A 57,671-nucleotide genomic window follows, 5' to 3' on the forward strand; every position below is an offset into this window, starting at 1 on the left:
TTGCGTCGATACAGTTCTGATAATGCGCTGACTTTGGGGTGATATGGGCGATAAAGTTAACGTGAGTGCAATTTGCCATGGGTTTTATCCATAATGTGTTGAGTGATGATTGAAATGGGGCTTGATAGTAAGTAGGCTGCGGCAAACGAGGCCGGCCAGGCGTTGCAAAATGCGTGAGCCCAGCGAAACGTAAAGTCACTGACGAGCCCTAAATTAATATACGTCACCCACCCTGACACCATAAATGACAAGCATAGTGACAGCAGTAGCGTAAAAATAAGTTTTTGCATGTTTCCTCCTTTGACTGTTGGTATGATTGTAAGGTGTTGCCAGCAAAGCAGAATGGCAAAAATGGAAAGCTAAGGTTGCGAAGATAAATATGCTTGATGACTTACGATTGTTTGTGGAGATCAGCCGTCGAGGCAGTTTTGCTAAAGCCGCAGATGATTTGGGAGTGACTGCCCCAACTTTGTCAAAACGGGTGGTTGCACTGGAAGAGAAACTCGGGTATCCGCTATTACAGCGCAGCGCCAGGGGGGTGACGCTAACCAATCATGGGCAAGTCATCGTTGATAGTATGGCGAGCGAATTGCTCGCCCTGCAAGCACGGTGTAATACCTTGGCCAACCTAGAAACTAAATCATTCCATTTATTATGCCCACAAAACTTGATGATTGGGCCTTTGTATGACGCATTACAGTCGTTTCAAAGTCGCTATCCAGCGCTTCAGCTTCATGTTGAGCCTGCAAACAACTTAGAGTTGTTGAGCCAAAAACGCTTTGATTTAACCATCCGTGTTGGTGAGTTGGATGATTCGGGCGTATACCAAAAACGGCTTGGGCAGATCGTGGTTAAAGCGGTGGTGGCGCGGACTGCGATAAAAACACAAACCCTGTTTTTACCTTTTCGGCAGACTCAGTTGCCAGCAACGGATGAGTGGCGTGCGTTCGTAGCCCAGTTTAAGTACGTCTCTTATGTGGGCGATATTACCTTGGTGCGCAAGCTGGTGGGATCAGGTAACGGTGCTGGGATACTGCCTATGACAGAAATTGCGGCGCTATCATCAGAGTACACCGAAAAGTTTTGTTATCTGGGCAGTGCTCAGTTTATTCGAAACGTTTATGCCCTTTGGCTCGGACAGCGCGTACCGCCAACCCACACTATGGCGTTTATTGAACTGTTACAACAGCAATGCCAAAAACTCAATTATCTACAAGGCGTCGTGTTGGCCTTAGACTGATGCATGGCGTGTGTGCTCCACTGTAGGGCAATTAGCTGTGGAGTGGGGCTTTCACATGTGATGTTATGTCCTTTTTAAGCACAAAAGTACCCTTTTCATATCCACTTCCTCGAGTTAGTATCTGTCAGATTTTGCAGGTTTATTGAACAATGACTTCGCGTAAGATATTGCCATATTGATGATTAAACAAACTTGAAGTTTAGACTCAAGTTACAACATGCATCACCCAATTGTAAGGTGATGGTATGGTCAATGAAGCAGGTCGAATCGTAATGAACATACTGAAACTAATTTTGGCATTCTTTGGCGGCTTTGTCGTCGCTTACATACTGCAAGAACAGGCTGAACCGCCTGAGACTGAGCGGTCTAGCCATGGGCTATCTCATAGTTATAGTAATGCATATAAAACAGCAGACTCTACACCGACTGATATTCAGCAATTGCTGGCAGAAAATCAGCGTTTACAGGCGCAAGTTGCATTACTTGAGCTACCGATAGCTGCAAATGATGATTTGTTAGAACAGCCTTTAGAGTTCACACCTTCATCATCTGAATCCACATTAGATGAAGAGACAGAAGCTGGTTTAAGAGATGAAATCCAAAATAATTTAAACGTTTTTACAGTCAAGCCCGTGCTGTTTTCTCTGACCAATCAATTGCAGCTTGCGGAACAGCAAAGCGAAGCGCTGGAGCAGTTGCTTAGTAAAAAGGCACAGGCAGATCTTGATGCGTGGCTGATGTTTTCAAAGCAAGCACAATCGCAACCGGATAATGCGGACTATTTTCATCAACAATACATGGATGAAATCAGCCAAAACACCATGGATTATGAACGAACCATTGAGCAAACGTTGAGCTCAGAGCAATTGGCGCAGTATCAAGGGTATGAACAAAAGCAAGCACAGTTGCAGGCAAGCCAAAAAAGGGACTTGTTAACTCAGTCACTGAGTCGTTTAGAGTTAAGTGCCTTTCAGCGACAAGAGATCCAACGATTATCAGCACAAGTTTACACAGTTTCTGGCGCAGTAAGCTTGGGGTCGTCAGGCAGCCCTTATACAAACTCAAGCGTGCAGACAGACTTTGAAAAGTTGGCTCAAATAAAAGCGCTTTTCTCAGAAGAACAGCAGCGTAAGTTGAGCTTATGATGTTGGAATTAAAAATAAAAATATAAAGGATGAACATGAAAGCTAAAAATATGGTTGTATTATCAGCACTACTAGTGGCGTTTGCCGGGTCTGCTCAGGCGCGCATGCAATGTGAAGTAGGTGGTTATTGGCATACTGAAACACGTAACGTACAAGTATGCGATACGGTCACCGAAAACTACACAGTTACAAAGAGACATTGTGGTTATAGCGGTTATTTATACCTCGGCCACTTGTGGAATGAACCGGACTTCTTTTTGCCATATACAACGTACGCCTCAAAGAGCCTAGTTTTGGATGAGACAAGTAGCTGTCCTACCTCACAATATGAATCACAATCAGGTACTTATTGGTATACACGCTCTGATGGTACGCGCTCTATTGATTGGTATACTTATTCAGGTAGTTTAGGCCTTTCCAGTGATCAGTTAAACACGACGGAACATACGCGTGAAGTGAAAACAAACTGTCGCACTGAAACAAGAACGGTACGTGTTTGGCGCTGTGGCTTTGAGCCATAACATCGGATTTTGAATCTAAACAAAAAAGAAAGTGCGGGCTTTTAAAGTCTGCACTTTTTTGATTTAGCTAAGAAAATAAGGGTTAGTTAGCTGCAATAATTTCCCATTCCGTGCTTTGTACATGCCCGTTGGTTGCTTGGCAAAGTGCTGACCAAATAGTCACAAAGTGTGCTTTTTGGATCTCGCTGCCACTGTGCATAATACTGTTCGATATGGCGACTAAACTGGGCGGTGCGTAGAGTCTAGGGTGTGAGTCTTTGTATTTTTTATATATCCAGCTATTCTCGCCAAACTTATTTTTAAGTTGTTGCTTACGTTGTGATATTTGGTCATTTTTATCTTGAACTTGTTGGTAAGTTTGATCTGATTCCGGTCTTTTTGCCGTGGTGGTGGTTGAAATTAAGTTAGGCAAAGTCACATTGGCATCGGTGGCCATCTGTGTAAAACCATCTTGCATACGTCGTAGACGATCATTACCAGTGGTCACTGTTTGCGAGCGTAAAGTTGCAGGCCAAACGGCATCGAGTCCGAGCTTTGCCATGGTCGAATTGCTGTGAACACCAAAGTATTCATCCGGTAGCCCGAGCATATGGCCAAACTCGTGCGCCATAACGACATACTTATGAGGTACCGTACGGTCAACCGTATTCGGCGTGCGGATCACGATCAGCACGCCGCCGCACTGCCCCTGAACGGTATGGTTTCTGGGGCGTGTTTTTAAAAAGTTAACGGCGTCTTTTGCCCATTGTGCAGAGGTGTTAGAGACAATTGCAAAGTTATCGCCGACAATGCGCTGGTTGATATAGTTAGCCACAGAAGTGGCGCGCTTAGACTCTAAGTTGTACGTAAATGTACTGTCATTTTTTCCCTTTAGGCCAATTACATAGGCTTTTATGCCAACAACATCGGGCGTGCGTCTAGCGCGCACGATGGCTAAAAAGCGATCAAGGTAGGTTTTTAGGTCGGTGTTAAGAATATGCTTATCAGCAGCGAAAGTTAAGTAATCGCCGTCGCCTGCTGGCAATAAGCCCCTTAAACCCGCGCGAATTAAGCCTTCTTTATAGTTAAAAATACGGTCTTGTTTTTTGGTGATGTCTAAGTCATTGGCGAAGTTGTTTACGCCACAAACATGCGGTACTACCCCATGATGGATACCACCACTGGATTTATACTGTGCAAGTTTTGATACTTCAATAACGTACCGGCAGTAAGCTGGGTTATTGACCTCGGCGATGACAAAATCAATGTCCATCACAAATTCTTCCCAATTTTGCTTAGTGCAGCGAATTTTATAATTATTAGACCATTTTTCTAATATCACGCGGCGCGCGTTTCTTTTGAAGTCATTCTTTTCGGTCATCGTCCATGTGAGTTGGTCTTGTGTATTATCTTTAAATCGATAAAAGACTTTCACGATCACGGTAATTTTTTTCTTGTGTGGTTCGGCTTTTAGATCAAACTTACCGATCCGAGTGGCGGGAACAAAGTCTCTTACAACTAAGTTACCTCTGATGCCATCCCTGATGAAATTGTCTTTCATTTTCACCTCATTGATATGACTTTGAATATCGCCACTATAGTGGATAGTAAAAGTTGAATCAAAGTTAAAAATATATAATTAAAATGTTTTTTATTTTTTGTGTATATAGTTCATAAAATATTCGCGCGTCCATTTTTTTTCCACAATTATTCGTTATTGTCAGCAGATTTTCAGGCGGTATGTGTTTATCGAAAAGGCCGTGTTCATAAGGGGTTACGTGCTTTTTTGATAAAAACTGGGTAGTTTGTATCGGCGTCTTTTTGTGGTGACATGAAGATCTTGACTTTGGATCATTCTGCTCCACAATGGGATAAAGAATAAATAATAACTGAATATAGGGTTGTAATCGGTTGCCTATGTTACTTTTTTCGCAAGATTCTGAGCTTGACGCTGGTATATTTTTAAAAGAAGAACGAACTAAGTTCAGGGAGCTGCGTAACTTATTGAACGTTGCGCAATCGAGTTTAAGAAAGTTATTAGAAACACCTAATTCGGCACAAGATCAAGATCTTCAGCGCCAAAATGCAGAAGATTGGTTTCAGCTTCAACAGGCAACGAGCGACACGCTGAAAAATGACTCACGAGACATAGAAGTGTTTGTTTGGTGGCTTTCTGCTTTGGCCTATCGAAAAGTTGATCTGTCTTTGTTTAATTCTGGATTAGATGATTTTTTGTATGCGGTAAATCAGCTAGGTGAATCGATCCACCCTCGGCTCCCTGATAAAAAGGTGGCCAAGTTAGACGAGTCGGAAGCTGCCACAAAACACTGTGAAAACCAGACTAAACCGTTAGAACAACTTACTGGCGATAGCCCTAATTCGGGTTTACTCAATGTGCCTTTAATGCAGTATCCGTTGATGGACGATTTTACATTCAGTGATTATTTGTCGGCGCAAAAAGATGGCAGTGTTGAGGAAAAAAAGGCGCAATTTGCGAGTACCTTACAGTCACGAAAAACTGAGCTCACAGAGCGCTTTGTTATTTTGAGTGACATTGAAGCAAAGCTGAAAGACATTGATGTGTTCATTAATGGCTATCGCAATAAACATGGCCTTTCGTTGTTGGGCTTCCGTTTTATTCGTGACGCAATAAAGCAAATAAAGCTGATGTATCAACACTTTTTTCCGGATGTTGAGAGTAAAGATGAGCGCATTGGGGTAGAAGCACATCAGCAAACACAGCCCGAAGCTGTTGCAACAGCTACCCCTAATGCAGAGCCCACATCACAAAGCAGTGTGAAAGTGCCGCCAGCCCCATTAGCTCAAGCTGTCGCTGTCGCAGCAGCAAGCTCCCATGCTTACACCCGTGAGCGTGCGTTAGAAGATTTAAACAAAATTGCGGTTTTTTTCAAAAAGACTGAACCGCATAGCCCAATCCCATATTTACTCGCAAGAGCAATTCGATGGGGCAACATGTCATTCTCCGATTTAATTGGGGAACTCGTGGCAAAAGATTCACCTGTGCTTGCGGAAATAAACAAGCTAACGGGCGTTGACAATGACCTAGGTGAGTTGTTGTCGGAAGAGAGTATTGCAGTATCTAGTCCAAATCCAGTGGTAGTTGAAACAGTTGCAAGCGAAGAGGTTGTGCAAGCTGCTGTGCCAACAGAAGCTGAACCTGCGCCAGAGGCTGTGCCTAAGAGTGACGATAGTGCGTCATCTGGGCCGCTTTGGTAATACAGATTTAATTTTATGCCTACGTAAAAGTAGGGAACATAACATAGCTATGGAGAATACAAATGGCGTCAATTTTCATGAGAATCGACGGCAACGACAGCATCAAAGGGGCTGCAACAGTTGTCGATTTAAACAGCAAAAAAGGTTGGTTCGCAGTAGATAGCCTATCATGGGGCGCTATGCGTGGCGTTTCTGTAGATATAGGCAATGCGAATAACCAAGATAACGGTATGGTTGCGCTTGGTGAAATCAGCATTTCAAAAACTTATGATGGTGCAACACCTTACTTGCTTACATACCTGTTCCAACCAGGAGCAGATGGTAAAACCGTTGAATTAGTGATGACTAAGCCATCACGTGATGGTAAAGGTATCGTGCCTTACTACGTTATTTCACTAGAAGAAGCGCGTCTGGCGAACTTCAGCATTTCTGGCAGTGATGGTGGTCAGCCATCAGAATCGTTCTCACTAACCTATACTAAAATAGAGCAAATCTTCTTCGTAGAAGATGAGGGCGGTAAGCTAGAGAAAGCAGCATCAGTTAAATACGATGCGACGACAAACCAGCTTACTTCTGCTGCAGATCTTAAGTAAGGTAATCTATCATGGCACTTAATTCGCAACATAAGCGCGTTAGTAAAAACCGCGTAAGTATTACTTACGACGTTGAAACCAACGGCGCAACTGAGAAAAAAGAGCTGCCGTTTGTTTCAGCGGTACTCGGTAATTTCTCTGGAGACAGAGAAGATCCAAAAGAAGTTGAAGATCGTGAGTTTATTCAAGTCGATCAAGATAATTTTGATGATGTACTGGGCCGTATTCAACCTTCATTAACACTGAAAGTGGACAATGTGATTGAAGCTGATGACAGCCAGTTTGAAGTCAACTTAGATTTTGAATCTATGAAAGATTTTGAGCCAGATGCATTAGTTCAGCGCATTGAGCCTCTGAAAAAGCTACTTGAAACACGCAACCAGCTGAATGAACTGTTGAGTAAAGCTGATCGTTCGCGTGACTTCGAGAAATTACTGAAAGACATATTACAAAGTGCTGATTCACTGAGTGCATTGTCTGATGAGCTTGGCGTTAAAGGAGAAGAGTAATGTCTGAAGAATTACAGCAAGGTGGCGGTGCATCGGAAGAAAGCGGTTCGTTTTTAGATCGTGCAATTAACGCAACTAGCCAGACTGCACCTGATAGAACAAAAGAGTTACTGACTTCTTTAACCAAAGAAGCAATGTCTGGCACCGTGACCTGGGACAAAAATCTAACAGATACGATTGCCAATGCAGTCGCTGAGATAGACAAAAAAATGTCACAGCAGCTTTCTACCATTATGCAGCAGGAAAGCTTTCAGCAGCTAGAAGGTTCATGGTTGGGGCTACAAAAGCTGATCCGCAATAGTGCGTTAGGCACTGCGCAAAAGGTGAAGCTACTGAATATCACCAAAGATGAGTTATTAGAGCAGTTTGAAGATGCGCCAGCCGTTGATCGCAGCCCATTATTCAACACCTTGTACCAGCATGAGTATGGTACGGCGGGTGGTGAGCCTTATGGCCTGATCTTAGGTGATTATGAGTTCAGCCAAAGGGATGAAGATGTTGCGCTGATGCGTTACATGGGCGAAGTTGCGGCAGCAAGTCACGCGCCATTTATTGCGGCGGCTGCGCCTGAAATGTTCGAGTTGAATAGCTTTGCAACGTTTAGTGAAGGCAAGCCTATTGCCCCAGCTTTTGACTCACCGAGCTATGCTTCTTGGAATTCGTTCCGCGAAAGTGATGATGCCCGTTACGTCGCATTAACGCTGCCGCGCACTATGGCGCGTTTACCGTATGGCGGTAAAGGCAAAAAGATTAAGTCATTTGAATTCGAAGAGTTAGCAACAGACAGCGCGGGTAATCCTAAGCCGGCCAATAACGATGAGGTTGTTTGGTCAAATGCTGCGTACGAAATGGCGCTTAACATGAACCAAGCGTTTGAAGCGTACGGTTGGTGTACTGCTATTCGTGGTATGGATAACGGCGGTAAAGTTGAAGCGCTACCGAATCTGACTTATTTGACGGACTCGGGCGACATCACACAGCAATGTCCAACTGAAGTTAATCTGACCGATGAGCGTGAAAAAGAGCTGAGTGACTTAGGTTTCTTGCCTTTAGTTCATTACAAGAATACGGATTATGCGGTATTCCTTGGTGGTCAAACGACACAAAAGCCAAAAGAGTACACCGATCCTGACGCAACAGCGAATGCGGCAATCTCTGCACGTTTGCCATACATCATGGCCAGCAGTCGAATTGCACATTACCTAAAAGTAATGGGCCGTGACAACATAGGTTCAAATATGGAAGCTGCTGATATTCAGAAGCAAATGAGTGAGTGGATCGCTATGTACACAAACTCTGGTGCGATGGGTAACGAAGAGCGTGCGAAAACACCGCTCGCTGAAGCGCAAATTTCCGTGATTGAACAGCCGGGCCGTCCTGGTTCGTATTCAGCGGTCGCCCATTTGCGTCCTTGGTTACAAATGGAAGAGCTGACGACTTCGGTACGTATGGTTGCAAGCCTACCGGGCTAATCCCAAGTGGCTTTAATGAATGGTTATAAGCATTAAAGCCATTGATGTTGAAACGAGGTATACGTACCTCGTTTCTTTTCACCAGATTAATTGACTAGTCAGCATGGATCTTCATCTCTATGACAGAACAAGGCTCAGATAATATCGCGCAGATAAAGCATATGATTGCTCAGATCGATCAAATGCTGAGCGAGCAGTTGTCAGAGGTGATGGAAAACCCAAAGTTTATTGCTTTGGAAGCCCGCTGGCGCGCCTTGCATGAATTGGTCAATCTGCCGGTCAACTATAAAACGGTCAAAGTAAAAATTCTCAATATTTCATGGCCTGAAATTTCTCAAGACCTCAATATTTCTCCTTCGGTTAAGCAAGCGAGATTGTACAACCTGATTGCGAATAGAGAATTTAATACCATGGGAGGCGAGCCCTATGGTCTTGTGGTGATCGACCACAACATAAGCTTAGATATAGATTATGCTAACGAGTTTGATGATATTTACACATTAGAGTTGTTGGCGGAGCTTGGTGAGAAAAGCCTCTGTCCTATCGTTCTGGATGCTGATGAAGCCTTCCTCGGAGCGATAGGAGAGTCTTTTTTATGTGATACCGCGAAAGTGCAACGCGTGTTGGCTGCAAATGATTTTGATAGTTGGCACCGTCTACGTGCAGCGAAAAACAGCCATTTTATTGGTTTGGTATTTAATAAGGTGGGATATCGCCAGACATATTGTTACTACCCCGCGGGATTTATTTTTAACGAAGCGTCGGCGGATAGCTTTCGATGGGGTAACGCAGCAACGACATTTTTAAAAAATGTGATGATTGAGTTTAATCGTGTGCGTTGGTTTGGCTTTTTAAAATCTCGTAAGCTCGATGGCTCAGGCGGTAGCACCATCAGCTATTATGGTGTTAAAAAAGAGCAGCTACCGGTGGTGTTTAAAACGCGTTTATCGGCCAGTACTGCCGCATTCATATCACAGTTAGGGCTCATTCCTATTTTTCATAACCCATTAAATGGTCGGTATTTTTTTCAATCAAACAGCTCAATCAAAGCAGAGCAGGATGGAGAAAACCGCTACTTGCTCCAAACCACGCTTATGGTCAGTCGAATAGCGCATTACCTCAAAGTGCAGTTACGCGAAATGATCGGCTCGTCAATGGAGGCGCATGATTGTGAGAACCGCCTGACTCACTGGCTAGAGCAATACTGCTCAAATTCCATCGTATCCGATGAGGTGACTTTGGCAAAAATGCCACTAAAGTCGGCCAAAGTGAGTGTGGTGGAGGAGTCTGGAGAGTTTAAGCGCTATGGCTGTCATGTTGATCTTGTGCCTCAATACCAATTTGATCGAGTTGCGAGCACTGTGAGTTTATCAACGGCGGTAGAAAGATGAGTTTTTTCAGTGCGTTTTACATGGACAGAGAAGATGTATCGCAAGATCTTGGCAATGAGGTCGTGCAATCTATACATCATAACATTGGCCTTATCCTAAAAACGGAGGCTGCGTTTTTACACGACAATAACAGCGATTTAGTTAACCAGTCGAGTATTTGCTTTGGTCTGGAGGACATTGCCTTGTTCAGTCGTTTAAATAGCGGTGAACAGATAGCGCTCAGGATAAAAAATAAAATTAGTCAATTTGAGCCAAGACTTCACAGCATTGAAGTAAATTATTTAGCGCAGGATGAAGACAAGCACCTCTCAAATACCATGCGCTTTGAAATTTCAGCCCTGTTGTCGCGCGGTGGCAAAGACGAGTTTTTGCAATTTGATACAGACATAGACTTAACAAGATTGACCGTCTTAATAGAGAACGAAAGCCAATATGATTAACCGCATGCTAAAACATTTTGAAGACGAATTGGCGAGTATTCGACATGGGTTAGAAGGCTTTCGTAAGCGGTTCCGTCGTGAGGCTGAACACATCAACCTCAATGATAAAGGCCAAGAAGATCCAAACGTCACGCGGTTAATTGATAGTTTTGCTTGGGTTGCGGCTAAAAATGCGATGGAGATAGACACGCTGCGCACACGCCATGTCGAAGAGTTTGCACAAATTGTTTCGCCAAACCTGTTCAAAACATTACCTATGGTTGTGAAAGCCCATTTTCAGCCCAACATTGATGACTTCAACAAGCCGGTATTTTTAGACAAACAGATTGAAGTTGAGCTGGATATCGTCAACAAGGGTGAAGAAAATAACACGGTGAGGTTGTGCAATTCACTGCCCGTGACCTTTACCCCAATGCGAGTGACGAACTTTAAGCTCGAGCAAACGCCGTTCCAGCACCCCATCCCCACTCACTTTGATAGCAAAGAAGCATTATATTGCTTGCGCGTTGAGCTAACGCCTTTGAGTGAAGATGTGGATATGCAGCATGCGTTGCAACAACCGATTCAACTGCACTTTAGTAACGAGTCCATTGGGCGCAATGTATCAGACATATTGAATCAAGCAGTGACTAAAGTTGCTGTGTGTGTGGCTGATGATGAGTTTGCATATGATGTTGGTGAAGGCAATTTTCGTTCTTTACTCGCGGATGACGACTTTATAATTTCGCCAATCCAAAGTAATGAGATCCCTGTTTACTTTAAGCTCAAAGAATACTTTGCTATTCCAGCAAAACGTCACTTTTTTATTCTCAAAAACCCACATAAGTTGAACGTCAGTAATGGCCAGCGTGTTTACTTGGATTTTTACTTAAATGAGCTAGGAGCAGGGTTGTTTGATGAAAAAAACCTGTCAGTTAAAATTAATAAGACCTTGTTTAGTAACCTGTTTAAGCAATCGTCTGAACCTGTCAGAGTCAACTACCAAGAGCTCTCTTACCCCGTTATAGCGGATGCCAGTCAGCGAAATATTCAAATTTACTCTATCGATAAAGTGTATGCCGTCACGTCATCAGGGCAGCAAGAAATCCCCCCTGTTGTTGGCACGCAAACTGTCGATTTTCAATCACAACTTTATTGGTCCCAAAGTATAAAGCTAGGTCAAGTTGATGCGTCGCGAGATGCGACCTCCTTGGATGAAGTGCCGCATTTAGTATTGCCCATCAACAACGCAACCAAAGCGTACCCCAATGGGTTTACCGTCTTTGCACAGACAAGCTGTTACGATGCACAGCTGGCCAACAAAATTCATGTTGGTAATCAAGTGGTTGTTAATACTCAAGAAGCGTTGGCGGGGGAGTTTCATGTTGCTGGCGTAACCATACAGCCAAGTGGTGCGATGATGGATGAGCGAAACTACTGGAGCTTACTCAAACTGATGTCGTTTAACTTATCGCAGCTGTTGCAAGCAGAGGACGCCAAAGCAGCGCTCACTGGCTTTTTAAAACTCTTTGTTAATGCCAATGCGACTCACCAAGAACTCAATGCGATTTATGATGTTTGCGCACAGAAAATCAACGCGCCTTTCTTGGTTGAAGGTCGCATGATTTTTGTGCCTGGGTTATCGTTAACGTTGACGCTAGATAACTCCGAATTAAACGCCGACTTTTCGCTTTTTGCGGATTTACTTAACGACTTTCTTGCTGCGCAAACACCTTTTGATCGATGCAGTCAGCTGATAGTTAATTACACAAGCTACAACTGGCCAGCGAAGTGTTTTGATGCACAGTTAGGAGTGAGAGTATGCAGCTAAGTAAACGTTTATTTAGCAAAGTATCATCAACGCTGCATTTCACTCGGTTGCTCAGGTTGTTTGGCGCCAAAGAGATTAGCTTTAAACAGCATTTATTTTCAGATACGTATGGCAAGCGAAAAATAGACTATCAGCAGTTGGCAGAGCAGCACTTTGTGGTGGATAGTAATGAAGAAACTTTATTTGGAGAACGAGGTGGGTTACCCCACTTTATTCTCGATTGGCTCAAAGAAGCGTATTTGAGAAACAACCGCGCTTATCTTCGCTTTCTGGCTATTTTTGACAACACGTTTGTACATCAATCATTGCAAATTAAATCTTTTGCTTCTCAGGTTTTTCGCGCGGAAGCGACAGTTACGCAGCAACAACAAGCGCAATTACTTAAGAGTTACTTCAGTTCTTTAACAGAGCATTACGGCAGTTTATCTATGCTGCCTGCTACGCTGATGACACGAGCTGAACATTACTCATTGGAAAATTTACAACGTCTGCTAAAACACTATTTTCCCCATGCAATTCAACTGAAAATGAGTCAAACGCAAGTGAGGGAAATTCCTGCTAGTGCTCGTAGCCGATTGGGGCAATGCCAACTCGGTCGAGGGGCCGTACTCGGTGGGCATTTTACGCAGTTGGGAAGAACACTTACAGTGACAGTGGTATTTGAAGATGCCACGGCTTTTGCCAAGTTGGAAAAGCAAGATGCAGAATATGTCAGGTTATTAACGGCAATCAAGTTAATGTGTAGCCACTATGTAAATCATGAAGTGGCCGTTGAGGTTGAAGCACAATACGATGGCTCCGTTTCCTCTGACTTGGTACTGACGAACAATAAAAAGGGCATTGTGTTGGGTGTAAATGCTAACTTAGCAACGCACAATGGTAACCACAAACGAACGGTAAGGGCTCTATAGAGTTAGGGATAATTATGTCTCAAGTATCTATTTCAAAACTAATTTCATATTTAGACGGCAATTTAAAAAATGCGTTGGAATACGCGGCTGCGGATGCCATGAATGGGCACGCTGGCGCGATAGAAATTGAGCATTGGTTTGTGTCGCTACTCAAAGGCCGAGACCCCAAGCTACAGCAATTTTTAGAGTCGCAACAAGTCAATATCGCACAATTTGTGCAAGAGCTTGAAAGCAAACTCAATCAGTTGGCACCCAGTCACTCTGGTCAACCGACTATCAGCCCTGAACTGATAGATTTGGTTAAATCGGCATGGCTGGTGGCGTCAGTCGAGTTCTCACACTGTGCTGTTGCGGGTTTGCACTTATTGTTGTGTGTGCTTCAGCCCGATCCTCTGTCATTCAAACAAAAGGAATTCGCCGCACTAAAAAATGTTTCAGTAGAGAGCTTAAAAGAGCATATAAAAAGCTTATCTGTTGCGGCAAAGACGCCAGCAAAGGGCACCAGTAGTGCACCTCAAAGTGTGGTGACAGGCGCCTTGGATAAATATACGGTGAACCTAACTCAAGCAGCCAAAGACGGCGATCTAGATGTCGTATCAGGGCGCTCCGACGAAGTAAGACAGGCGATTGATATTTTGTGCCGTAAGCGACAAAACAATCCTATTTTTGTAGGGGAGCCTGGCGTGGGTAAAACTGCGGTGGTTGAAGGGTTAGCGCAAAAAATTGCCGCAGGGGAAGTGCCTCCGGTGTTAGCTGGAGTGCAAATTCATTCATTAGATTTGGGTTTGTTGCAAGCGGGCGCAAGTGTTAAAGGTGAATTTGAAAACCGCTTAAAAGATGTGATCAACGAAGTTAAAAATTCACAAGTGCCCATTATTGTCTTTATTGATGAAGCGCATACTTTAATCGGCGCTGGTGGTGCCGAAGGACAAAATGACGCGGCCAATTTATTGAAGCCAGCTTTAGCGCGGGGAGAATTTAGAACATTGGCGGCAACCACTTGGGAAGAATACAAAAAGTATTTTGAAAAAGACCCCGCATTAACACGCCGATTCCAAGTTGTGAAAGTCGATGAGCCGAATGCTGATGATGCCCTACAAATGCTACGTGGGGTCGCAGAGTCGTTAAAAACTCACCACAATGTGTTTATTACTGAAGCGGCATTACAGGCCGCGGTCAATTTATCGATTCGCTATTTACCGAGTCGAAAGTTGCCAGATAAAGCCATTAGCGTGCTTGATACCTCTTGTGCGCGTATTGCGCTCACGCAAAGTGCTAAACCCGCCAGTATTGAAGCGACTGAGCAGGGTATTCGCTATTTGGAAAAAGAGCTGGTATCACTGACAAAAGAAAACGACATGTTGTCGAATCAAGCCAGCGTGCTAGTTGAAAAAGAAGCACAAAAGGCGCAGCTAGAAACTGAGCTGGCCGTCCTTCACGCGCAGTGGGATAAAGAAAAAGCCTTGGTGGATGAATTAGCACAGATCCAAGCAGGTGAAAGAGAAGGGAGCTTTACGACCAAGCTTGAGGAGCTGAAGCAATTGCAAGGTGAATCGGCGATGGTGCATGCCATTGTCGATGAACAAACAATCGCAGAAGTCATTGGGGCGTGGACAGGCATCCCAATCGGTAATTTAGTAAAGGATGAAGTGGCCAAATTACTTGGCTTAGAGTCATCATTACAGCAACGAATTATTGGTCAAAAACATGCGATGCATGAGCTTTCAAAGAGCATTCGCGTATCACGCGCAGGACTAACGGATAAGCGTAAACCTGTCGGCGTATTTTTGATGTGTGGTCCAAGTGGCGTGGGTAAGTCGGAAACCGCATTAGCACTTGCTGATCAACTATTTGGTGGTGAGCAAGATATGACGGTCATCAATATGACTGAATTTAAAGAAGCACATAAAGTCTCAATGTTACTGGGCTCGCCAGCCGGTTATGTTGGCTACGGTAAAGGTGGGGTACTCACAGAAGCGATACGTCGCAATCCATATTGTGTGCTATTGCTTGATGAAATGGAAAAAGCACACCCCAGTGTGCATGATATTTTCTATCAAATTTTTGATAAGGGCTGTATTCAGGATAGCGAAGGCCGCAATATAGACTTCAGAAACACGTTGATCATTATGACGTCTAATGCAGCGGATAGCGAAATCGTTGATTTTTGCAATGTCAGTGATGTTCGACCCGACTTAGTTGAGCTGGTTGACAATATTAGACCCGCGTTACAAAACTACTTTAAGCCCGCCTTTCTGGGGCGCTGTAATATCATTCCATATTATCCATTAAATACTGAAGAGCTTGCGCAGATCACCGCTATTTCACTCAAACGCGTTGCCCAAAAATTGCAAGAAACGTATGGTGCACAACTCGATTACGACCAAGCTTTCGTGGATTATGTGGTTGCTAAAGGTAACGAGCCTACGATTGGGGGTCGTGCTATCGAGCAGATCATTAACCGTAATTTGATGCCGCAATTGGCCGAGCGCTGTATTGAGCGCATAAGCCAAGGTGAGTCTATTTCACAGGTTGCTATAAAAGGTGCGGCAGATGCCTCTGGATTTGAGTTATCTATAAGCTGATGAAATGATGCGAACTATCAAATTAGTGAGAGGCCTGATACTGGGCCTCGGTTTAACTTCAACGTTAGGCATGGCAAAAGAAGTGGTGCAGTTGGCCACGCATAATGCTTTTCCTTACCATTATGTTGAAAATGAATCGGTTAAAGGCAATGTGATCCGCCAAGTTCAATGTGCGTTTAGTCGTATGGAAACGCCGTATCGTGCTGAGTTTAATAGCTGGGTAGAGGCGGAATTAAAACTGCGTACGGGGAAATTAGATGCCATTTTTGCAGTCGCACAAAGTGTGGCTAGAAAACGCTACGGTACTTTGTCGATCCCCATGGAAAAAAAACACTTGTACTGGTATTTTTCCGGTGCTGAAATGGAGCTCAGTGATAGCAACCCTTTGTATAAGAAATATAAAGTATCGGCTAAATTTGGTTCCGATGAATGGTTTGATATCAAGCGTAAGGCTTATAACGTGCAAATGAAGCCAAGAAATAGCAGCGCCTTATTGAAGTTGCTATTGGGCCATGAGGTTGATGCCATCTTGATGGATGAGCATGAGTTTGAACATGAATTAGCGAAATTTAAGTTGCAGCACACAAATTTTTCACGGCGTGAGTATGGCACAATTGAGTTAGGTGTATTGTTTTCAAAGGTGTTCTTAAAAGAGCGTCCGACCTTTCTTGAGGCCTTTAATACTGCCGCCTCGAATTGTATTGTTGCCGATGATAGGAATGTATAAATGAATGCAGCTATGTTGCAAGTGACAGAGTGCCCCGAAGATGTCCGACTGCTGTCAAGAATGGCAACGGTTTCAAAAGCTGGTGTGGTTTTAGGTGCGTCTATCGAATGTGACTTGATACTGCCTCATGCTGAGCAGGAAACGCAGCAGCATGATGTCTATGCGCGCATTGAACAAGATGAGAGCACTGGGCAAGTGCGTTTATATACAGAAGTGGAAGGCGTAAGTGTCAATGGCAGGGGGCAGATCACACACTCCTCAATGGCTCTATCAGATGGTGACATTATCGTCCTGTTTGGGTATACCTTGCTGCTTTCTAACCAATCGGAGCAAGACCAAGTTGCATCTTCTTCGCAAACTCAAGAAGACGCATTTTTTGATGTAATAGAAGAAGTGGAGTTTGATGCGAGCAATATTTTTGCGGATCTTGAAACAGAACTTGACGAGATAAACACACAGAAGTCAACGCCAGAGCAAGCTGAGTTTGTAGAGTATACTCAAACTCAAGTAGGGCCGCCAAGTGAAGCAAGTGCGAGTCTAGATCAAGCGGCAATTGAGCGAAAGTTAGATAAATTACTCGAGGCATCTCGCAGCCCTTGGCAGCAGCAAAAACAAATGTTGATGATGCTAGACCAAGTCATGGATGAGTTTTTAAAAGAGTTTGACCCACAGCTGATAGAAGACATGGTTGGTGCGCCGTCTAGGTTCAACACAAAACATTGGGCGGCATACAAAAATTATTACACAAGAAAAATGAACGAAGGGCACTTTAAACGTCAATTTAAAGCGCTATTAATCGAATGTATGCAAAAGTAATCGTTGTTTTATTAATGGCTTGGTTTATGTATGGCTGCTCTAGTGCAGATCCATTACAGCGCTACTCGTTACCAATACAGTTGCAGTTAGAGGCCAATGATAAGCTCAACTGGGCGAATGATGAGGCGAACCCGGTGGCGGTCAGGTTATATCAATTAACGAATTCAGAGCGTTTTTCGCAATCGGGTTTTATAGATTTGTTTCGGTCAGATACACAAATTTTGGCTGAGCAATTAATTGAAATGCAGCGGCTATACCCTGTGATGCCCAGCAGTAACGATCAGAAAGTGATCAAGTTATTACCAGGTGTCCGTTATTTAGCTGTATTAGTTGAGTTTACTGATTACCAAAAAGGTGCTGCAAAAGCTGTGATCGAAGTGCCAGAAGATGTCTCTGAAAGCACTGTGATATGGCTCGGGATCCAAGGCACTTCAGTCAAGTTTTCAGTGATCCCACAACAGAGTTGGATGGATAGTATATTTGGTGGGGGAGCTTAGCGTTGAGTAACAAGATAGTTTGGCGAGAGGGCGCTTTTTTATACCCTCAGCACTTTCAGCAAATGGAGTCGCATTTAGAAAATGTGACACAACAATATAGTGCGCTGACGACCAGTGAGTTTGCACCGCATTGTGGCTTAGCGCAATTGAGCATCAATGAGGGGCTGTTAAAGCTGGGGCAGTTTTCGCTTGTTTCATGTGAAGGAATATTGCCTGACGGTCAGTATTTTAAGCTTGATCAGGAAGTGGCCTTGCAAATTCCTGAGGGCACCATCGATCAGATGGTTTATTTAGTCGTGCCCGCATTGTTGTCAGGTAAAAACAGCTTTGATAATGGCGCTTCTAGTTCTCGGTATACAACGCAATTTAGTAAAGTATTTGATTTTACTAATAATGAAGCGGCTGAGTTAGAAGTTGAAACAGCGAGATTGAACGTTGCTTTGAAACTTGAGCAAGAAAACCTAGATGGCTTTGTCAAACTGGCTGTCGGCAAAGTACTTGAAGTGGACGGCAATGGTGCGGTGATCATAGATAGAGCCTTCATTCCTGATTGCTTAAGTATTGGTGCTGCAAGTATTTTACTAGAGCGAGTAAAAGAGTTGGAAACGCTTGCCAACGCCAAAGTGAATCAGTTACTTACACGGTTAAAGTCGGTGGTTGATACACAAAGTAACAGCGCGTGGTATCGTGAACAGCAATTACTTACGGTGATATATCATTGGTTACCTTGGCTTGAAGCAACACAGCAAACACAACACTACAAGCTGGGACGTTTTTATCATGAGCTCAAGCAATTTGAGGCCGCTTTACTGAGTATTGACTTTGAAGTACGCACTCCTTGGACGCCTTTGACCTTTGAAAGTTTGTATGAAAAGTTTCACACGGTTATTGCCCGCATTAAAGACAAGTTATCTATCACGCAACAACAAAATGTAATTGAGTACACGTGGGATAAATCTCTGTTTGATAGTCGTCGCATGTTATTAGTGAAAGTAAAACAGACCGACATCAGTCAAGCCCAACGCATTGTTATCTCAGTGACAAGCCCGCAAAACCTTGCCAAGGAGCTGTTTACGACTGGTTTTAAGCTGGCTGGCAACAAGAGCATTATTAATTGCATCAAAAATGCCACGCCAGGCGTGCGTGTGAGTGCACTACCTTATGCGCCACCTGAATTAAAAGAACAAGCGTCAACTGAATACTTTCAAATTGATTTAGAGGATCCACTTTGGGTGAAGATAGTTGAGAACAAAGAAATGCTGGCTTTGCACATCGATGCGCGAATTCATGTCGATGACGTTAAATTATTTTTGATTAGTTAAGTATGAGTGTTGCTAGTTTTACGGTTAATCAGTTCTCGCTCGTTGATGAGAAGAACGCCGCATTAAAAGACTTGCTAACGGAGTTTAGTTGGCAAGAGGAAGCGCTATTGCAACTGAGCTTACCTTTGCTGGCTATGGTGGAAGCTGTTTCTTCGTTGGAGGATGCAGCCACACTTGAAAGTTTCAGGGCAAATTTGATCACAGAACTAAAAAGCATAAAGCAGCGAGGGCGTGAACGCGCCATTTCTCCTGCCTTGCTCGATAAACTTTGCTTTGTTTGGGCTGCGTTTTTTGATGAACGGATCAGCTATGGTTGCCATTTGGATACCACACAATGGCAAAATAAAACCTTGGTAAGTCAACTGTTTGGTATTCGAAACAGTGGCGATACGTTCTTTAGTTTAGTCTCTCAGCTGATGGAATTTCCGAAAAAACACTTAGCCCTTTTGAAAATTTGCTACTTAATCTTGCAGTTAGGCTTTAAAGGAAAATACCACAATGGCCGCGTTGCCGAACTAAAGAAGCTGACGGCGGATATCAGTTTTGCATTGAGTGAACTCAATGCATTTAAGTTAGTCGCCAATACAGACCAAACCGTGCATAACGCGAGTAACTCAAGCCGACGTTTCGGCTTGTTTACTGGCTTTTCACCGGTGAGCTTTTGGCTTGTATTTATGGTGCTAATGATAGTGGGCTTAGTGATTTACAATAAATATTTTGGTGATATTTATGAGCTGCAAAATCAAGAGTACCTCAATATGGCGGATGATACCTATGAGCATATTCGCCAGTTGCAGCCCAAAAAAATGTTTATAGAAAATGCAGGTTTTTATGATCAGCAGTACAGCTATGAGGGAGTGCCTGAAGGTGGTAAAACCCCCAGTGCTGCGACGCAGATAGCCAGTGAGGAAATTAAGACGTCGACTTCTGCATCTGTCGAACCCAGTCAGGCCGAACATAGTCAGGTTGAAACGAGTGAAGCAACTGCAACGCTCAATAATGCGCCGACACAATACTTAGTACAAGTTGGGGCTTTTCAAAACCTGACTCGCGCGGAACGTCTACAGCAGCGCTGTAATAACGCGCGTTATCCTATCGTCATTAAAGAGTCTGGCGTAAATCAATATGTGGGCTATCTTGCTACCGGTTATGCTCAAGCCAAAGAAGTCAGCCATTACTTGGCCGAAATCTGTAATGTCTCTGCGTATATCAAGGAGTATCAGTGAAAACCCCTTTAGCTCGCTTGTGGATTGGCGCATCTATCATAATCATAGCCATTGTAATGGCTGTGCTCAGCATGTTCTTAGAGCTTGCTCCACACTGGTACTGGATGAGCGCCTTTGCAGTCGTCATTGGGTTATTAGTGATTTACGTGCCAAGTATTAACCGTTTTGTGACAAGAAAATACCAGCGAAGGAACTTTTTTAGACAGTATTCAACGCTTTACAAGCGGATTGCGAAAAAGTTGAAGTTAAGCAGCAACGTTTATAAAAATGCTTGGTATTTGGTGATTTCTGAAGGCAACACAGGGGATTCATTTGCGCAATTTAATCGAGTTAAATTAAATGGTATGCCTGCTAATATTGGCGTATATCATGTGCAAGGAGCATTGATCTGGCATGTACAAGGTCAGGTTGACGAGCAACAGCACTTTTTAGCTTGGTTGAGCTTCATTCGTGGCAAACAGCCGTTAAATGGGGTGCTACTTCTGAGTGATGCGTTCAGTGTTATTCAACGCTCTCAAAAAGCGAAACAAGAATTTATTGCAGATTTTAAAGCAAGGCTCGAATCTATATACCTGCGCAGTGGCTACCCTGTACCTGCACACTTGTTTCTGTGCGGTATTAACAAACTGGATGGCATGGCTGAAAGCCTCAATGAGCGGGTTGAGTTGGCCGACTTGTCCATTTATTTTGACGAGCATGGGCTGCAGTCATCGCAATCGCTCAATCAAGCATATGATGACTTATTCAAAAAGCTTTTTGCTCACAATTTACAGCAAGTGTCACTTCAATTAGATGATGAGTTTAAGCGAAAGCAGCTACTTGGCCCTATTCAGCTTCAATACTTAAAGTTAGCGGTTGAAAACTTTATTGATGAACTGGCTGATTTTAACGGCCAAGCTTTACCCTATAAAATTGAGAGTTTCCATTTAGTTGAGTCAGAAAGCGCTGAGCAGCGTGTGAACTTAGCGACAGCCCATGCGCTCATTGAAGTGAATCAATCCTTATTACCCGTGGTGGCTGAAACAACCTTAAAACCCAAAGCTGAAATTACCAAAACATTTGCTAACCAAGTGCTGCCGTTGGCCCATTTGGCGCCGGTAAACAAGTGGAAAATATGGCGGCATAGCTTTAGGCAGCTGCTGATGATAGGGACTGCTGCGAGTGCCATACTGAGTGCGACTTGGATTGGCTGGCAAGCGTATATTTACAACCAGTCACTGCATCAAGAATTCAGCAAACTACATCAAGACTATAAATATATACTCAACAAAGAAGTGCTCAGCTTTGATGAGCCAAGCTCTTTAATTGAACCGCTTACTTTGCTGCAATCAGGCTACAACAGGTTTAATGATAATAAAACGGCGCAGCCTTGGTACGTTTTGCCATTTCTAGCGTCTATAGAGCGTGACGAGCATTACCTTGCGCTTTATCAACAACAATTAGCGATTACACTTGAGCCCACTATCAGCAAATACTTAGAGCAAGAGCTATTTATATATTTGGAGCTCGAAGACTATTTAAATGTGATCAACGTAAAAGACATTTATTTATCCTTTGCCAAAGGAGAAGATAGAACAATTGTTAAAAATCACTTAGCAGCATCACTGAGTCAAAGTGGCGTACTGAGTGAGTCGCAAACACAGATGATGCTGAGCTTTATCGATGATTTGTATTTTTTAGGCTACGACAAGATTGACACTAATGAAGAGCTGCTTGCATTGGTTGATAGCCAGCTTGCTTTACAAGATACAAATCAGTTGATGTATGAGTATGTGAAGCAACTTCCCGAGTTTGCCAAACTTACCGACATTAGACCGACCTTACTTACCAAGCATAATGATCATGTCAGCTTGTTTGAGGTAAACCAAGCAAACACGCGCTTTTTAGTGCCAGAGCTATTTACCCCCAAAGCGCTGCAAAAATTGTCATTTTTACCTGATTCTGAGTTTATGCAGCAACTAGTGCGTGATAATCACGGATTGTTTCAAACTGAGCCATCGAGTCGAGAGCTGACACGAATAGGTAATTATATCAAATTCAGTTATATCAACGATTACATCAGCTTTTGGCGACAATATTACTCGGGCATTCACTTGGCATCGGATTTGTCTTTAGATGTGCTTTTGTCAGAGCTGACAGAAAGTGAAAAATCACCATTATTACAGTTATATACCACATTGCGCGCTTATGTTAATTTGCAAGGTGTGGCGGTGCCCAGCTTTGAAAGTACCACAAGCATTGCTGCAAACGCCCCTGCAAAGTTGGCGACTAAGGCAAAAAAAGCACAGCAACTTATAGACAAAGCGGATAAAAGTTTCAATAAACAGCAGCAGTTGGAAATTGCTCAGGCAAAAGAGTTTAATGAAATTGCGGGCAAAATTCGCCAAGCGTTCTCAACAAGTCCTATTCTAGTGCAAAAACAAGAAACACTGTCGCAGGAATATCAGGCGTTTGTGGCTGAACTCAAAGCGCTCAAAGATTGGAAAACACAAGTTGATAGTGAAGTGATCCCGGGTTTAACTTATTTTGAACAATTACAAGACGCTAATAATTTCAAAGATTTTTCAGGACTATGGCTAACTCGATACGACGAACCTTTAATGGCGGCGTTAGTCGACTTAGTGTTACGCGAAAGCGCGGCACACGTAAACAGTAAAGTATCTGATTATTTGCAGCAAAAGTGGTTGAACGACATAGTGCAACCGTACACGAAAAATGTGGCTGCGTACTATCCATTTAGCACCTCAGGAGAGGACTTGAAACTCAGTGCGTTAGCGGCTTTCTTTGCGCCAAATAGCACGATTAGTCTATTTGAAGCGCAAGTGCTAAAGAAATTCGTGTCGGTCAATGGGGTTCTCACTTTTCCGGTCTTTGGCAACCGAGCGAATTTGTCTATTTCGCCCGATGTTACGACGTTTTTATCCACGTATGAAAAGTTACAACAAGAACTGTATGGGCTAGATGGTAACTTGAAGCTCAATATCGTGATTGCGCCGCAGTCCATGTCTGCCTCGTTGAGTGCTTTTGTATTCAAAGTGGGTGATAGCAAACTAACTTATACCCATGGCCCTCGAGTTGAAACAGTGTTTGCTTGGCCTACTAGCTTTAGTGAGCAACCTTTGGAAATCGAGCTGACCGATTTAAACAATCAAAAATCAAGCGTAAAGCTTGATGGTGTTTGGGCCCCCATGCGCTTAGTTGAGCGCTACCAAGTCGCTTCTAACCCCGAAGTGGTGAAGGTCGCTAACAAACAAGGTGCATCAATTGCCTTTTCCATTGCGGGGGCGTCGGATGAGGCAAGCTTATTGAACCCAAGTTTCTTTTCTCAATTGAAAGTGCCAGACACGGTGCTGCAATGAGCGCTAACGACTTCGAAAAGGTGTACTAATGGAAACTTATATTGCAGGTGAAGTGAGCTACTTAGTTGCGAAAACGACCAGTGGCAAAACTTACCGCCTAAACTATTGCAATATCAGTGATGAGGTAGACAAAGGCGTTTGGGCGCAGGTGGAACTCATCACAGATGGTGACGACATTGCTGATTCGCTTGGTGAAACACTGACAGTGAATTGGTATCAGGATGTGGCTGGCAGGCCAAATAACCTCTTGGAATACCAAGCTTATGTGACTGAAATCACAGAGTTGGATAGTCACGCAGAAACGGTACGTCGCTTTAAACTTACACTCCGCGCTTGGCTATGGTTGCTTGGTTTTAATCGAACCTATCGCATTTATCAAACCCAGTCGGTTAAAGATATATTGTCGGATATTTTCGATAATGCCGGTTTTAAGGGCATGTACAAGTTTGGCACTATGCCCAGCACTAAGCTGGAATATTGTACGCAGTACGATGAAACCGACTTAGAATTTGTGCAACGATTAATGGCTCAATCTGGGGTGATTTTCTTTTTTACTCAATCAAGTGGCAAACATACTTTGCAAGTACAAAGTGCCAGTGCACCCTTTGACAGTAACTCAAAAGCAAAGTTTGATCATGCTCAGGTCAAAACGGCAAAAAACTTGTTGTTAAAGCGCTTTGAAGTGCAGCAAAAGTTAGTGAAAAAGTCCTTATCTTTGTCGGGCTACAACTATACAAAAGCAAAAGTCGAATCTGCAAAAGCACAGGTGTCCGGCAGCAATGTGACGACGGTGACTAGCAATAACTTTGAACATGTTGCGTTGAGTAGTGATAGTAATGATTTTAGCGATGTCAGCACGTTGGCGACTCAGCTAAATAACGCGGAGCAGGGTAAAAGTGGTGACATCGAGTTGGAAACCGATGCTAACATTATTTTGGTTGGCAGCAAGTTATCCGTTGCCAATCATATCAATAGTCAATTTGAAGGCGATTACAACGTTCTGGCGCTCACCCATCGCATTAATGTACAGCAAGCCAATCAAGGGGCTAGCTATCAATGTATCGCACGATGTAGAGGCGATTCACTGCCTTTGACGCCACCTCACCCTATTAAGCCAGTATCGAGAGGGATTACTTCAGCCGTGGTTGTCACTGAGAGCGGCTCGTTTGATAGTAAAGGGGAGATCAACCAAGATACTGATGGTCGTATCAAGGTGCACTTTTACTGGGATACGACGGATGAAAAGTCCACCAGCTGTTATTTACGTGTGATGCAGCAAACCGCAGGGGCTAAGGCTGGGATGCAGTTTATTCCCCGTATTGGTGATGAGGTCATAGTTGATTTTATCAATGGCGATATCGATCAACCAATCGTGATAGGCAGTGTATATAACAGCAATACCAAGCCCTTATATCCGCAAAAAGATGCAACCCAATCGAGCATTAAAACGGGGTTTGCGGATGACACGGCACATGAGATCTGTTTTGACGATAAAAAAGGTGAGGAGCTGCTTTCTATTACGTCGGGCAAAGATTTATCGGTGACAGTCGCCAATAATGCGACTAGCTTAGTGAATGCCGATGACAGCGTGACGATTAAAAAGAATCAAACGACCACCGTTGAAGAGTCTCAAACGGTTACCGTCAGCAAAAACTATAGTCTTAAGGCAGACAAAATTTCTCTAGAAGGCGACACGGAAATTGAGCTTAAAGTCGGCAGCAATAAAATTACTATTTCAAGCTCAGGTGTTAAGATTGAAGGCTCGAAAATAGAGTTAAAATCGACCCAAGATACTAAGATATCGGCAATGAATTTAACGACCTCAAGCCAAGCTTCAACGAAGATAAGTGCCACGGCTAATTTGGATTTAAAAGCAACGGCGCAAGCGAATCTCGAAGGGACTGCCGGTGCTAATGTAAAATCTACCGCAATCGCCAAGCTAGAAGGCACAGCAGGCGCGCAAGTTACGTCTACCGCGATGGCTAAACTCAGTGGTGCCGCGATGGCGGAGATCACCGGTGCGTTAGTGAAAATTAACTGAGTGTATTGATTTAATGACCCGAATTAATGAGCAAATTGTTGTACAACTAAAGCAGACATCCATTGCCACTATTGTTGGTCGGTACAAGCCATCCGAACAGGCTAGTGCGATCTTGCACCCTACGTGGGCACCCAAAGAGGCCGTCGCTCAGTTGCTCAAAGCAGATCTTGAGCGTGATGCTATTCAGTTGATAGCCCATGGCTTGCCGGTGATGGTCGCAATTCGTTGGGGTGTACAAGTTTTGCAAAAAGCGGGTTGCACTAACGATGATGAGCGTAAAGCGCTCGGTTGTGTGGAGTCTTGGTTGCAATCGCCGAGTGAAACTTTGCGTATCCGCGCTCAACAGCTCGCTGAGAGAGTGGGTTTAGACAATGCTTTTGGCTGGCTCGCGTATGCGGTTTTTTGGTCTGGAACAGGGTCTATCGTTGCGCCGGAGCTGCCAGTTGTGCTTCCGCCTGAAAATATGGTTGGCCATGCTATCAATGCTGCAATATTATTGTCTATGATTGAACAATAGTAGCTATCATTGAGCGGGAGCTTTCATGCCTTTTGCGACCAGTCATATTCTGAACACATGGCGTACAGACACGAGTATTAGATGGGCCCCTAGAGGTGGATTGTTGCGAAAAGTAGACGATAAGGTGTCTACTTATTGCCGATCCGCGACACCGGAAAATTTTAGAGAGTTAAAAAGTGCTTATTTTTTATGGCAAGTAAGTAAAGAGGAAAAGTACTTAAAGTTAGACGGGTGGCGCTCAAGTATGCGCAATCTAGCAGAAAATAACTTTCCTGTTGAGCGCTTACACAACTTCCTTTTTCCTGAGAAACAAGATCAAGACGTAGACGACTTTTCTTTGCTATTGGCTAAAGAAGCAAAACGAGATTGTGTGCGCATTTTATACGGTAGCCGAGCTAAGTTCTTGTATAAAGACGATCTCAAAGAGATGGTGAAACAAGCCAAAAAAGACATCACTCAATCTAATCGAGAAAAACAGGAAAAAGACCGCCAAGTTCAATCTAACTATGATGAAGAGCAACGTAAAGAGTCCTCTAACGTTCATCGCATAGCAAACGCCATTGCCAATCAAGTTAAAGTGGGCAATGTTATGGCAACGCCTGTGTCGAAAAGTTATGGCTGGATGAAAGATGTGGCGCAAACCATTATCGATTTTCTCAAAGGCATTGCACAAGATTTTATGCTGTTTGTAAAAGAGTGTTGGGTGAGCATTCGTGCCTTGCTGGTGAGCCTCATCGCAGAGATCTGTATTGCACTTTTGCCCGGTATTAATGCGATTGTTGCCGCTGCTCAGTCAGTGAAGGAATATACAGAGGCTTTCAAATTGGCAGCAAAAGCATGCCAGCAACGTTTCAAAGACAGCAAAACGATTACCTTGGCAAATAAAACCTACCAGCTCAGAACGGCACTGACGACGTTTGCAAACAATCAATTTCTGTTGGCAATGGCGGAAGCAGGCAAGCAATTGGTAAAAGCGCTCGAAAATAGTTTTGCGGTTGCTTCAACGATTGCATTGCCCGTTAATGTCACTAAAATTCTGACATTAACGGCCTTTTATGTGCAAAAAATTGCGGTATTGGCCAAAGAGTATTATTACACCCGCAAAATCAACAAGCATTTATTGCAGATCAACAAGCACCACCCCTACCTAGATGACAACTTACTCAAAGATCCTTTAATTGCTGCATATTTGATTGTTAATGCCACGGACTCGACCTTATTTGCCACAGTACGGGATAACACAGATATGGCTGTATGGCTCGACTACTGTAATGAGCACTTAAGCGAATTTGAATCGCTCAAAGAGCGCGCCCAAGAGTATATAGAATCGAGAAAAATTCGCTTAAAAGACTTAAAGGTCAAAGCCAACGAAGTCGGGCCTGCGCCATTTTTACAGCAAGTACAAAATTTTGATCCATCACTGCTCAGTAAGGTGGAGCTGTCTAAACCAAAATCTTTACTAGAAGAAGTGCGCGAGTTTGACTCTTCGTCATTAAAATCGGTATTGACCAAAGAAAAGCGTGGACACGGCCTGCTGGATGATATCGAGCTGTATAACAAAAGCACGCTAAAGTCCGTCACAACCGTTGAAAAGCGCGGGCTTGGTGTACTCGATGAAGTGACGAGGTTTAATCCGACTACCCTTAAGCAGACGCAAACGCAAGAAAAGCGTGGCGTGAGTGTGTTGGACCAAGTGGAGCTGTTTAACAAAAGCAAACTCAACACAGTCAACACGCAGGTCAAGCAAGGGGTGAGTGTATTAGATCAAGTTGAGTTGTTTAATAAAAAAACACTGAAACAGCAAAGCAATCAGCAGCTTGATTACCTTTCACAACTGAAAAAGTTAGAAATGGAATTGCGTACGCTGGACTTTAATATCTTGAATAAGACGTTATTGGGCAAGAGTTCATTATCTCGGGACTTAAATACACTTGAGAGTACCCCTGTTAATACGGCGCAATGGAAAAAGCTCACTTGGGTGAAATTTGGCCGAAGACATGAGATCACAAAATCGATAGATAGCGGTATTGGTATGTATTACAAGTATTTTAATGCAAATAAGAGTGCATTATTAAAGCCTAAAAAATGTGAGCAGATCCCGGCGTGTTTGCGGTTAATAGCCAAGCGTATTGAAATCTTACAACGAGACGTACTTTATCCTACGCAAAAGTGGCTTGCCCAGCTTGACTCGACACACAGAACAAGCCCAAGACGTCCGGCTATGACTCGCTTGAATGCATCGGGTCAATCAGAGCGGAATGCACTGCAAGCATTAGCGATGTCGTTAGAGCAGTTGAGCCGCCGCTATCAAGTGTTAGCTGGATATAAACCATAAACCCGAATAGGTTCTGTCTGGGCGAAAGGTTGTATACCAATTCGCTTAACTAAGTGGTCTATTTTGAGGTGTTATTGCGAATTGGTATTAGCCTATCAACACGTTGGGCATTCCAAGTATGATGGTGCCGCCGTGGCTGGTGGTATCACCCATTCTGACAGCGGGTCTGCCACTGATTAAAACACTGGTGCTGCCTTTTACGATAGAGTCTGGTGGTCCAACACAGACCGCCAAATCGCCAACCACAGCGGCAGGCATGCCACCAATTAAAACATTGGGAACGGATGGTCCCGAAATTGGGCCTCCCACGTGAGGAACAACGCCAGTCACCATAGAGCAAACATGCATATCGGTGATCCTAGCTGCGGGCAATCCAGGCATAAGGCCTCCTATCTATTCTTTCAAAATGCCCTAAGGCAAAAGCGTGTCATTCGAGTGTACCTGAGCTTTGACAATTAGAAAATTAAACGAAGGAAATTATGCGTGTTTGGCTGTTGCGAGTGAAGGAAACTCATAGATGTGGGGCTAGAGGATGGCAGAGCAAGGAGCACACAAATGTGTGCCCCTAATATGTTTTAGAAGTTATAGTTTGCGCGCAACACCACGTTACGCTCGTCACCGGGCATACCACCTAAGAACATGGCTTTGCTGTAGTACGACTTATCAAATAAGTTGTTTACTTTTAACTGAACACCCCAGTGTTGGGTGTTGTATGAGATTGCTGCATCAAATACCGTGTAGCCCGGTACATAGCCATCAGGAATACCAAATGAGGTTGACTGAGTGCTTCTTTCATCCACATACTGCATACCCAAGCTAATATCCACAGGTGTATCTTGCGTAAAGGCATAGCTTGAATGGGTTACCCAACTACCAACCGTGACATAAGGCACGCCTTTTTGACGTGTATCGAACGAGTCTCTGGTAGGGTCTTTTTTATCGCGCGCATCTTGGTACACGGCATTCACGTTGACTTTCCATTGCTTATTTAAGAAGGCGTTTAGATCTAACTCAACCCCTTTGGTTTGCTCTTTCCCGTTGTAAAAATAACGCGGTGTGCCAGCAGGTGAGGTATCTTCATCAAAGTCAGGGTTATTGTAGCGTAAATTCGTGCGACTCGATTCAAACACCACCAATGACGCAACTAACTGGTCATCAAATGCTTTTAAACGTACACCAATATCATTACTCACAGACTCTGAGTCTTCTCTATCGCTTTCATCTCCTAAAATTGAACCCAACACACTGTATGCGGTACGTCCCTTTGAATGGTTGGCAAATACAGAAAGGTTGTCAGTAGGCATATAAGTCACACCAAAGTTATAGGTCAGGCCATTATCTGTAGTATCTTGTTCAGGAATGGGCTGGGCAGCGCTTGCTCTGTAACGTGCATCCACACCTAAGTGCTCATAGCTCTGCTCTATTTCGTTATATGCGGCACCAATTCGCGTTGTTAAACCAAAGTCAAAATAGGCAACGTGCTGAGCACCCACACCCCACGCACTGACGGTTTTGTTGTAGTTGCTGGTATTTAAGGGATCATGATCTTCAAAAGTACCCGCAGCCCAGTTAGGGGTACGTATATCTAAAATGTATGGCAATGAGCCTTGATAAATCACGTCTCCGTCTGAGTTCTTTATGACTTTGTCGGCATCATAGATAGAGAACTGTTTAAAACGAATTTCTCGGTCTTCGTAGTTGGCGTTGACTAAAAATTCGTTATCGATGTCGTTGAAGGTAAAGTCGTAACGCAAGTCGGCAAAGTACTGCCATGAACGCTCGTTAGCCTCCACTTTGCGGTACTCTTGGCGACGAGCAGCAAACGGGTATAGCTCACCATCAATTACGAGTGGTGCACGAGGGTCTGCGTTAATCGTGCCTCGACGATTCCAATATACATAGTTGTAGGCACCAGTTTGGCGCGCAAATCCGGAGTCATAGTCGCGATATTGTAGCTGGTGGTTGAAGTATAAGTTGTCAGTAATATCAATATTATGAGTTAGCTTAATGCGCAGCTCTTCACCTTCATTGTCTTTTGCCATGGGGGAAATAATGCCATTATGACCAAAGGTATAAGGCGTTAAACCATCATTACTGGCGAGAGAGTCCGCTAACTGTTGACGTTGTGCATCGCTGAGCTGCAAGCCCGCGCCGTTTGGATCGTTAATGAGATCTTGCCACGTCACTTCTCCTGCGCTTTTACCATCGACAGAAGCTGAGTTGAAAATACGAATTGGGTGGCCGATTGAGTCAACGGCAATACCGTCGTTGATATATGCCGTTGAAAGCATCACATCATGACCGTCGTTAAGTACATATTTAAAGCTCACATAGGCTTCATCTCGGTCATTGCTTAAATCGCGATAGCCATCGCTGCGTGCTGATTTAACCAGTACGCGATAGGCAAGTTGTTCGGTTAGTGCATTGGTTGAGTCGACTTCAAATGCGTAAGTATCCCATTGGCCGACTTCAGCAGTAACAGAGTGCGCCGCGTTAAACTGCGGTTTCTTCTCAATCAAGTTGATAACACCACCCGCGCTACCCATACCATACAGCCCTGTTGCAGGGCCTTTTAATACCTCAACAAATTCAACATTGGTCATAGAACGCGTTGGGTTAAAAGTATTACCGAGGCCCGCACCACCATACATGCCATCGTAGGTGTAATTGGCACCTAAACCACGGATCACTAAGTTATCCCCAATGCCATAGTTATTACCTGCTTGGGTTACACCACTAATATTGCGTACCACATCCTGTAAGTTAGTGATCACTTGAGCATTGAGTGTGTCACTATCAACCACCACGACGGCCGCTGGTGTTTCCATTAAAGACATATCCGATTTAGTGGCAAGGCCTGAATTCATCACCACTTGGTTTTGACGGCTATATACACTGATTTTTTCTATATCAGTGTCGACTTGAGTCGCATTTACAAAAGACGATGAGGTAGCACAAGCCAGTGTCAGCGCAGACAATTTAAACAATTTCATAGGGGATTTACATCTTAAATAAAATATTATGCAAATGATAACTAGTATCATTATCAATGTTCAATGGGGTAGATAGCGGTTTAACTATTATTCAATTAAACAACAAAGTATCGGCACAAATCATTTACAACAAAAACACATTTCAGTTCACAGAATGAACGATTAAAAATAGTTCAAGATAAGAGATTACAAATAAAATCAATAATTGTTACTATTTGCAATTATCTGTTTTATTTACCTCGTACTGTGACTCAATCTCGATCCCCTAAAATAAAATTCAATCAAGAAGTCGTTTTTCGTGTGCTGACCATAATTAGCTTTGGTTATCCACTGACTATGTTGGTTGGCATTGTGATCTCTTATCTATTACCTCTGTCAAAGCCTGATGCGGTTGCCGCAGCCTCCATGCTGAGCTTTTCTCTATATACGGCGTTTATTATGTGGGCATTTGCACAAAAGTCGTGGCAGCAAGTACTGCGCGTTAGCACCCTATTGCTTGTTGCTTTTGCTCTGCTGAAGGCACTTTTAACATGGAGTGTAGAGGTACTATGAAGAGTGGCTTTAGACAGTCAATGGCATGGTTGCATACCTGGACGGGGATTATCGTTAGCTGGCTTTTATACTTTATCTTTGTCACTGGAACCCTTGGTTATTTTGATAGTGAAATTGATGCTTGGATGAAGCCGGAACTGCCGCGCAACAAAGCCAGTGTAGAAACAATGCTCAACCAAGCACAACGTCACCTTACACAATATGGCCAAGACGCCAAAGATTGGCGAATATATTTACCGCTTTCGCGTACTGAGCCGCATTTGTGGCTCGGATATCAGCAAAAAAATGATGCGGGCAAGTTGGTGCGTGTGCGTCAGCAAATAGACGCAACAACTGGGCAAGTATTAGAGAGTCGGGCCACGGGAGGTGGGCAAGCACTCTATCGTATGCATTATCGCCTGCATTATATTCCCACTAAGTTGGCTTATTACTTTGTTGGTGTATTTACGTTGTTTATGTTACTTGGCTTGGTAACGGGCATTGTGGTGCATAAAAAAATCTTTAAAGAGTTCTTCACTTTTAGGCCTAAAAAAGGCGCTACGTCTTGGCTTGATGGCCATAACCTGATGAGTGTGATGAGCTTGCCATTTCATTTGATGATCACCTATTCAGGCTTGATCATGTTCACCTTTACCTATGTGCCGTTTATTTTTAATGCCAGCTATGGCATGGGAGAGCAGAGTAAAAAACAGTTTTTTGATGAGTATTATCAACGTGGTGCACCGACTCAGGCATCAGGCATAGAAGCGACTATGTTACCGCTTACCGCTCTTTATCAACAGGCCACGGTGTATTTGGAAGCACAAGGCAACGAGCAAGCAAATTATGCTATCCGTGTTTATCACCCTAATGATGAAAATAGCGTAGCGGTATTCTCGCCTGAGTTATCAGAGGCGAGCAATGATGGTACTAAGTTGGTGATGAATGCCATCACAGGGGAGGTTATTAGTTATCAGGCGCACTATGAAGGGGTACGTCGTGTTCAGTCGGTATTTTTAGAGTTACATGAAGGGGTATTTGCTACTTTGCCGATCCGTTGGCTTTATTTCCTATCAGGTCTGACGGGCTGCGTGATGATAGCCAGTGGCATGATACTGTGGACCACTAAACGTCGCAAAAAAGCGTTGAGTCATCCACAGGGGATCCCATTTAGTTTTAAGGTGACGGAAGGGCTGAATATCGGCACTATTGTCGGTTTGCCTGCGGCGGTGGCCATTTACTTCTTAGCAAATAGAGTGCTGCCCATTGATCTTGAGGGACGCGCGCAATGGGAAATGCATAGTTTGTTTATCACTTGGTTGGTGTGTCTGGCTCATGGCATGTATTTTACTTGGCAAAATAAAGGGCGTGTTGCTTGGTATCAGCAGTGGTTATTTGCTGCGATACTGTTTATTTTGGTGCCGATAGTGAACGCTTTAACCACATCGCGAGGACTAATTAGCAGTGTTTTACAGGCCGATTGGGTGTATGTGGCGTTTGATTTCAGCTGCTTGGTGGCGGGTGTCGTTTGTCTATGGGTCGCTAAACGTGTTAACCACTCATCAAAACAACAAGTGAAGACACCTCTGGTAAAACGTAAAGGCGAGGTGGAGGCGTGATTTTACTACTAGTCATTATGTGTATCTATCAAGCTCTGTGCTTATTTTTACTGGCAATGCCCAAATATACCAAAGTGTTAGGTAGAGAATTTAAGCCCAGTGAACGACAAAGCAAAATGCGACGGGCTGGCGGCTGGCTATTGATTGTGGTCAGTAGTTGTTTTGCCAGTGTTGAGATGGGGGTTGTGAATGCATTGGTGTTTATGTTGGGCACGTTGACGTTCACAGGAACCTGTTTGGCGCTGATGTTTCAATATTTTCCTAGACAGGCGCTACGACCCATCATACCAGTTGGCCAGTTTATTAGCTGGCAAACGTGGCTATTTTTAACGGTGCAGCTGAGTTGTGCACTGTTGTTAATTAAAATGTAGCGTGGCTCATCTGTTCCCTTAGCCAACCCATAAACACCCTTAGACGCGCTATTTTGTTCGAGTGTGCATCGTAAACAAAATAGCGTTTGACTGGATTAGGGTGAGCATGTTGGACCGGGATCACCAGTTCTCCTTTTTCGAGCTGTGATTGGCATAAATAAGGCGCTGCCAACGTTACACCATGACCGCTTAAAACGGCATTGATGGCCATATCGGTGCTGGCAACCGTTGTCCATTGAGTATGTTGGTCAACGCCGTTAGTATGCGCGCTTGCAAACCAGCAAGGCCAATCATAAGGCCCCGTGTTTCCTACCGAGACTAACCAAGTCTTGAGTAAGTCTTTGGGTTGTTGCAGATTTAACTTATGTGCAAGGCTCGCCGAGCAAATGGGAAATACCGGAGATTGCCCAAAATAGTCACATATCAGCTCACTGGGAGTATTCTTTTCAACTTGTGTGCCAAAGCGTATTGCCAAATCGAGGTGCGCACTTTTTATATCTTCAAACGAGGCGGAAGAGGTGACATGGATTTGTATGTTTGGGTGCTGCTTGGCAAAGTCATGCAAGCGTGGCATCAACCACAGTGTCACAAAAGCTTGGGTCGAGTTGATGGTGAGCTCGCCTGCGAGGTCTTGTTGTTGGATCTCCCCAAGTCCTTGGTTTATCAGTAACAACCCTTTTTGCACTTTAACGTACAGTGCATGCCCTTGTTGGGTTAGGCACATTTGGCGGCTTTTGCGAATAAATAACTGGGTACCAAGTTGTTGCTCTAGGGTGCGCATTTGCTGACTGACAGCCGCTTGAGAAATGCACAACTCGACGGCGGCCAAACTATAGCTCGTATGCCGTGCGGCACATTCAAAAGTCACTAACAGGTTGATGTTTTTGAACACAATACGTCTCAGTGCTAGGGCAGAGAAAGTCGCATTATAAGGAATGCTTATATTTAAAGTCGAATTATATCGTTGGTGTTTATTGGGAGTTGGTAGAACAATCACTAAAAACTAACTTCGAGAATGACATTATGCATACCTTTAAACAGCTTCACCAACAAGCGACACCGTTAATTATTGCCAATGTATGGGACGCAAAAAGTGCACAACTAGCTGAGCAAGCAGGTTATTTAGCGGTAGCCACGTCCAGCGCCGCAATTGCCGAACTACTGGGCTATGAAGATGGTGAGCAGATGCCGTTTAATGCTTTACTATTTATGGTTGAGCGTATTGCTGCGGTGACGCAATTACCACTTAGCGTCGACATTGAAGCGGGCTACAGTGAAGATCCAAAAGTGATAGCCGATCACATTGAGAAACTCGCTGAGCTGGGGGTTGTGGGTATCAATATTGAGGATAGCCAAGTCAAAAAGCAGCGCGAGCTGCTAGATGCACAGGTTTTTAGTGAGAGATTAAGAGGCGTGTGTTCAGAGTTAGCGCGACGAAAAGTTGAGGTGTTTATCAATGTGCGTTGCGATGTATTTTTGCTTGCTGAGCCTGATGCATTGATACAAGCTTGTGAGCGTGCCAAGGTATATCAAAGCGCTGGCGCGGATGGTTTGTTTTTCCCTTGTTTGACAGATCTCCATGAGATACAAACAGTTGCAGCCTCTACGTCTTTGCCATTGAATGTGATGGCGATGAATTCGCTAAGCGATTTTGAGCGTCTTGCACAGTGCGGTGTTAAGCGTGTCAGCATGGGAAATTTTGCTCACAGTGCAATGCACATTACATTGGCTAACATGTTTACGACGGTGCTCGCTAAACAAGCGTGTGCACCTTTGTTTAATTAAGGAGCCGGCTTGCAACAAATTAATATTCAATATTTTAAGCACCCTTACGCCGAGTTTATTCTTGGTAGTGCCGACAATAAACTTTGCTTATGTGATTTTCGCTATCGAAAAATGCGTAACTCAGTAGATAATCGCATTCAAAAAGGCTTAGGTGCCCACTATGTTGAGCAAAATGATGCCGTTCTAGAGCAAACAAAAACTGAGCTTGAAGAATACTTTATGGGAAATCGCAAGCAGTTTGATTTACCGCTGTTATTTGTAGGCAGTGATTTTCAAAAGTCGGTTTGGCATGCTCTGATGAACGTCGAATACGGGCAAGTGTCCACATACAAAGCGTTGGCGCAGGCGATTAATAATGAAAACGCGGTGCGAGCGGTGGGTACGGCCAATGGTGCTAATGCGATGTCCATCATTGTGCCATGTCATCGCATTATTGGTTCACAAGGTGAGCTGGTAGGTTATGGCGGTGGGTTGGCGCTTAAAAAACGTTTGTTAGATTTAGAACAAAACCTCTTCATGCTTTGAAGTTAACAGCGAAGTGCAAACAGGGCGCAGTGGATGTTTGCACATCAGGCTGAGTAGTCGCATTAATTACAAAAATTGCTGTTGTATTGATAAACGGTTTGCGTTTTGGTTGTTGAGCTGGTGGCATTCCATGTGGTTAAAGTTTGCATAGTTTCAAACGCAAGTTTTGCTCGTTTAACTACTTTTTGCGTGTAATAGGCGCTGTTGTCTTCATATTTGAATGACGCTTCGGCGATTAAAGGCACTGAGCTGGATGGAGGCGCACCGGCATACCACAACGTGACGCTGAGTTTGGCATCAATCGAGCCTAAGTCAATTTCGGCACCCTTGTAGACGCGTTCATGAATGGTTAGGTTACCAACCTGTGTTAAAGCGAGTGAATCACTAAAGCCGTACTCTGATTCAAAGCCAGGAAAATGAGTGTTAATGTCTTTAAAATCGTTAATCGTGCGAGTATTGGGGGCTTTGGTTGAATGACCATAAATCACTTTGAACGTGTCGCTGCCCTTTACGCCTACATCAGACTCGAGCTTGGTTTCGGCGCCGCTGGTGGCACTGGAGAGATCTTCAAAATCAGCGATGTAGCGATCAGGGCTGCGAAACTTTAAGGTGACTTCTGAATTACCACTCTCAATGCGCTCGCGAAAGACATATCCTATTTCGCTTAGTTGACAGCTATTAGCCGTATCAAAAAACTTCACTGTACGTACTTTGTTGAGTGACATTGAGCCTGTAACGTCGCGCGCTATCGCCTGCTCTACATTGGCTTTAAATGCAGAGAAATAACGGGTTACTTGGCTTGCTTCGTATTGGTAACTAAACAGACTTGGGTCGAGTAAAAGTTTATATTCTCTGGATGTCACATCTGGGTTTGCCTGAGCGCTCTGAATGCACAGGGCAAGGCTAACTAGTGTGAATGAAAGCGTGGCTTTTCTCATTGTTAAATGCCTTTTTTAAAGATATAAAAAAGGCCGCAAATGCGGCCTGATTATTAGTTTGTTGCACTTAGATTTAATCCGTTGACGATATAAAGCGTATTGCCATCTATCACGGATTGGTTGGCGTCGAGATACTTTTGCTCGAGTACGCCACCTGTTGACCAAGTGGCAAAATCGTCATCGTTGATCACCCCAAGGCGATTATTATCGATGAGCCACAAACCTTCCATTTTGTCGTGTGGGTAGCCAACTTCGGCGACCATATCGACAATAAGTTCTAGCTTTTGTGCAGGCTTAATGCCCTTAGCTTCCAGCTTTGCCCAGCCAGCAGCATAATCCCCCTCCAGCGCATTTTTGCTGATAACTTGTTCAAGTGTACTGCCTGCGATGGTTAAGCCAAGTTGAGCATCTTGCTTGAGTTCGCCACCCGCCGGCACAGCTTCTAAGTTAGTGGCATTGCTGATATCAACTTTATATACGCGCTTCATCGCTGTGTTATCGAGGTTATAGAATTTACCATCGCGCTCTAACACCAAAAATTGGGTGTTGCTCAGTGCTTTGATTGCGGAGTTTGAATTCGACCCTTTTTCTTGCTTGTACAAATACTGTGCGGTCTCGCCCGTTTCAATATTGACTGTCACGATACGGGTGAGGTTGGTACGGTTTTTACTTGGGTTATCAAGGCTTGATTGCATGATACCGACCAGTGTTTTTTCATCTGGTGTGATAGTTAGACCTTCCATGCCGCGATTTGCCCATCGGTTCGCAAACTCTGCGGGTAGGGTGTGCATGTTACGCGTATCGTCGCTGAACGGATTGATACGTGCTAACTCGACGCCTTCTGCACTGTAATGCACTATATGCGGACCATATTCGTCACTCACCCAAAATGTGCCATCGCTCATCGCTACAAGGCCTTCTGCATCCAGACCATAATCATCGATGCGAATTGGGTTCGTGGCTTCATCGTACGGCTTGCTCATATCATTTCGGATCACTGTACCTTGGGCATCGTAAGGCGTTTCGCCCGTGCCACCCATCGCTGAGCTATTGGGTAATCCACTGATCGCATTGCCCGCTTTGTCTTTCAAAAGAATATTTTTGACTAGCTTAATTGAGCCCGTTGCTTGTACTTCAAATAAGCCGATACGTGGAGTGTAGTCAGGGGTTGGAAATATTTTGCCTTTGCCCTGCTCACCCGTAAACGTGGCATTTGGGCCACGGTCCGTCAGCGCATAGAATTGCATCGGGTTGCTCGGGTGAGCATCCATGTCTGAGCCATAGCCGCCATTGCGTACTTCAAAGGTTGAACCTGCAATACTGCCGTTTTCAAGGTCATTTCTAAGTACTGAATAGGGTAAACGTACGCCGTTGCTGGCAAAATTATCGGGGTTACACACATAGGAAGTATCCATGACTTCTTCGCTACTTAAGGTGTTATCACGATTTGTGTCTAAGCCAGATTCAATTTTCACACCACCTAACCAACACTGTGCGTCACCTGTGGCCAATTGCGTTTGCAATACCAAGCTGCTCAGGCCATTTTCGCCATTACTGCCATTTTGGCCGTCGATACCATTGGCACCATCTTTGCCGTTATTACCATCATTACACCCAGTTAAAGCGAGCATTGTGGCAATAGCGAGTGTTGACAGATTGAGGGATTTCATATTTGTTCCTTAAAGAGGTTTATTCTGAAAACACTAAGATATTTTTTTAGTATGACGGTTTTGTTTATTTATGCGGAAAAGGTAATTAATGTCATGGTGTTATACCGGTCCGTTTAACTCTAGGTCTATTTTGAACGCAGATAGCGTCAGGTTTAATCCTTCAAGATGATCAAGTGTGATTGCGGATTGGTATCATGATTTTAAGGCTGGCAGTGAAAGCATAGCGTATCGGTCAATATTTCTTCGTTATCAAAAAAGAAGCTTTTTATCATATGCTTTTGCAATCAGTGTATTGAAACGAGGGAGGAAAGATACTTTGAAATAATGAGGAAGCACTATTTTACTTCAGGCATTTCGCCGATGATCGCAAGAAATATTGTGAATTTGGGTATGGACGTGAGCGAGCTGGTGACGACTAACACTCTGAAAGATGCGATAACAAAAGCTTATGAGTATGTTGGTTTTAAGGTAGAGCAAGTGCGATGAATGCACTGCTTTCGCATATTTCAAAAATCGGCGGTGTGCTGGAGTTTGATCTCGCGCTAGAGGATTTAGAAGAGGATCATGCGTGTTAGATGTTCTGAGAGCAAACACTTTGCTTTATGAGTGATAAAGTGATCATTATCAGCAATTTTTAGAAGATAAGCGTCGCGACAGTGTACTTACACAACATGCTAAATTGGCATCGATGGGGGAAATGATAGGGTCGATAGCACATCAATGGCGACAGCCATTGAATGAATTGGCTATTCGTATTCAAACCCTAGAATATCAGGTTAAGCAGGCTGAGTTCGTACAAGAGAGTATGACCACCAACACTTTTATGAGCAAAACCATTGATGACTTTCGTAATTTCTTTCGAATAGACAAAAAAACAAACGTTTTGTTTGCGTGATGCGGTAGAGCAGGTGTTGTCGATGCAACAGGCTCAAATGAGCAGTCATGGAATTCAGGTTGAGGTGAAAGGCCCTGAGCTTGAAATTCAGAGCTATAAATCAGAAGTACAACAGGTTTTACTTAATTTGATAAGCACCGCGAAGGATGCATTTAAAGCGTCTCAAGTTGAGAATAAGCAGATCAAAATCGTACTCGAACAAGGCAAAGTGCGAGTTCAAGGTAACGCTGGGGGAGTGCCAGATAGCGTTGTGTCACGGATTTTTGAGCCTTACTTCACGACCAAAAAGCATGGAGAAGGACGGGGGGGGCCTATATATGTCTAAACTGATCGCAAACGAAAGCCTGCAGGGTGACTTGAGTTTTCAAAATATTACGCCTGAGTTAGGTCAAGGAGCATGCTTTTCTTTGACTATACCACCCTAACCAGAGGCGGGGATTTGCTAATTAATCCCTCAAAAGGATGTAGATTGCTTAATTATGCCTAACAAAGTTTGAGTCGCGCAAATAATGGTCTACGCTCAAAGTTATTAGTTTACAACATGTTCAGCGTACCCCTTTGTAAATCAAAGGAGCCATCTTTAGACGAAATAGCTGTGTGAAATAGCCGCTAACCTTTTTACGACTCACGCTTATTTTTTCATGGCTTCGTACGAGGAGCTTAATTTTAAGCGATAACTTGCAGCGCGAAGGATGTGTGAAGCGCCCCTAGGCACATCTATACTGGGTAAGGTGATGGGGTTTAGGTCTTTTTCATGAAAAATCAAAAGCAGCTCATCATTACCATGTTGTTATTTTTAGCCGCAGCGATTGCTTTAGCGGCTTGGGTGATCAGTATTAAGGCTAAGATAGAGGGCTATTCTCAGAATGTCGCCCGCACGTCACACGTCAGGGAGCGAGATTTTACAGACTTGTACTATTTGCAGTCTGCGATTGGCTCTGGTGGTTTTGTGCATAATTTAAAGAATTACGCGCTTACCAATGAGCAGCGTTATCTTGATACGGCCAGCGATAATCTTGCCACTGCAAAATTACATTTAATGTCACTCACTCGTCACGCGCAAAAGCACGAGGAGGCATCCTTATTGCTCATTGCTTCAACGCTCGAGAATTACGAACAAAGTCTGTTAAATATTAGCTCACGAGATGGCAGCGAAAGCAGCGCCTTGCTAGTACAAAAACTGATTGCGTTTGACAATGAACCTATTCTGCAAGCATTAGACTCATTGACCAGTCGTGTGCTGAGTGATTATCGTCAACACAACGAGCTTGCTGAAGCAAAGTTAGGTGATGTGCAAACGCAGCTCAATTTTGGCTACGCAGCTCTTTTGCCCATGTTACTGCTGGTGCTTGTGGCGATTTCTTTAGTCAAAGCATTGCAGAAAAGAGCGCAAGCGCTCGAGAATTCAAGGCAAAATTTACAAACGCTGCTTGATATTACACCCGACTGTATTTTGTCTGTTTCTCAAAGCGGAATAATTCTTAAAGCAAACGTATGTGCGAAATTATTTTTTGGCTATGGTGACGAATTAGAAGGCATGTCAGTGGAAGACTTAATGCCAGAAGGTTTTCGAGCTGAGCACCGTTGTTTAAGACGCATGTTTTTTAACTCACCTGACAATCGGCTCATGGCAAAAGGCAGAATAGTGCAAGCCCATAATAAGTTTGGCGAGCGTAAAGATGTGTCGGTGAGTTTGGGGCATGCGGAGCTTGATGGAGAAAATGTCGCGGTAGTGAGTTTGCGAGACGTAACCGAAGAAAACAGCAACCGATTACAGTTACAAGATTTTAAACAAAGAGTTGAGTTGGCGTGTCAAGCAGGGGCAATGGCTTTTTGGTATTGGGACAAGCATCGTAAAGTCATTGTCACCGATAGGCCAACTGACGTCTGGGATGGTAATGCTTATCGAGAAGAAAAAACCATGAAGCAATGGTTAGAGCATATTCACCCAGATGATCGAAAAACCTTTGTAGATGGCTTAACTTGCTGTGAGCGAGATGGTGAAACGGTCGTATTATTATATAGAACAAAAAATGACAAAGATAAACAAAGAGATATGCGAGTTGTTATGGTGCCGCAAAAAGCGCCAGATGTGGCAGATAGTGTATTTAGTGAAGCGTTTGCAATTCGAATTGTAGGTATGGTGCAAGATGTGACTGAGCAGCGAGAAGCAGAAGAGCGCTTGCAAAAAGCAATGCGCACAGCCGAGTCAGCCAATCTCGCTAAGAGTCAGTTTTTAGCAAACATGAGCCATGAAATACGCACTCCCATGAATGCCATTATCGGTATTTTGACCTTATTGATGGATGCGCCTTTGCCACAGAAACAGGCTCGTATGATCCATAGCGCGTGCAATGCTGGCGAGTCATTAGTGAGCATAGTGAATGACATTTTGGACTTTTCTAAGCTAGAAGCTGGAGAAGTAAGGGTAATTAATGAGCCGTTTAAGCTGGATGAAGTGCTGGATAAGCTCGTTGATCTATATGGTGTTGTGACGCACAGCAAAAGCATCACATTACAGTTAAATGTGCGTCCAGATGTGTATATCGATCTTATCGGTGATGCACTACGCATCGGGCAAGTACTCGGAAATATTGTGAGCAATGCCATCAAGTTTACTCAAGCTGGAACCGTTAGCATTGATGTGTCGTTTGTTGACGCTTCTCGCTCAGCGTGCAAGCTACGTTTTTCCATCATTGATACGGGCATCGGTCTAAGTGATGAGCAAATTGAACATGTGTTTAAGCCCTTTCGTCAGGCAGATATGTCGACGACAAGAGAGTATGGCGGCAGTGGCCTTGGTTTGAGTATTTCGCAGCGTCTATTGCGTATGATGGGATCGCACATTGAGGTGAGAAGTACCAAAGGTAAAGGTGCTGAGTTCTTCTTTGAAGTTGAATTCGATTTACAAGCCAATGCAAAAAGATACTCCGACCTAGTTGCCGATAAAAAGCGAGTACTTGTGGTTATTGCTGACCATGATTTGCATCACACAGTAGTTGAATATTTTGAAAAGTGGAAAATAAAAACAGTTAGTTATCATAGCTTGGCGCAAGCGACTGATTCCTTGACTCAGGACATTCAGGCGTTTGATAATTTATTGATACACCTTGCTGATGAAAGTGACTATGACCAAGTTGTGAATTTGTGTCGTCAATGGCGGCAGTTACACAGCGCGACTCAAAACATACTCACTGTGATCAGTGCGCAAAACTACATTGATGACCTTGCTCTGATTAATTTACATGCTACTTTTGTCACGCACCCACCAACGCCTTCACGTTTGTTTGATGCGATCAACTCAAATGGGCAGAGGCCCTTACATGCTAGCGATACCAATTTAGTGCAGTTGTCTCGTGAGCAAACAAAAAACATAGTTGGTGCTAAGGTGCTGTTAGCAGAAGATGTTGAAACAAATCAGGTGGTGGCTGTTGACCTGCTGGAAACTCTTGGATTACAGGTGGATGTTGTGTCTAATGGTGCACAGGCGGTGGAAGCTGTGCGTAGTAATCATTATGACGCAGTTCTAATGGATTTTCACATGCCGATCCTGAACGGTTTAGAAGCAACAAAAAAAATCCGCGCGCTGAAGGGATTAGAACATTTACCTATTGTTGCAATGACGGCGGCCGTATTCGAGCAAGACAAACAAGCTGCAATCGACAGTGGTATGAATGCCCATTTGGCTAAACCGATTCAAATTTATCAACTGGCCAGCGTATTAAAAGAATATATACCACAGAAAGACTATCCAGGGAGCGATAAAGCACAACCAAGAGTTGCTTCTGCCGATAGCAAGGTGGATTTGAGTGCGTTGCATGATGATATAGATATAGAGGCTGTTAAGCTTAATTTTGGTCACAATCAAATGGTATACCAAAACTGTTTACGACACTTTTCTAATGATTTTGCTGATTGGGTTCAACGCATTGAGTATGAAATAGAACAAGAAAATTACGCCCAAGCTGCGCAATTAGCCCATAAACTAAAAGGTGCTGCAGGCAATATTTACGCCACTGCAATTTACTCGCAATCAAGCAAGTTGCAACAAGCGTTAAATCTTGGCCACCAAGGACCACTTAAAGCTTTAAAAGGGCAACTTAATGCTTTATTAAATCAAATCAATACAGTGCTGCATGAGCAAGACGCCAGTGCGACAGTGGGAACCATAGTGGCTAATGGGTCAGGAAATAGTGAGTTCATTGATTGTTTGGAGCAGGTGAAAACGCTAGTGATGAAAAGTCGTTTTGTCGAGCCTGCGCTATTATCACAATTTGTATCAAATGCACTTTGGGTAGACCGTGTAAGTGTTGAACAGTTTAAACAAGCCGTTGAAACGTTCAACTTTTCTCAAGCGAGATTGTTATTAGATAAGATTGAGCTGGCATGGAAAATTAAGGAGGAGCAAGCATGACGATGAAAACAAAAACGTCGACTATTTTAGTCATTGAGGATGATGTATCTACCCTGACTTATATTAACGGCATACTGTCAGATGAATATGATTTAATTATGTCAATTAATGGCCACGATGCAATGGCGCAGCTTTGGCAAAAACCCGATTTGGTCATTGTGGATAACGGCTTGCCGGATATTAAAGGTGTGGAGCTCGTCAAAAAAATACAATCGGAGCCCGATTTTGCTAGTACTCCCATTTTTTTAATGACTGCGGATTTTAACACTGACTTAGTTGAAGCTGCGTTTAGCGCTGGGGTGTCAGACTTTATTCACAAACCGTGTTCGACTGTAATATTGCAAGCACGAATACGCACTCATCTGGAGCTACAACATCGAAGACAGCTTTGCGAAAAACTAGCGAGCTAAATGATGTTTGATTAATCAAAATGACGCCATTATGCACTATTTTAGATCAGCATGATTTTGAGTAAGCTATATTAAATCCATAGGATTAGTGCGATTTTTACTAATCTATTTACGAGTAGACTGATTAGCGATTAGACTGGTGTAAGTCTAATGTTTGGTGATCAGCTAGTATGCTTGTAATTTAATATTGGGCTTTGCGATACTTAAAAACGATAATAAAAGTGAATGAATTCATGATAGATGTATCAATCTTGCCGGTTTTTTTATAGCTGTTTTCTTTCTAGCCATTTCTCCTGGCCCTGACCTTTTATTGCTCTCTAGCTACTCCTCAACACGTGGTTTTATACCTGGCCTAATGCTAGCTGTAGGTATTTTTTTGGCTGGCATTATTCAAACTACATTGGTGGCTTTTGGGCTGGGTCAACTTATGCAAGCGTTACCCCCATTAGTTGTGGGGGTTAAAGTTGTTGGTGCGCTTTATCTCATTTGGCTGGGTGTGGGTATGTTAAACGCTTGGCGTGATGGTGAAATTAGTCATGGGGAGGTTGTTAAAACGATAGATAGCCATCGAAAGTTAGTTTTGCAAGGGCTGCTGAGCAACCTAGTAAACCCTAAAGCACTGCTATTCTTTAGCTTATTTTTACCCCAATTTACCGTGACACAATTACCTATGGTAGGGCAAATCTTCACTCTCGGGGTGATATTAAGTACACTCACATTGTTTATAAATGCAATGTTTGTTCTTTCTTTTAGTAAGTTATCGACTACTTTTAACAAAAATGCGCGTTTAAGTCGTCATGTGGATGGTTTACTTGCGTTGGTTTTTTTTGGTTTAGCGGCGCGCTTGGTAACGAGTAAGTGATGCAAGTGGTTAAGTGCGAATTCTTGAAATTAATCAAGCAAGCGCTCCTTTTGCTAGCATGTTTAATGTGGACAGTGTTTTCTTGCACGGTCAATGCAAATATTAAAATTGGGGTAGTCGGTAAAACGAAAAATGATAGCTTTTATCAAAAGTCTCATCGTGGGTGTGAGGCGTTTGCTGAGACTCAAAAGGAACTTGAATGTGTGTATGATGGCGCTGATGATTATCAAGATGTTCGCACTCAAGTACTGATTGTCAATGATTTAATCCAAAAGGGGGTCGATGGCTTATTGATCTCCACGACAGATTCCTTCTATTTAGTTGAAGGCGCACTGAAGGCTGCATTTAAGAAAGGTATTCCTGTGGTGACCTTTGACTCAGATCTGCTAGCTCAACATAGGCAATATCGTTTGGCATATGTCGGAACTAATAACTTCGATTTTGGCAAGGCGCTAGGCGAAGTTGCGAAAAAGTATAAGCGGGAAGTAATTCAATCTATTTGTATCCAATCTGGACATCAAACCACCCCAAACTTGAATGAAAGGATTGAAGGCGTTCGTTTTGCTTTGTCAGGCAGCAGTGAGCGATTAACGGGAACAAGTGGCTGGGTCGAACACCCTCGTTGTCCATTGTTTACCATGGGCAGAAGGGATGATGCTTTAAAGCAGTTAGTGAGCATGATAAAACTCCCTAACTCTCCAATATTTTTGGCGGTAGCTGGATTTGCACAGTTTAATCCTGATTATATGGAAACAATTGAGCCTTTTAAGAAACAAATACAAAATAAACAAATCAGCATTATTTCTGCTGATACAGAGCAGCTGCAATTAGAGGCTTTAAAAGCCAGTTTATCCAGTGAGAATGTCGGGCAAAGACCTTTCGAAATGGGTATGAAAGGCGCTGAACTGTTGTATCATTTCATTGTTAAAGGGCAACGACCTTTTAAAGATCAATATTACTTGGATTATCATTACTGTTTGCCTAAGAAGCTAGAGCACTGCACAGATAGAACTATGCAAGAAATGCAAAAGTGATAAGTCAGAGACTTTGTTTCACTGTTTTGTGTTCGCTTTATCTGATTTTTATTTGTATTAATTTTATCTTGAAAAACTTATTCAAAATCGTTGCGTTACATTAACAATGTTCTTGATTTAAGTGTGACCAAATAAATGATACCCTTAATCTGAGATACATCTTTCTATTGCCAGTTATGTAAAGAAGTTCTAACATCTCTGCGTGCTTTGTTGCTAATTAGTGTATTTGCTCACAGCTACCAACATAAATAGCTGGTGTTTTTTTTGATCAAGATGTGTTTTTAGCTTATCGCAATTGAGGTGTGGTTGATTTTTGTATTGGCGAGATTTGCGATGATATTGGGCATTACAATGTATGGCTTAATGCTTTTTAAAAAAATTCCAGCAAGAGACATGATGCGACTTTTTAGGATGGCTCTACCTTTGTTATTTTTGTGCTCATTAACTTTGTTTCAGCAACACACGGAGGTGTCAGGATGCAACCACTAATCATTGGTATTGTGCTTATGGTTATCTCGTTTGGACTTGTATTGATGGCTATCATACATGGGCAGAGGAGACTTAAGTTTGAGCAGGGGATCCGAAAAATCTTACTCGGAAAAAAGGACGATGACTCCCCACCAGAAGAGCTGCAGAGTCAAGCCTACCATATTATGATGGAACTGGGCGAAGCACTTGAAAAAGATGAATTTGCTCAACAAAAAGGCGTCAAGAAGGCTTTATCTAAAGTCACTGAATTACACGCGGAGACCTCCGAGTATGAAGTTGATGAATATGAAGATCATGATTTTGAGAATTCTAAGCAAGGGAATAAGAAAGCCAATTTGAAGGTGATAAAATAATCGTAATATGCTTTCGAAAAAACAGTTCTAACCATACCATTTGTGAGCGCGTTAGAGTAGAAGAGGCAAGATGAAAGCGCTGTATGTTCCCATTAGTGATGTTACTTTAACGCTTCAATATATCTGCTTTATTGTTACCTTGTTTATCTATTGGGAAAAGGCCCCCTCTATCTCATTGTTAAAAGGGCACACACTAAAATCATCAGAAGAGCATTTCCTATATTCCTTTTTCATTGTTTCTGGGGCTGCACTTTTTTTTGGGGCTCAAGGTCTTCAGATTGGCTCTGAACTTATCGCCTTACAAATAGATGTTATCGACAGAAGAAAGCTGTTTTATCTTGCTTTAATGTGTAATGGCTTCTTGTACCTTTTAACACTGTATGTGGTACACCGAATAAAGGGTTGTAGCTTTTCGAGAGAAGCGAGAGCGATTATGTATCTTGTGCTAACTGGGTGTAGTTTGAACTTTACTCAATTGGTTTTAAGAGGGTATTTAGACATACACGTACTCTATGAGTACAACATTTACGGTATCGCAATCGTGATAGTGAATACGTTAGCGTTATACGTATTAGCTGGTTACCCAGTGCGCTATTTATATGGCAAATTTATTGCTATTAAGTAGAGTTTTTCTGCTATTTCATAAACTTTGGTATGGCTATAAACAAGTAACCTACTAACTCAATACTGATTTATAAAGTTTTTTTATCATTTTTATAAGATAAAGGGTTCTATTTATTAACTTCTGGGTTAATATAAATATCTTCATATACACCCTCAAGAAAAAAGCATATTTTTGATGGGGAAATACAATTGACACCCGTTTAAAAGCGGGGTTAATATTTGGTAAATATTTTGTTCTTTAGTTTGGCGCACTTGGGAGGCGTATTATATGCAGCCGTTAATTATAGCTTTTGTTGTGATCCTCATCGCACTTGTGTTGGCGGTTGGGATGATAGTGCAAGGCCATGGTTGCAATTGGTTAGAGCAAATTGTTCGACGTCTCTTTTCCAGTCGTAAACAAGAAGAAAACGTGCCTGAAGACTTACAAAATACTGCTTACTATCTGGTTATGGAACTGGGTGAACTGCTTGAAAGTGAAGATGATGTAGAGCAGTATTATGGTGTTAAAACGATTTTTAATCAGGTGAGCGCACTTCGGGCTGAAACATTAGCTGATTCTACGCAGATTCCGCTTAGACCAACCCCCACCCCCTCTTATTTAAAAGTGATCAAGTAGCCCTTCTGTCATTATTTAACCTTGGGTGCGATTATTTACCCAAAGGTAGGTGTATGTAAACTTCGGTGCCAAGTTCATCGTCTGTGTGAAAGTCTATGCTTCCGCCTTGTACCACGCATAGCAGTTTAGCTGTGTAGGTGCCCATTCCCATATGATGCGGTTTGCCATGGCTGACAAACTTATCAAAAAATTGCGTTCTTACTGCTTGTGGAATTGGATCTGAATTCTTAATAGTAATAACCACTTGCTCATTGCTTTGGGCTGCCCCAATGTGAATGATTGGGCTATGCCTTGAGGCTTCAATTGCATTTTTAAGTAATTGGCTGAGCAATGTATGGGTAAGCGTTAGCTCCCCATAATACTCGAGATATTCTGGGACATCTGCTTTGACATGGCGTTGCTGGTGTTTCAAGGTTTCTGAAAAGCTGGCCAACACATCATCAATAACAAAGGCTAGGTTATGTGATTGTGGGTTTAACGCATAATCATTACGCTCAATTTGGGTCAATGCAGATAAACCATCAAGGTTTAATTGCAATTGAGTGCAGTGTTGCTGAATTGCTTGAATGCAGTGTCTAGCATGATCTGGCTGGTGCAGATTGTCGGCCAATTGTTCGGTGGCTTGTTGTATTTGTGTTATTGGTTTAGCCAATTCTGTTTGGTTCATGCTATCAAATTCATCCCGCAGCCGTGCATTTTCTAGCATGGTATCAATTTGATTACGCATCAGACGATTCGATTCAATACTGCGACAATGGGCTTGGACTCTTGATTTGACGATCGCAGGGTTGGCGGGCTTAGTGATATAATCCACGGCCCCTAACTCTAAACCGCTGACAATATGTTCGGTTTGTTCTAATGCTGATAAGAATATCACGGTGATATGCTGTGTATTGGGGTCTTGTTTTAAACGCCGACATACTTCAAGCCCATCCATTTCAGGCATCATAATATCGAGTAAAATGATGTCAGGTTGAGGTTCTTTATGACACAGTTGTAACGCTTTTGCGCCGTTGAGTGCGGCTTTTACTTTATAGTCCTTGCGCAAAATATCGCTGATCACTTTAATATTATCGGCGACATCATCAACGATGAGTACCTGTATTTGCTCATCAGCTGCATCTTCAGCGACGTTTTGCTCATCATCTCGATAAGTCCTTACGGGGCGAGTGAGTGCTCGCTGAATACGTGATTGAAGTATTTTGCTGGAAAAGGGTTTGACCACAAATTCAGACACACCACATTGAATGGCTTTAACAACATGGCTTTGCTCTATGGTTGAAGAGGTCATAAGAAAAGGGGTGGTGGCAGTGCGTGCTGTTGTGCGTACGTGCTTTAAAAATTCTAAGCCAGTTATATTGGGTAGTTGCCACCCGGCAATAATGAGTCCGACATCGTGATATTGTAATTTCTCAAGCGCGTCTTTGCCATTTGGACTCTGTATGATTTTAACATTGCCTAGCTCTTTGACAACTTGAGTGATCATGGTGCGGATGGTGTCGAAGGGTTCAACAATTAATACGCAAAGAGGTTTGGTTCTATCGGTCATATCAGCACATAATTGGCAACTTAGTCTTTTCATTGTAATCGCTTAAAGCTCAATCGACGAGCGGTGCAGGGTAAATATCCTTTATCACTGTTATAATTTAACTTTATTGCTATATCCGCTAAAGCATCACGATGGTTATGTGGCCAATTAGGAGTATTGAGTGATAACGCTGCATCCTTTCAATTCATGCATTAATTTATTTGCTTATTGTATTTGCCTTGTACTGATATGCATATCAGGCAACACGCTAGCACTAGGTCGTGGCGATTTAAAAATAGAACACATCTCTGCTTATAATGGTCTCTCTAATCCCCAGATTTACGCATTGGCTAAAGATCCTCAAGGCTTTATGTGGTTTGCCAGCGCTGATGGTGTTATGCGTTATGATGGCTATCAATTTGTTACTTTTAAACATGACAGGCAAGATCCTCATTCTTTATCTGCCAATAGCGTGGCGACCATTTTATTCGACAGTCAGGGTCGCTTGTGGGCTGGCACTTGGGGTGGAGGGCTCAACCTATTCTTAGATAATCAAACCTTCAAACACTTTCGCTTTGATGAGCAAAATGGCAACACACTGGGTTCAGATAAGGTGCAAACACTTTTTGAAAGTAGAGATGGCACTTTATGGGTTGGCACTAACGGCGGTGGACTTAATCAGTTATTGCCTGATCAGGAAAGCTTTAAGCGCTTTAATTATGCAAAACAAGACCCTCACCACGAAGGGAAAAACCGAGTTTGGAGTATAAGCGAAGATAAGCAGGGATTGATCTGGGTAGGGACGTCCCATGGACTGCATTATCTCGATAGAGACAGTGGTCAGATACATAGTTTTGATACGAGTACCAGCAAGCTTGATCACAATGAAGTACGACAAGTCTCATTTGATGAACAAGGGCGTATGTGGGTGGCAACGAGACGGAGTTTCGGTCTTTTTTCGCCAAGGACAAGACACTATCAAACATTTGACTTGCCCTCAGGTGGGCTACCGAGTGTTTCCAGTATTCAATATCAACAAGGTGATATCTTGTTGTCTACTTTTGCAGGTGTGTATCGATTTTCGGTGATGCTGCGGGAGTTCATCAAAACGCCACATGCGAAGGAGCTCGCGTTATTACCCAGTCGGGATGTACGTGAGGTGATGGTTGATGAAACAGGATTGCTTTGGGCAGCAACGCGATATTCAGGTGTTATTAAAGTGTATCCGCATCCACCCATTTTTAAATCTCACCGAGATTACTTACAGAATTATTTATTGTCAGGACTATTTCGCCAAGTGCAGAGTATTGCGAAGGCGTCGCAGGGAGGGGTATGGCTGGGAACAGGGCGGGGCCTTGTTCATTTTGATGGTGAAGAGCGGTTTACACCATTTGCTCGTTCTCAGGCGTTGACAGAAGACTACCGGTTGCGTGTGCATAAGCTGGCACGGGATCAAAAAGGGCAATTATTTGCAGCTACTAATTTTGGCTTGTATCAGGTGGATGAAGTTGGCAAAGAGCTGAATGTGGTTGAGTTGGGTTGGTTAGACGAGGTGAGGCATGGCGTGGATGACCTTACTTTTGATGACACAGGGGCTGCATGGCTTTTGTTGACGGGTCAAAAAGGGGTGATACGTTGGCATATCGGCACGCAAAAGCCTGAAACGATTTTGCCTCACGTCGAAGCCAATTTTTTAGTTATCAGCACTGATCAGCATGTCTGGGTTGGTACGGATGGTGAGGGGGTATATCGGGCAAATTTGGATGGTTCAGAACCTGTGCAATTTGTTTCTCACAGTGACAATGCGAGTCTAAGCGACAATTATGTGAGCGCAGCGATGGAACATGCTGGCAGAGTTTGGTTCGCAACCAGCGGCGGTTTGACAAGCTACGACTTGCGCAAAAAACAGTTTGCCCGTTATACCCACACAGCATCAGATGTGCCACTCAATATAAAATCTATGATTGCTGATAAACAGGGTTTTTTGTGGTTAGCGACGAGCACAGGCATATACAAGCTAGATATTGATAGGCAAGTATTTCACCACTTTACCGTGAATGATGGTTTGGCCAATAACCACTTTTTGGCGCGCGCTCAGGTCATGTATGAAGATGAGATCATTTTTGGAAGTGTGGATGGTATTACCCGCTTTAAGCCAACAGAAGTGATCGCAAATGGTAAAGCCCCTAAACTGATGTTCACGCAAGCCTGGGTTGATAATCAGCGACTCGCCAATGTATCACAAGCAATTACCCTGCGCCCTAATGAACATACTTTAACAGTGCATTTTGCTGCATTAGATTATCAAGCAACACAAGATAACCGTTACCGTACTTGGTTGTATGGTTATCACTCAACTTGGAGTGATATTAGCGCTGATCATACTGTCACCTTTAGAGATCTTCCTCCTGGGGAGTATGAACTGCGATTGCAAGGGAGTAATAACCATGGTGTTTGGAATCGTGAAGGTATCGCGATACGGGTCATTCGAGTTCCAGCATGGTATCAAACGCGTTGGTTTCAAATTATCACACCTATTTTATTTGTGATATTGGTAGGTGCAATAATAGCTTGGCGCTTCAAGCGTTTGAGTCTTGCCAGTCAACGATTAGAGCAAAAAATAGCGCAAAGAACGCAAGATATACTGGTGCTTGGAGAGGTAGGAAAAGACGCCGCAGCTTCTCACGATATGAAGGTGATCTGCCAAACCATCTATGATCATATATCCACTACAGTGTCTTGTAATTTATGCGCTGTTGGCATTTATCATGCAAAAACTCAGCAGATCGAATATATCTTTGCTGAAAAAGAGGGGCGTTCATTTAGTTTGTTAGACGCATATGCTTACGAACAAAACTCACCAGATACATATAGCATTCGTTATGAACGAGAGTTTTTTGCCGATATACCCGAGCGCTGGCGTGATTATGCTTTGAGCGCAGCTGATTGCGTCAATGGTGAACAAACAAAAACAGCTTTTTGTATGCCGCTTATTGTTGATAGGGAAGTGGTTGGTGTTTTAATGGTGCAGTCGGATGAAGCACGGGCGTATAGCGAATCACAGCTCAATATATTACGTGTGGTTGGTAACCATTTGGCTGTGGCGTTAGCTAATTCATTGTCTTACGGTGAACTTAAAGATGCAGAGCAGAGATTAGAGCTTGCTATGCAAGGTGCTAATGCGGGCATGTGGGAATGGGATAGTGAGCGAGATATGTTGGTTACTAACAACATTTGGTCAACTATGCTTGGGTACTTGGATGGGGAATTGGAATCTAAATATGGAACCAGCTCAACGCGATGGCGCGTATTGATCCATCCTGATGATTTTGCTCATGTTGAGCAAACGTTAGTGGCGTACTTGAAAAAACAAACGCCAATGTTTCGCTGTGAATTTAGAATGCGTACTGCTGATGAACAGTGGAAGTGGATCTTGAGCATTGGTCGGCGAGTTTATCGCGAGGGACGTCAGCAAATAAAAGGTATTTTTGGCATTAATATGGATATTTCTGATGCTAAAAAGTTGGAAAATGCACTAAAGCACGCCAAAGAGAATGCGGAGAGTGCCACTCAAGCTAAATCTGATTTTTTATCCAATATGTCTCATGAAATTCGCACGCCGATGAATGCGATTATAGGTATGAGCCACTTAGTGTTGGACACAGAGCTTAATCGAAAACAGCGAAATTACGTGGAAAAAATTCATCGCAGCGGTGAATCTTTGCTCGGGATCATTAATGATATTTTAGACTTTTCTAAAATTGAGGCGGGCAAACTGGAAATTGATAAGGTGCTCTTCTCTATCGAAGATGTTGTGTCTCATAGTTTAGACGTTTTAGCTATCAGGGCACAGAAGCAAGGGTTAGTGCTCAACGTGTCTATCGACCCGAATATACCTACTCGTTTGCGAGGAGACCCGCTACGTATCGGTCAAGTGTTGTTGAATTTAGGCAGTAATGCAATCAAGTTCACCGAACGGGGGGGACACGTTATCATCAACGTGACTTTGCAAGCGGTGGAATCACAACAAGTGGTACTAGCGTTTGCGGTTATCGATTCTGGCATTGGTATGAGTGAGCAGCAGCAGCTGCGTTTGTTTCAGTCGTTTAGTCAAGCTGATACCTCAATCACTCGAAAGTATGGTGGAACAGGGCTTGGGCTTGCCATCAGTAAACAGCTGGTGGAATTGATGGGCGGGCAGATCCAATGCCAAAGTATGCCGCAGGTGGGGAGCACTTTTTCCTTTACTGTGCAATTAGAACAATGGCAGGAATCCTCACCTTCGATATTGCACACGAACATTCAAACTGCTTTAGTGCTAGATGATGACCAATATGCGAGTCGTGCTTTAAATGCTTATTTAGAGCATAGTGGCATTACAACCAACTGTATTGCGATTGGTTCATTCACGCAAGTTGAAGGCGGTTTATCTGACTACGATGTGATTTTTGTCGATGAAAAGGCACAATCGGTATTAGAGCGTATTGAGCGAAAGCCAAAAGCAGACAGTGGTGGGGGCCCAGTTGTTATCATGTCGCTGTACGATGCTGACTCTTCGGTATATCAGTCTTTCGAAGAAAAAGGGTTTAGCCTGATCAGCAAGCCGATTTTACCTTCTTCGCTCTATCGGTGTTTAGAGCAAATTACTCAGCAACAAGGAGACGATAGCCAAACAAATGATACAAAGATGCTTGTTGAGCCACTCGCGGGTATGCATTTATTATTGGTTGAGGACAATGAGCTCAATCAGGAGCTAGCCGTTGCACTATTGGTGAAGCATGGTGCGCAAGTGCAAGTGGCAAGCAATGGTTTGCGAGCATTAGAAATACTTGAGGAAGAAACATTTGATGGCGTGTTAATGGACTGCCAAATGCCTGAAATGGATGGTTATGAGGCCACCAAGCGGATCCGTGCTCAAGCAAAATTTTCTGATCTACCTATTATAGCGATGACAGCGAGCGTCACGATTGATAACCAAACGGCTGTAAGGGCACAAGGGATGAGCGACATTATTTTTAAGCCTATCAATGTGGCAAAAATGCTCTCGACGATTGTGCAGTGGGTGACCCCAAGTCATCCGAAAAGCAAAAGTTACCAAACGCACGCACCTTCGGTATCTAGCGAACAACTTGGTGCGTTTGAACATATCAGTGGCCTAGATGCCAAGGCAGGGTTACAAGTAGCGGATGGTGATTTTGCTTTGTACACCCAGTTATTGCAACGCTTTGTGAGTAAACAATGCGGCTTTTTAGCCGAATTCAAAACCGCATTAAACAACGAACCTCAAGATCCACAAGGTCCTCAAAGAGTGGCGCATATCTTAAAAGGCACAGCAGGCAATATTGGTGCGCATCAAGTGCAAAGGCTGGCTGGCGAGCTTGAGCATGCATGTGTTGGCAAGGTACAGCCCATAACGTCTTATGCCAATGAGCTCAATCAGGTGTTGATGCCACTGATAGAGGCGGTTAGCCAAACATTGGAGACTATAAATCCAGTGATTGAGTGTATCGATGAGTACCCATCTGAGGATAACAGCTTGGTCTTAGAAAAGTTACAGTCTTTAAAGCAGCTAATTGAAGACAGTGATACCGATGCCATAGACGTCGTGGAAGAGCTATTTGGGCTATTACGCGCCGCGCGATTTCAAGGGGCGTTAGAGTGTCTTACTCGCGCATTGGATGATTATGACTTTGAGCAAGCCAGCCATTTACTAGATGAACTGACTACCGTATGGCAGCGAGAAGCGTATTCAAAAGAGGAACTCAATGAGTAAACGGTACTTTTAAGGGGGGACAATTACGTTTTATAATGGTGATAATGGCAGTGTGATATTCCGCTTAAGCTGCGCCGATGCGAATTGAAAATTAAGGACTTTTTAATGTCTAAAACGCTGATTGTGATCCCAGCACGTTATGGAAGCACTAGACTTCCTGGTAAGCCACTTATAAAACTAGCTGGCAAAGAGATGTTACTACGTGTCGCTGAGACGGCGCGCTATGTATGCGCTTCACGCACTGAGTGCGACTATGTGGTGGCGACCGATGATGAACGTATATCGAGTTTATGTCAGCAGCATCAAGTACCGGTGATAATGACTTCTGAACAGTGCAGTAGCGGCACAGAGCGTTGTTTTGATGTGCTCAAACAACTGCCAAATAAACCTGATTTTGTTGTTAACTTACAAGGTGATAACCCATTTTGTCCACCTTGGTTTATCAGTGCCTTGATAGACTCTTGGCAAAATAGCAATGTGGGGGAAGTGTTTACGCCTTACGTTGAATTGAGTTGGCAAGAGCTAGATAAGCTAAGAGAAGTGAAAAAAATCACCCCATTTAGTGGCACGACAGTGCAAGTGACGAGCGAGCAATTGGCGCTCACATTTAGCAAGAACATCGTTCCTGCGATCCGCAAAGAAGACCAGTGTCGCACGCTCAGTGATATGTCCCCTGTCAAGCGTCATATCGGCTTGTATGGCTATACCAGTCAGGCCCTAGAAACTTATTTCTCTCTGCCTGAAAGTGTTTATGAGGCGGCAGAAGGGTTGGAGCAAATGCGCTTTTTAGAAAATGGCATTGCCGTGAAGATGGTTGCGGTTTCCTATCAGGGACGAACTGGTATGAGTGGAGTTGATAGCCCAGAAGACATTGCTCGAGCTGAAGAGATCATTGCCCACGATGGCGAATATGATCTGTGTTTATAAAAAGCGTTTGGTTAAACACAATAGGTAACAAATAATGACGACACGTTTAATCGTGGTAAGACACGGCAATACTTTTTTACCCACAGATACGCCGACACGTGTTGGTGCTCGCACGGACTTAGACTTGGTTGAGCAGAAAAAAGGCACGGCTATTGGGGAGTATTTGCGCTCGAGTAAATTGGTACCAAATGTGATTTACAGTGGACCATTGAAGCGCCATGTTCAAACTGCGCAGCTTATTTGTAAGCCTTTGGGGATCGATGGGCAGTCAATCCAATTCGAGTCATTCTTGAACGAAATTGATTATGGGCCAGATGAAAATCAGGTCGAGGAAGCTGTGATGTTGCGCTTAGGTCAGGGAGATATGGCAAAAGGTAAAAAGGCGATTGACGATTGGAATCAATACGCAAAAGTACCAGATGGATGGCTAGTTGAGCCGCACGACTTAGAGCAAGGTTGGCATGCTTTTGCGACTAATGCACTTGAAAAGCACTTAGGGCAGACGGTATTACTCGTCAGTAGCAATGGCCTGATGCGCTTCAGTCATGTATTGGATAAGCAATTTGCGTTTAATAACTTGAAAGTGCCTACGGGTGGTATTTGTATTTTTGAAAACCACACCGGCAAGCGCGACGATTGGC

At 43.5% G+C, this 57,671-nt stretch carries 48 protein-coding genes (2 of these 48 cut by a window edge); 39 read left to right on the forward strand and 9 right to left on the reverse strand.

Annotation, left to right across the window (positions count from 1 at the left end):
• Both ACW689_RS07875 and ACW689_RS07880 read right to left on the reverse strand, forming a co-directional pair.
• On the reverse strand, positions 1 to 79 hold the start of the coding sequence (locus ACW689_RS07875) for a putative quinol monooxygenase (RefSeq protein WP_476290068.1). Its footprint begins 230 nt before the window's first position; 79 of the gene's 309 nt are visible here — the first part of the coding sequence; it begins with the start codon at positions 77 to 79; its stop codon lies beyond the left edge, outside the window.
• Positions 57 to 290, reverse strand: coding sequence for a DUF2798 domain-containing protein (locus tag ACW689_RS07880; protein WP_476290070.1), 234 nt, complete (start codon positions 288 to 290; stop codon positions 57 to 59). Before ACW689_RS07880 ends, ACW689_RS07875 begins: the two co-directional genes overlap by 23 nt.
• 89 nt (positions 291 to 379) lie before the next feature.
• Here ACW689_RS07880 and ACW689_RS07885 point away from each other — a divergent pair, with 89 nt between their 5' ends.
• The 3 genes from ACW689_RS07885 (at position 380) to ACW689_RS07895 (ending at position 2,906) form a co-directional block, all read left to right on the forward strand.
• Positions 380 to 1,240 carry a LysR family transcriptional regulator gene (locus ACW689_RS07885; RefSeq protein ID WP_476290072.1) on the forward strand — a complete coding sequence of 287 codons (861 nt, stop codon included), beginning with the start codon at positions 380 to 382 and terminating at the stop codon, positions 1,238 to 1,240.
• Positions 1,241 to 1,485: 245 nt separating this feature from the next.
• Positions 1,486 to 2,385: a hypothetical protein gene (locus ACW689_RS07890; RefSeq protein ID WP_476290074.1), complete on the forward strand. Its 900-nt coding sequence runs from the start codon at positions 1,486 to 1,488 to the stop codon at positions 2,383 to 2,385.
• 35 nt (positions 2,386 to 2,420) lie between these two features.
• Entirely contained in the window at positions 2,421 to 2,906 is a 486-nt protein-coding gene (locus tag ACW689_RS07895) for a hypothetical protein (RefSeq protein ID WP_476290076.1), read from the forward strand.
• 82 nt (positions 2,907 to 2,988) lie between these two features.
• On the opposite strand, the gene ACW689_RS07900 is transcribed toward ACW689_RS07895, so the two are convergent.
• Complete coding sequence (locus ACW689_RS07900) at positions 2,989 to 4,446, reverse strand: hypothetical protein (protein WP_476290078.1); 1,458 nt, start codon at positions 4,444 to 4,446, stop codon at positions 2,989 to 2,991.
• Positions 4,447 to 4,802: 356 nt separating this feature from the next.
• Between ACW689_RS07900 and ACW689_RS07905 the strand changes: the two genes are divergently transcribed.
• The 18 genes from ACW689_RS07905 (at position 4,803) to ACW689_RS07990 (ending at position 28,673) form a co-directional block, all read left to right on the forward strand.
• Positions 4,803 to 6,122 carry a type VI secretion system ImpA family N-terminal domain-containing protein gene (locus tag ACW689_RS07905; RefSeq protein ID WP_476290080.1) on the forward strand — a complete coding sequence of 440 codons (1,320 nt, stop codon included), beginning with the start codon at positions 4,803 to 4,805 and terminating at the stop codon, positions 6,120 to 6,122.
• Positions 6,123 to 6,184: 62 nt separating this feature from the next.
• Positions 6,185 to 6,715: an Hcp family type VI secretion system effector gene (locus ACW689_RS07910; RefSeq protein WP_476290082.1), complete on the forward strand. Its 531-nt coding sequence runs from the start codon at positions 6,185 to 6,187 to the stop codon at positions 6,713 to 6,715.
• Positions 6,716 to 6,726: 11 nt separating this feature from the next.
• Positions 6,727 to 7,224, forward strand: a complete 498-nt coding sequence (tssB, locus tag ACW689_RS07915; RefSeq protein ID WP_476290084.1) for a type VI secretion system contractile sheath small subunit — start codon at positions 6,727 to 6,729, stop codon at positions 7,222 to 7,224.
• Positions 7,224 to 8,696 (forward strand): type VI secretion system contractile sheath large subunit, encoded by a 1,473-nt coding sequence (tssC, locus tag ACW689_RS07920; RefSeq protein WP_476290086.1) that lies wholly within the window; start codon positions 7,224 to 7,226, stop codon positions 8,694 to 8,696. Before tssB ends, tssC begins: the two co-directional genes overlap by 1 nt.
• Before the next feature lie 119 nt (positions 8,697 to 8,815).
• Positions 8,816 to 10,087, forward strand: coding sequence for a type VI secretion system contractile sheath domain-containing protein (locus ACW689_RS07925; RefSeq protein WP_476290087.1), 1,272 nt, complete (start codon positions 8,816 to 8,818; stop codon positions 10,085 to 10,087).
• Positions 10,084 to 10,527, forward strand: coding sequence for a type VI secretion system baseplate subunit TssE (gene tssE, locus ACW689_RS07930; protein ID WP_476290089.1), 444 nt, complete (start codon positions 10,084 to 10,086; stop codon positions 10,525 to 10,527). Before ACW689_RS07925 ends, tssE begins: the two co-directional genes overlap by 4 nt.
• Positions 10,520 to 12,337: a type VI secretion system baseplate subunit TssF gene (locus tag ACW689_RS07935; protein ID WP_476290091.1), complete on the forward strand. Its 1,818-nt coding sequence runs from the start codon at positions 10,520 to 10,522 to the stop codon at positions 12,335 to 12,337. Before tssE ends, ACW689_RS07935 begins: the two co-directional genes overlap by 8 nt.
• Entirely contained in the window at positions 12,328 to 13,248 is a 921-nt protein-coding gene (locus tag ACW689_RS07940) for a type VI secretion system baseplate subunit TssG (RefSeq protein WP_476290093.1), read from the forward strand. Before ACW689_RS07935 ends, ACW689_RS07940 begins: the two co-directional genes overlap by 10 nt.
• Before the next feature lie 14 nt (positions 13,249 to 13,262).
• Positions 13,263 to 15,833 carry a type VI secretion system ATPase TssH gene (gene tssH, locus ACW689_RS07945; protein ID WP_476290095.1) on the forward strand — a complete coding sequence of 857 codons (2,571 nt, stop codon included), beginning with the start codon at positions 13,263 to 13,265 and terminating at the stop codon, positions 15,831 to 15,833.
• Between the two features lie 4 nt (positions 15,834 to 15,837).
• Positions 15,838 to 16,560, forward strand: coding sequence for a hypothetical protein (locus tag ACW689_RS07950; protein ID WP_476290097.1), 723 nt, complete (start codon positions 15,838 to 15,840; stop codon positions 16,558 to 16,560).
• A complete protein-coding gene (locus ACW689_RS07955) occupies positions 16,561 to 17,376 on the forward strand; it encodes an FHA domain-containing protein (RefSeq protein WP_476290099.1) in 816 nt (271 codons plus the stop codon). It begins immediately after the preceding gene.
• The gene (tssJ, locus tag ACW689_RS07960; protein WP_476290101.1) at positions 17,361 to 17,873 is read left to right on the forward strand and encodes a type VI secretion system lipoprotein TssJ; all 513 of its coding nucleotides are present in this window, start codon (positions 17,361 to 17,363) and stop codon (positions 17,871 to 17,873) included. The genes ACW689_RS07955 and tssJ overlap by 16 nt, the downstream gene beginning before the upstream one ends.
• Before the next feature lie 2 nt (positions 17,874 to 17,875).
• Positions 17,876 to 19,195: a type VI secretion system baseplate subunit TssK gene (gene tssK / locus ACW689_RS07965; RefSeq protein ID WP_476290103.1), complete on the forward strand. Its 1,320-nt coding sequence runs from the start codon at positions 17,876 to 17,878 to the stop codon at positions 19,193 to 19,195.
• A 2-nt stretch (positions 19,196 to 19,197) separates the two neighbouring features.
• The gene (icmH, locus tag ACW689_RS07970; protein WP_476290105.1) at positions 19,198 to 20,421 is read left to right on the forward strand and encodes a type IVB secretion system protein IcmH/DotU; all 1,224 of its coding nucleotides are present in this window, start codon (positions 19,198 to 19,200) and stop codon (positions 20,419 to 20,421) included.
• Positions 20,418 to 23,780, forward strand: coding sequence for an ImcF-related family protein (locus ACW689_RS07975; RefSeq protein WP_476290107.1), 3,363 nt, complete (start codon positions 20,418 to 20,420; stop codon positions 23,778 to 23,780). Before icmH ends, ACW689_RS07975 begins: the two co-directional genes overlap by 4 nt.
• A gap of 28 nt (positions 23,781 to 23,808) precedes the next feature.
• Entirely contained in the window at positions 23,809 to 25,821 is a 2,013-nt protein-coding gene (locus ACW689_RS07980; protein WP_476290109.1) for a type VI secretion system Vgr family protein, read from the forward strand.
• A 13-nt stretch (positions 25,822 to 25,834) separates the two neighbouring features.
• Complete coding sequence (locus ACW689_RS07985) at positions 25,835 to 26,338, forward strand: DUF6931 family protein (protein ID WP_476290111.1); 504 nt, start codon at positions 25,835 to 25,837, stop codon at positions 26,336 to 26,338.
• Positions 26,339 to 26,363: 25 nt separating this feature from the next.
• Positions 26,364 to 28,673 carry a hypothetical protein gene (locus tag ACW689_RS07990; protein WP_476290113.1) on the forward strand — a complete coding sequence of 770 codons (2,310 nt, stop codon included), beginning with the start codon at positions 26,364 to 26,366 and terminating at the stop codon, positions 28,671 to 28,673.
• Between the two features lie 87 nt (positions 28,674 to 28,760).
• Here ACW689_RS07990 and ACW689_RS07995 read toward each other — a convergent pair whose 3' ends face one another.
• Positions 28,761 to 29,054 (reverse strand): PAAR domain-containing protein, encoded by a 294-nt coding sequence (locus ACW689_RS07995; RefSeq protein WP_476290115.1) that lies wholly within the window; start codon positions 29,052 to 29,054, stop codon positions 28,761 to 28,763.
• 194 nt (positions 29,055 to 29,248) lie between these two features.
• On the reverse strand, positions 29,249 to 31,666 hold the full coding sequence (locus tag ACW689_RS08000; RefSeq protein WP_476290117.1) for a TonB-dependent receptor: 2,418 nt from the start codon (positions 31,664 to 31,666) through the stop codon (positions 29,249 to 29,251).
• Positions 31,667 to 31,966: 300 nt separating this feature from the next.
• Between ACW689_RS08000 and ACW689_RS08005 the strand changes: the two genes are divergently transcribed.
• The 3 genes from ACW689_RS08005 to ACW689_RS08015 are packed head-to-tail and all read left to right on the forward strand — an operon-like array spanning position 31,967 to position 34,187.
• Positions 31,967 to 32,218 carry a hypothetical protein gene (locus tag ACW689_RS08005; protein WP_476290119.1) on the forward strand — a complete coding sequence of 84 codons (252 nt, stop codon included), beginning with the start codon at positions 31,967 to 31,969 and terminating at the stop codon, positions 32,216 to 32,218.
• Positions 32,215 to 33,816 carry a PepSY-associated TM helix domain-containing protein gene (locus ACW689_RS08010; RefSeq protein ID WP_476290121.1) on the forward strand — a complete coding sequence of 534 codons (1,602 nt, stop codon included), beginning with the start codon at positions 32,215 to 32,217 and terminating at the stop codon, positions 33,814 to 33,816. Before ACW689_RS08005 ends, ACW689_RS08010 begins: the two co-directional genes overlap by 4 nt.
• Positions 33,813 to 34,187: a DUF3325 family protein gene (locus ACW689_RS08015; protein ID WP_476290123.1), complete on the forward strand. Its 375-nt coding sequence runs from the start codon at positions 33,813 to 33,815 to the stop codon at positions 34,185 to 34,187. The genes ACW689_RS08010 and ACW689_RS08015 overlap by 4 nt, the downstream gene beginning before the upstream one ends.
• Here ACW689_RS08015 and ACW689_RS08020 read toward each other — a convergent pair.
• The gene (locus ACW689_RS08020) at positions 34,177 to 35,079 is read right to left on the reverse strand and encodes a LysR substrate-binding domain-containing protein (RefSeq protein WP_476290125.1); all 903 of its coding nucleotides are present in this window, start codon (positions 35,077 to 35,079) and stop codon (positions 34,177 to 34,179) included. The genes ACW689_RS08015 and ACW689_RS08020 overlap by 11 nt on opposite strands.
• Positions 35,080 to 35,210: 131 nt before the next feature.
• Here ACW689_RS08020 and ACW689_RS08025 point away from each other — a divergent pair, with 131 nt between their 5' ends.
• Together ACW689_RS08025 and ACW689_RS08030 are read left to right on the forward strand one after the other, a co-directional pair.
• Positions 35,211 to 35,972 (forward strand): isocitrate lyase/PEP mutase family protein, encoded by a 762-nt coding sequence (locus ACW689_RS08025; protein ID WP_476290127.1) that lies wholly within the window; start codon positions 35,211 to 35,213, stop codon positions 35,970 to 35,972.
• Between the two features lie 9 nt (positions 35,973 to 35,981).
• Positions 35,982 to 36,497 (forward strand): methylated-DNA--[protein]-cysteine S-methyltransferase, encoded by a 516-nt coding sequence (locus ACW689_RS08030; protein WP_476290129.1) that lies wholly within the window; start codon positions 35,982 to 35,984, stop codon positions 36,495 to 36,497.
• A gap of 62 nt (positions 36,498 to 36,559) precedes the next feature.
• Here ACW689_RS08030 and ACW689_RS08035 read toward each other — a convergent pair whose 3' ends face one another.
• Together ACW689_RS08035 and ACW689_RS08040 are read right to left on the reverse strand one after the other, a co-directional pair.
• The gene (locus ACW689_RS08035; RefSeq protein WP_476290131.1) at positions 36,560 to 37,435 is read right to left on the reverse strand and encodes a hypothetical protein; all 876 of its coding nucleotides are present in this window, start codon (positions 37,433 to 37,435) and stop codon (positions 36,560 to 36,562) included.
• Positions 37,436 to 37,488: 53 nt separating this feature from the next.
• Positions 37,489 to 39,105 (reverse strand): esterase-like activity of phytase family protein, encoded by a 1,617-nt coding sequence (locus tag ACW689_RS08040; RefSeq protein ID WP_476290133.1) that lies wholly within the window; start codon positions 39,103 to 39,105, stop codon positions 37,489 to 37,491.
• Positions 39,106 to 39,465: 360 nt separating this feature from the next.
• On the opposite strand from ACW689_RS08040, the gene ACW689_RS08045 reads away from it, so the two are divergent.
• The 10 genes from ACW689_RS08045 (at position 39,466) to ACW689_RS08090 (ending at position 48,802) form a co-directional block, all read left to right on the forward strand.
• Positions 39,466 to 39,591, forward strand: a complete 126-nt coding sequence (locus ACW689_RS08045; RefSeq protein ID WP_476290135.1) for a hypothetical protein — start codon at positions 39,466 to 39,468, stop codon at positions 39,589 to 39,591.
• 211 nt (positions 39,592 to 39,802) lie between these two features.
• On the forward strand, positions 39,803 to 40,000 hold the full coding sequence (locus tag ACW689_RS08050) for a hypothetical protein (RefSeq protein ID WP_476290137.1): 198 nt from the start codon (positions 39,803 to 39,805) through the stop codon (positions 39,998 to 40,000).
• Between the two features lie 22 nt (positions 40,001 to 40,022).
• Positions 40,023 to 40,325, forward strand: a complete 303-nt coding sequence (locus tag ACW689_RS08055; protein ID WP_476290139.1) for an ATP-binding protein — start codon at positions 40,023 to 40,025, stop codon at positions 40,323 to 40,325.
• Positions 40,326 to 40,754: 429 nt separating this feature from the next.
• The gene (locus tag ACW689_RS08060) at positions 40,755 to 44,414 is read left to right on the forward strand and encodes an ATP-binding protein (protein WP_476290141.1); all 3,660 of its coding nucleotides are present in this window, start codon (positions 40,755 to 40,757) and stop codon (positions 44,412 to 44,414) included.
• Positions 44,411 to 44,824 (forward strand): response regulator, encoded by a 414-nt coding sequence (locus ACW689_RS08065; RefSeq protein ID WP_476290143.1) that lies wholly within the window; start codon positions 44,411 to 44,413, stop codon positions 44,822 to 44,824. Before ACW689_RS08060 ends, ACW689_RS08065 begins: the two co-directional genes overlap by 4 nt.
• 310 nt (positions 44,825 to 45,134) lie before the next feature.
• The gene (locus ACW689_RS08070; RefSeq protein WP_476290145.1) at positions 45,135 to 45,686 is read left to right on the forward strand and encodes a LysE family translocator; all 552 of its coding nucleotides are present in this window, start codon (positions 45,135 to 45,137) and stop codon (positions 45,684 to 45,686) included.
• Positions 45,687 to 45,751: 65 nt separating this feature from the next.
• Positions 45,752 to 46,720, forward strand: coding sequence for a substrate-binding domain-containing protein (locus ACW689_RS08075; RefSeq protein ID WP_476290147.1), 969 nt, complete (start codon positions 45,752 to 45,754; stop codon positions 46,718 to 46,720).
• Positions 46,721 to 47,196: 476 nt separating this feature from the next.
• Positions 47,197 to 47,562: a hypothetical protein gene (locus tag ACW689_RS08080; protein WP_476290149.1), complete on the forward strand. Its 366-nt coding sequence runs from the start codon at positions 47,197 to 47,199 to the stop codon at positions 47,560 to 47,562.
• A gap of 70 nt (positions 47,563 to 47,632) precedes the next feature.
• Entirely contained in the window at positions 47,633 to 48,187 is a 555-nt protein-coding gene (locus ACW689_RS08085) for a hypothetical protein (protein WP_476290151.1), read from the forward strand.
• Between the two features lie 267 nt (positions 48,188 to 48,454).
• Positions 48,455 to 48,802, forward strand: a complete 348-nt coding sequence (locus ACW689_RS08090) for a hypothetical protein (protein WP_476290153.1) — start codon at positions 48,455 to 48,457, stop codon at positions 48,800 to 48,802.
• Between the two features lie 31 nt (positions 48,803 to 48,833).
• On the opposite strand, the gene ACW689_RS08095 is transcribed toward ACW689_RS08090, so the two are convergent.
• Positions 48,834 to 50,384: a response regulator gene (locus tag ACW689_RS08095; protein WP_476290155.1), complete on the reverse strand. Its 1,551-nt coding sequence runs from the start codon at positions 50,382 to 50,384 to the stop codon at positions 48,834 to 48,836.
• Between the two features lie 127 nt (positions 50,385 to 50,511).
• Here ACW689_RS08095 and ACW689_RS08100 point away from each other — a divergent pair, with 127 nt between their 5' ends.
• The 3 genes from ACW689_RS08100 to ACW689_RS08110 form a co-directional block, all read left to right on the forward strand.
• Complete coding sequence (locus ACW689_RS08100; RefSeq protein ID WP_476290157.1) at positions 50,512 to 56,103, forward strand: two-component regulator propeller domain-containing protein; 5,592 nt, start codon at positions 50,512 to 50,514, stop codon at positions 56,101 to 56,103.
• A gap of 105 nt (positions 56,104 to 56,208) precedes the next feature.
• Complete coding sequence (locus tag ACW689_RS08105) at positions 56,209 to 57,030, forward strand: 3-deoxy-manno-octulosonate cytidylyltransferase family protein (protein WP_476290159.1); 822 nt, start codon at positions 56,209 to 56,211, stop codon at positions 57,028 to 57,030.
• A 34-nt stretch (positions 57,031 to 57,064) separates the two neighbouring features.
• Positions 57,065 to 57,671 carry the 5' portion of a histidine phosphatase family protein gene (locus ACW689_RS08110; RefSeq protein WP_476290161.1) on the forward strand. 35 nt of this gene lie beyond the right edge of the window, so the window shows 607 of its 642 coding nt (coding positions 1-607); it begins with the start codon at positions 57,065 to 57,067; the stop codon falls past the right edge of the window.

The sequence above is a fragment of the Pseudoalteromonas sp. ABE4_541 genome (assembly GCF_056312285.1).

Excerpts from the sequence above, each read along its gene's own strand:
- ACW689_RS07995 (WP_476290115.1), bottom strand. The coding sequence starts at position 29,054 with ATGCCTGGATTGCCCGCAGCTAGGATCACCGATATGCATGTTTGCTCT.
- ACW689_RS07940 (WP_476290093.1), top strand. The coding sequence starts at position 12,328 with ATGCAGCTAAGTAAACGTTTATTTAGCAAAGTATCATCAACGCTGCAT.
- ACW689_RS07935 (WP_476290091.1), top strand. The coding sequence starts at position 10,520 with ATGATTAACCGCATGCTAAAACATTTTGAAGACGAATTGGCGAGTATT.
- tssB (WP_476290084.1), top strand. The coding sequence starts at position 6,727 with ATGGCACTTAATTCGCAACATAAGCGCGTTAGTAAAAACCGCGTAAGT.
- icmH (WP_476290105.1), top strand. The coding sequence starts at position 19,198 with ATGAGTGTTGCTAGTTTTACGGTTAATCAGTTCTCGCTCGTTGATGAG.
- ACW689_RS07985 (WP_476290111.1), top strand. The coding sequence starts at position 25,835 with ATGACCCGAATTAATGAGCAAATTGTTGTACAACTAAAGCAGACATCC.
- ACW689_RS08010 (WP_476290121.1), top strand. The coding sequence starts at position 32,215 with ATGAAGAGTGGCTTTAGACAGTCAATGGCATGGTTGCATACCTGGACG.
- tssE (WP_476290089.1), top strand. The coding sequence starts at position 10,084 with ATGAGTTTTTTCAGTGCGTTTTACATGGACAGAGAAGATGTATCGCAA.
- ACW689_RS08085 (WP_476290151.1), top strand. The coding sequence starts at position 47,633 with ATGAAAGCGCTGTATGTTCCCATTAGTGATGTTACTTTAACGCTTCAA.
- ACW689_RS07900 (WP_476290078.1), bottom strand. The coding sequence starts at position 4,446 with ATGAAAGACAATTTCATCAGGGATGGCATCAGAGGTAACTTAGTTGTA.
- ACW689_RS08000 (WP_476290117.1), bottom strand. The coding sequence starts at position 31,666 with ATGAAATTGTTTAAATTGTCTGCGCTGACACTGGCTTGTGCTACCTCA.
- tssC (WP_476290086.1), top strand. The coding sequence starts at position 7,224 with ATGTCTGAAGAATTACAGCAAGGTGGCGGTGCATCGGAAGAAAGCGGT.
- tssH (WP_476290095.1), top strand. The coding sequence starts at position 13,263 with ATGTCTCAAGTATCTATTTCAAAACTAATTTCATATTTAGACGGCAAT.
- tssJ (WP_476290101.1), top strand. The coding sequence starts at position 17,361 with ATGTATGCAAAAGTAATCGTTGTTTTATTAATGGCTTGGTTTATGTAT.
- ACW689_RS07990 (WP_476290113.1), top strand. The coding sequence starts at position 26,364 with ATGCCTTTTGCGACCAGTCATATTCTGAACACATGGCGTACAGACACG.
- ACW689_RS08090 (WP_476290153.1), top strand. The coding sequence starts at position 48,455 with ATGCAGCCGTTAATTATAGCTTTTGTTGTGATCCTCATCGCACTTGTG.
- ACW689_RS07895 (WP_476290076.1), top strand. The coding sequence starts at position 2,421 with ATGAAAGCTAAAAATATGGTTGTATTATCAGCACTACTAGTGGCGTTT.
- ACW689_RS07980 (WP_476290109.1), top strand. The coding sequence starts at position 23,809 with ATGGAAACTTATATTGCAGGTGAAGTGAGCTACTTAGTTGCGAAAACG.
- ACW689_RS07910 (WP_476290082.1), top strand. The coding sequence starts at position 6,185 with ATGGCGTCAATTTTCATGAGAATCGACGGCAACGACAGCATCAAAGGG.
- ACW689_RS08060 (WP_476290141.1), top strand. The coding sequence starts at position 40,755 with ATGAAAAATCAAAAGCAGCTCATCATTACCATGTTGTTATTTTTAGCC.
- ACW689_RS08025 (WP_476290127.1), top strand. The coding sequence starts at position 35,211 with ATGCATACCTTTAAACAGCTTCACCAACAAGCGACACCGTTAATTATT.
- ACW689_RS08080 (WP_476290149.1), top strand. The coding sequence starts at position 47,197 with ATGCAACCACTAATCATTGGTATTGTGCTTATGGTTATCTCGTTTGGA.
- ACW689_RS07950 (WP_476290097.1), top strand. The coding sequence starts at position 15,838 with ATGATGCGAACTATCAAATTAGTGAGAGGCCTGATACTGGGCCTCGGT.
- ACW689_RS08095 (WP_476290155.1), bottom strand. The coding sequence starts at position 50,384 with ATGAAAAGACTAAGTTGCCAATTATGTGCTGATATGACCGATAGAACC.
- ACW689_RS08035 (WP_476290131.1), bottom strand. The coding sequence starts at position 37,435 with ATGAGAAAAGCCACGCTTTCATTCACACTAGTTAGCCTTGCCCTGTGC.
- ACW689_RS07925 (WP_476290087.1), top strand. The coding sequence starts at position 8,816 with ATGACAGAACAAGGCTCAGATAATATCGCGCAGATAAAGCATATGATT.
- ACW689_RS08055 (WP_476290139.1), top strand. The coding sequence starts at position 40,023 with ATGCAACAGGCTCAAATGAGCAGTCATGGAATTCAGGTTGAGGTGAAA.
- ACW689_RS08045 (WP_476290135.1), top strand. The coding sequence starts at position 39,466 with ATGATCGCAAGAAATATTGTGAATTTGGGTATGGACGTGAGCGAGCTG.
- ACW689_RS07955 (WP_476290099.1), top strand. The coding sequence starts at position 16,561 with ATGAATGCAGCTATGTTGCAAGTGACAGAGTGCCCCGAAGATGTCCGA.
- ACW689_RS08105 (WP_476290159.1), top strand. The coding sequence starts at position 56,209 with ATGTCTAAAACGCTGATTGTGATCCCAGCACGTTATGGAAGCACTAGA.
- ACW689_RS07890 (WP_476290074.1), top strand. The coding sequence starts at position 1,486 with ATGGTCAATGAAGCAGGTCGAATCGTAATGAACATACTGAAACTAATT.
- ACW689_RS08075 (WP_476290147.1), top strand. The coding sequence starts at position 45,752 with ATGTGGACAGTGTTTTCTTGCACGGTCAATGCAAATATTAAAATTGGG.
- ACW689_RS07885 (WP_476290072.1), top strand. The coding sequence starts at position 380 with ATGCTTGATGACTTACGATTGTTTGTGGAGATCAGCCGTCGAGGCAGT.
- ACW689_RS07905 (WP_476290080.1), top strand. The coding sequence starts at position 4,803 with ATGTTACTTTTTTCGCAAGATTCTGAGCTTGACGCTGGTATATTTTTA.
- ACW689_RS08050 (WP_476290137.1), top strand. The coding sequence starts at position 39,803 with ATGATAGGGTCGATAGCACATCAATGGCGACAGCCATTGAATGAATTG.
- ACW689_RS08065 (WP_476290143.1), top strand. The coding sequence starts at position 44,411 with ATGACGATGAAAACAAAAACGTCGACTATTTTAGTCATTGAGGATGAT.
- ACW689_RS07880 (WP_476290070.1), bottom strand. The coding sequence starts at position 290 with ATGCAAAAACTTATTTTTACGCTACTGCTGTCACTATGCTTGTCATTT.
- ACW689_RS08040 (WP_476290133.1), bottom strand. The coding sequence starts at position 39,105 with ATGAAATCCCTCAATCTGTCAACACTCGCTATTGCCACAATGCTCGCT.